The 57671-nt window shown below is 59.0% G+C and carries 52 protein-coding genes (1 of these 52 cut by a window edge); 15 read left to right on the top strand and 37 right to left on the bottom strand.

The window, feature by feature from the left end; all coding sequences use genetic code 11:
- The 11 genes from JUI81_RS24150 to sdhC all read right to left on the bottom strand — a co-directional run.
- Positions 1 to 41: the 5' portion of a DUF599 domain-containing protein gene (locus JUI81_RS24150; protein WP_019648154.1), read on the bottom strand. The gene continues 697 nt to the left of window position 1, outside the view; only the first 41 of its 738 coding nucleotides appear in the window; the start codon lies at positions 39 to 41; its stop codon lies beyond the left edge, outside the window.
- A gap of 166 nt (positions 42 to 207) precedes the next feature.
- The gene (gene brnQ / locus JUI81_RS24145) at positions 208 to 1521 is read right to left on the bottom strand and encodes a branched-chain amino acid transport system II carrier protein (RefSeq protein ID WP_028940019.1); all 1314 of its coding nucleotides are present in this window, start codon (positions 1519 to 1521) and stop codon (positions 208 to 210) included.
- A gap of 475 nt (positions 1522 to 1996) precedes the next feature.
- Positions 1997 to 2878 (bottom strand): succinate--CoA ligase subunit alpha, encoded by an 882-nt coding sequence (gene sucD / locus JUI81_RS24140; protein ID WP_007919877.1) that lies wholly within the window; start codon positions 2876 to 2878, stop codon positions 1997 to 1999.
- Entirely contained in the window at positions 2878 to 4044 is a 1167-nt protein-coding gene (gene sucC / locus JUI81_RS24135; protein WP_007919879.1) for an ADP-forming succinate--CoA ligase subunit beta, read from the bottom strand. The genes sucD and sucC overlap by 1 nt, the downstream gene beginning before the upstream one ends.
- Positions 4045 to 4243: 199 nt before the next feature.
- Positions 4244 to 5680, bottom strand: a complete 1437-nt coding sequence (lpdA, locus tag JUI81_RS24130; RefSeq protein ID WP_018925110.1) for a dihydrolipoyl dehydrogenase — start codon at positions 5678 to 5680, stop codon at positions 4244 to 4246.
- A 110-nt stretch (positions 5681 to 5790) separates the two neighbouring features.
- Positions 5791 to 7005 (bottom strand): 2-oxoglutarate dehydrogenase complex dihydrolipoyllysine-residue succinyltransferase, encoded by a 1215-nt coding sequence (gene odhB, locus JUI81_RS24125; RefSeq protein ID WP_018925109.1) that lies wholly within the window; start codon positions 7003 to 7005, stop codon positions 5791 to 5793.
- 42 nt (positions 7006 to 7047) lie between these two features.
- Entirely contained in the window at positions 7048 to 9879 is a 2832-nt protein-coding gene (locus JUI81_RS24120; protein ID WP_018925108.1) for a 2-oxoglutarate dehydrogenase E1 component, read from the bottom strand.
- A gap of 262 nt (positions 9880 to 10141) precedes the next feature.
- A complete protein-coding gene (locus JUI81_RS24115; protein ID WP_007936040.1) occupies positions 10142 to 10846 on the bottom strand; it encodes a succinate dehydrogenase iron-sulfur subunit in 705 nt (234 codons plus the stop codon).
- Between the two features lie 11 nt (positions 10847 to 10857).
- Entirely contained in the window at positions 10858 to 12630 is a 1773-nt protein-coding gene (gene sdhA, locus JUI81_RS24110; RefSeq protein WP_019579623.1) for a succinate dehydrogenase flavoprotein subunit, read from the bottom strand.
- Positions 12631 to 12633: 3 nt separating this feature from the next.
- Positions 12634 to 13002 carry a succinate dehydrogenase, hydrophobic membrane anchor protein gene (gene sdhD / locus JUI81_RS24105; RefSeq protein ID WP_003210573.1) on the bottom strand — a complete coding sequence of 123 codons (369 nt, stop codon included), beginning with the start codon at positions 13000 to 13002 and terminating at the stop codon, positions 12634 to 12636.
- The gene (gene sdhC / locus JUI81_RS24100; protein ID WP_015096190.1) at positions 12996 to 13370 is read right to left on the bottom strand and encodes a succinate dehydrogenase, cytochrome b556 subunit; all 375 of its coding nucleotides are present in this window, start codon (positions 13368 to 13370) and stop codon (positions 12996 to 12998) included. Before sdhC ends, sdhD begins: the two co-directional genes overlap by 7 nt.
- A gap of 363 nt (positions 13371 to 13733) precedes the next feature.
- Between sdhC and gltA the strand changes: the two genes are divergently transcribed.
- Positions 13734 to 15023 carry a citrate synthase gene (gltA, locus tag JUI81_RS24095; protein WP_018925105.1) on the top strand — a complete coding sequence of 430 codons (1290 nt, stop codon included), beginning with the start codon at positions 13734 to 13736 and terminating at the stop codon, positions 15021 to 15023.
- A 528-nt stretch (positions 15024 to 15551) separates the two neighbouring features.
- Here the strand turns inward: gltA and JUI81_RS24090 are convergent.
- The 3 genes from JUI81_RS24090 to JUI81_RS24080 form a co-directional block, all read right to left on the bottom strand.
- Positions 15552 to 17210 carry a cation acetate symporter gene (locus JUI81_RS24090; protein WP_018925104.1) on the bottom strand — a complete coding sequence of 553 codons (1659 nt, stop codon included), beginning with the start codon at positions 17208 to 17210 and terminating at the stop codon, positions 15552 to 15554.
- Positions 17207 to 17518: a DUF485 domain-containing protein gene (locus JUI81_RS24085; protein WP_007939152.1), complete on the bottom strand. Its 312-nt coding sequence runs from the start codon at positions 17516 to 17518 to the stop codon at positions 17207 to 17209. The genes JUI81_RS24090 and JUI81_RS24085 overlap by 4 nt, the downstream gene beginning before the upstream one ends.
- Positions 17519 to 17714: 196 nt before the next feature.
- Positions 17715 to 18566, bottom strand: a complete 852-nt coding sequence (locus tag JUI81_RS24080; protein ID WP_028940017.1) for a glycine betaine ABC transporter substrate-binding protein — start codon at positions 18564 to 18566, stop codon at positions 17715 to 17717.
- Positions 18567 to 18851: 285 nt separating this feature from the next.
- Here JUI81_RS24080 and JUI81_RS24075 point away from each other — a divergent pair, with 285 nt between their 5' ends.
- Positions 18852 to 20447 (top strand): beta (1-6) glucans synthase, encoded by a 1596-nt coding sequence (locus JUI81_RS24075; protein ID WP_204125196.1) that lies wholly within the window; start codon positions 18852 to 18854, stop codon positions 20445 to 20447.
- A gap of 94 nt (positions 20448 to 20541) precedes the next feature.
- Here JUI81_RS24075 and JUI81_RS24070 read toward each other — a convergent pair whose 3' ends face one another.
- Complete coding sequence (locus tag JUI81_RS24070; RefSeq protein ID WP_019579618.1) at positions 20542 to 20898, bottom strand: hypothetical protein; 357 nt, start codon at positions 20896 to 20898, stop codon at positions 20542 to 20544.
- 221 nt (positions 20899 to 21119) lie between these two features.
- Here JUI81_RS24070 and JUI81_RS24065 point away from each other — a divergent pair, with 221 nt between their 5' ends.
- Together JUI81_RS24065 and JUI81_RS24060 are read left to right on the top strand one after the other, a co-directional pair.
- On the top strand, positions 21120 to 22418 hold the full coding sequence (locus JUI81_RS24065) for a serine protein kinase PrkA (RefSeq protein WP_019579617.1): 1299 nt from the start codon (positions 21120 to 21122) through the stop codon (positions 22416 to 22418).
- Positions 22411 to 23199 (top strand): VacJ family lipoprotein, encoded by a 789-nt coding sequence (locus JUI81_RS24060; protein WP_018925098.1) that lies wholly within the window; start codon positions 22411 to 22413, stop codon positions 23197 to 23199. Before JUI81_RS24065 ends, JUI81_RS24060 begins: the two co-directional genes overlap by 8 nt.
- Before the next feature lie 85 nt (positions 23200 to 23284).
- Here JUI81_RS24060 and JUI81_RS24055 read toward each other — a convergent pair whose 3' ends face one another.
- Positions 23285 to 24199 carry a DUF808 domain-containing protein gene (locus JUI81_RS24055; RefSeq protein ID WP_019579616.1) on the bottom strand — a complete coding sequence of 305 codons (915 nt, stop codon included), beginning with the start codon at positions 24197 to 24199 and terminating at the stop codon, positions 23285 to 23287.
- A 134-nt stretch (positions 24200 to 24333) separates the two neighbouring features.
- Here JUI81_RS24055 and JUI81_RS24050 point away from each other — a divergent pair, with 134 nt between their 5' ends.
- Positions 24334 to 24939, top strand: a complete 606-nt coding sequence (locus tag JUI81_RS24050) for a TetR/AcrR family transcriptional regulator (RefSeq protein WP_007939160.1) — start codon at positions 24334 to 24336, stop codon at positions 24937 to 24939.
- Positions 24940 to 25010: 71 nt separating this feature from the next.
- On the opposite strand, the gene JUI81_RS24045 is transcribed toward JUI81_RS24050, so the two are convergent.
- From JUI81_RS24045 to kynU, 3 genes are all read right to left on the bottom strand, one after another.
- Complete coding sequence (locus tag JUI81_RS24045; RefSeq protein WP_019579615.1) at positions 25011 to 26420, bottom strand: amino acid permease; 1410 nt, start codon at positions 26418 to 26420, stop codon at positions 25011 to 25013.
- A gap of 74 nt (positions 26421 to 26494) precedes the next feature.
- Positions 26495 to 27808 (bottom strand): OprD family porin, encoded by a 1314-nt coding sequence (locus JUI81_RS24040; protein ID WP_204125195.1) that lies wholly within the window; start codon positions 27806 to 27808, stop codon positions 26495 to 26497.
- Between the two features lie 106 nt (positions 27809 to 27914).
- Positions 27915 to 29165, bottom strand: coding sequence for a kynureninase (kynU, locus tag JUI81_RS24035; protein ID WP_204125194.1), 1251 nt, complete (start codon positions 29163 to 29165; stop codon positions 27915 to 27917).
- 209 nt (positions 29166 to 29374) lie between these two features.
- Here kynU and JUI81_RS24030 point away from each other — a divergent pair, with 209 nt between their 5' ends.
- Positions 29375 to 29848, top strand: a complete 474-nt coding sequence (locus JUI81_RS24030) for an Lrp/AsnC family transcriptional regulator (RefSeq protein WP_018925093.1) — start codon at positions 29375 to 29377, stop codon at positions 29846 to 29848.
- A 228-nt stretch (positions 29849 to 30076) separates the two neighbouring features.
- On the opposite strand, the gene JUI81_RS24025 is transcribed toward JUI81_RS24030, so the two are convergent.
- The 5 genes from JUI81_RS24025 to JUI81_RS24005 all read right to left on the bottom strand — a co-directional run bounded on the left by JUI81_RS24025 (position 30077) and on the right by JUI81_RS24005 (position 34795).
- Positions 30077 to 31090 (bottom strand): AraC family transcriptional regulator, encoded by a 1014-nt coding sequence (locus JUI81_RS24025; protein ID WP_204125193.1) that lies wholly within the window; start codon positions 31088 to 31090, stop codon positions 30077 to 30079.
- Positions 31091 to 31112: 22 nt separating this feature from the next.
- Positions 31113 to 32516, bottom strand: a complete 1404-nt coding sequence (locus tag JUI81_RS24020) for an amino acid permease (protein ID WP_019579611.1) — start codon at positions 32514 to 32516, stop codon at positions 31113 to 31115.
- Between the two features lie 98 nt (positions 32517 to 32614).
- Complete coding sequence (gene kynA, locus JUI81_RS24015; RefSeq protein WP_204125192.1) at positions 32615 to 33469, bottom strand: tryptophan 2,3-dioxygenase; 855 nt, start codon at positions 33467 to 33469, stop codon at positions 32615 to 32617.
- Positions 33466 to 34131: an arylformamidase gene (gene kynB, locus JUI81_RS24010; RefSeq protein ID WP_026286331.1), complete on the bottom strand. Its 666-nt coding sequence runs from the start codon at positions 34129 to 34131 to the stop codon at positions 33466 to 33468. The genes kynA and kynB overlap by 4 nt, the downstream gene beginning before the upstream one ends.
- 223 nt (positions 34132 to 34354) lie before the next feature.
- A complete protein-coding gene (locus JUI81_RS24005; protein ID WP_204125191.1) occupies positions 34355 to 34795 on the bottom strand; it encodes a heme-binding protein in 441 nt (146 codons plus the stop codon).
- A gap of 266 nt (positions 34796 to 35061) precedes the next feature.
- Between JUI81_RS24005 and gcl the strand changes: the two genes are divergently transcribed.
- From gcl to JUI81_RS23975, 6 genes are all read left to right on the top strand, one after another.
- A complete protein-coding gene (gene gcl, locus JUI81_RS24000) occupies positions 35062 to 36837 on the top strand; it encodes a glyoxylate carboligase (RefSeq protein WP_018925088.1) in 1776 nt (591 codons plus the stop codon).
- A gap of 141 nt (positions 36838 to 36978) precedes the next feature.
- Entirely contained in the window at positions 36979 to 37761 is a 783-nt protein-coding gene (hyi, locus tag JUI81_RS23995; RefSeq protein WP_018925087.1) for a hydroxypyruvate isomerase, read from the top strand.
- A 187-nt stretch (positions 37762 to 37948) separates the two neighbouring features.
- On the top strand, positions 37949 to 38842 hold the full coding sequence (locus JUI81_RS23990) for a 2-hydroxy-3-oxopropionate reductase (RefSeq protein ID WP_018925086.1): 894 nt from the start codon (positions 37949 to 37951) through the stop codon (positions 38840 to 38842).
- Between the two features lie 208 nt (positions 38843 to 39050).
- Positions 39051 to 40331: a glycerate kinase gene (locus JUI81_RS23985; RefSeq protein WP_111454385.1), complete on the top strand. Its 1281-nt coding sequence runs from the start codon at positions 39051 to 39053 to the stop codon at positions 40329 to 40331.
- A complete protein-coding gene (pyk, locus tag JUI81_RS23980) occupies positions 40321 to 41736 on the top strand; it encodes a pyruvate kinase (protein ID WP_019648133.1) in 1416 nt (471 codons plus the stop codon). Before JUI81_RS23985 ends, pyk begins: the two co-directional genes overlap by 11 nt.
- A 202-nt stretch (positions 41737 to 41938) precedes the next feature.
- The gene (locus JUI81_RS23975) at positions 41939 to 42823 is read left to right on the top strand and encodes an urea transporter (RefSeq protein WP_204125190.1); all 885 of its coding nucleotides are present in this window, start codon (positions 41939 to 41941) and stop codon (positions 42821 to 42823) included.
- Positions 42824 to 42865: 42 nt separating this feature from the next.
- On the opposite strand, the gene JUI81_RS23970 is transcribed toward JUI81_RS23975, so the two are convergent.
- Both JUI81_RS23970 and JUI81_RS23965 read right to left on the bottom strand, forming a co-directional pair.
- Entirely contained in the window at positions 42866 to 43681 is an 816-nt protein-coding gene (locus tag JUI81_RS23970; protein WP_204125189.1) for an alpha/beta hydrolase, read from the bottom strand.
- Between the two features lie 61 nt (positions 43682 to 43742).
- Positions 43743 to 46316: an autotransporter outer membrane beta-barrel domain-containing protein gene (locus JUI81_RS23965; RefSeq protein ID WP_204125188.1), complete on the bottom strand. Its 2574-nt coding sequence runs from the start codon at positions 46314 to 46316 to the stop codon at positions 43743 to 43745.
- 217 nt (positions 46317 to 46533) lie between these two features.
- Here JUI81_RS23965 and JUI81_RS23960 point away from each other — a divergent pair, with 217 nt between their 5' ends.
- Both JUI81_RS23960 and JUI81_RS23955 read left to right on the top strand, forming a co-directional pair.
- Positions 46534 to 47358, top strand: a complete 825-nt coding sequence (locus tag JUI81_RS23960; protein WP_019579600.1) for an ion transporter — start codon at positions 46534 to 46536, stop codon at positions 47356 to 47358.
- Positions 47359 to 47464: 106 nt separating this feature from the next.
- Positions 47465 to 48463 carry a sulfate ABC transporter substrate-binding protein gene (locus JUI81_RS23955; RefSeq protein ID WP_019579599.1) on the top strand — a complete coding sequence of 333 codons (999 nt, stop codon included), beginning with the start codon at positions 47465 to 47467 and terminating at the stop codon, positions 48461 to 48463.
- A gap of 57 nt (positions 48464 to 48520) precedes the next feature.
- On the opposite strand, the gene JUI81_RS23950 is transcribed toward JUI81_RS23955, so the two are convergent.
- Positions 48521 to 49153, bottom strand: a complete 633-nt coding sequence (locus JUI81_RS23950; RefSeq protein WP_019579598.1) for a hypothetical protein — start codon at positions 49151 to 49153, stop codon at positions 48521 to 48523.
- Positions 49154 to 49388: 235 nt separating this feature from the next.
- Between JUI81_RS23950 and JUI81_RS23945 the strand changes: the two genes are divergently transcribed.
- Positions 49389 to 50594, top strand: a complete 1206-nt coding sequence (locus tag JUI81_RS23945; protein WP_028940005.1) for an MFS transporter — start codon at positions 49389 to 49391, stop codon at positions 50592 to 50594.
- A gap of 60 nt (positions 50595 to 50654) precedes the next feature.
- Here JUI81_RS23945 and JUI81_RS23940 read toward each other — a convergent pair whose 3' ends face one another.
- The 10 genes from JUI81_RS23940 to JUI81_RS23895 form a co-directional block, all read right to left on the bottom strand.
- The gene (locus tag JUI81_RS23940) at positions 50655 to 51059 is read right to left on the bottom strand and encodes a type II toxin-antitoxin system HicB family antitoxin (protein ID WP_008014960.1); all 405 of its coding nucleotides are present in this window, start codon (positions 51057 to 51059) and stop codon (positions 50655 to 50657) included.
- Complete coding sequence (locus JUI81_RS23935; RefSeq protein WP_019579596.1) at positions 51059 to 51271, bottom strand: type II toxin-antitoxin system HicA family toxin; 213 nt, start codon at positions 51269 to 51271, stop codon at positions 51059 to 51061. The genes JUI81_RS23940 and JUI81_RS23935 overlap by 1 nt, the downstream gene beginning before the upstream one ends.
- A gap of 354 nt (positions 51272 to 51625) precedes the next feature.
- Positions 51626 to 52024, bottom strand: coding sequence for a hypothetical protein (locus tag JUI81_RS23930; protein ID WP_019579595.1), 399 nt, complete (start codon positions 52022 to 52024; stop codon positions 51626 to 51628).
- 14 nt (positions 52025 to 52038) lie between these two features.
- Complete coding sequence (gene ccmI / locus JUI81_RS23925) at positions 52039 to 53247, bottom strand: c-type cytochrome biogenesis protein CcmI (protein ID WP_204125187.1); 1209 nt, start codon at positions 53245 to 53247, stop codon at positions 52039 to 52041.
- Positions 53240 to 53713, bottom strand: coding sequence for a cytochrome c-type biogenesis protein (locus JUI81_RS23920; protein WP_018925074.1), 474 nt, complete (start codon positions 53711 to 53713; stop codon positions 53240 to 53242). Before JUI81_RS23920 ends, ccmI begins: the two co-directional genes overlap by 8 nt.
- Positions 53710 to 54246 carry a DsbE family thiol:disulfide interchange protein gene (locus tag JUI81_RS23915; protein ID WP_018925073.1) on the bottom strand — a complete coding sequence of 179 codons (537 nt, stop codon included), beginning with the start codon at positions 54244 to 54246 and terminating at the stop codon, positions 53710 to 53712. Before JUI81_RS23915 ends, JUI81_RS23920 begins: the two co-directional genes overlap by 4 nt.
- Complete coding sequence (locus JUI81_RS23910; RefSeq protein WP_019579592.1) at positions 54243 to 56246, bottom strand: heme lyase CcmF/NrfE family subunit; 2004 nt, start codon at positions 56244 to 56246, stop codon at positions 54243 to 54245. The genes JUI81_RS23915 and JUI81_RS23910 overlap by 4 nt, the downstream gene beginning before the upstream one ends.
- Positions 56247 to 56249: 3 nt before the next feature.
- Entirely contained in the window at positions 56250 to 56705 is a 456-nt protein-coding gene (ccmE, locus tag JUI81_RS23905) for a cytochrome c maturation protein CcmE (RefSeq protein ID WP_007939191.1), read from the bottom strand.
- On the bottom strand, positions 56702 to 56878 hold the full coding sequence (gene ccmD, locus JUI81_RS23900; protein ID WP_007939192.1) for a heme exporter protein CcmD: 177 nt from the start codon (positions 56876 to 56878) through the stop codon (positions 56702 to 56704). The genes ccmE and ccmD overlap by 4 nt, the downstream gene beginning before the upstream one ends.
- Complete coding sequence (locus JUI81_RS23895; protein WP_028940003.1) at positions 56875 to 57630, bottom strand: heme ABC transporter permease; 756 nt, start codon at positions 57628 to 57630, stop codon at positions 56875 to 56877. Before JUI81_RS23895 ends, ccmD begins: the two co-directional genes overlap by 4 nt.
- Positions 57631 to 57671 lie beyond the last annotated feature (41 nt).

Raw genomic sequence — 57671 nt, 5'->3', positions numbered from 1 at the left:
GCGGCGAGGATGTGGATCAGATTGGCGTGGATGAACGACATGCAGTTCCTTGTGATGTGTAGACGATGATGAAACCTGCGGATAGTGCTTCGACGTTAACCCAAGGAAAAAGACACTGCATCACGCGCATAAAAATGCCCCGTATCGATTGATACGGGGCATTTCCATTTGTAGCTCAAGCCCGCTTGTGGCGGGCCATGAAGCGACTTAAGCCAGCGCTTCTTCGCGCTTGCCCAACAGACGGTCGCAAACCACGGCAACCGCCAGGGTCATGACCGACGGCACCAGCCAAGCCAGGCCCTGCTCGCTCAGCGGCAGGTGAGCCAGTTGAGTCGGCATCCAGTCGGCCAGACCGGCGCCCTTGAGCGCGTCGATCATGCCGAAAATGAACGACACCAGCATCACCGGACCGACGATGCGACCCTGCTCATGCCAGAAGTCCTTGCAGAAGCTCAGGGCCACCAGGGCGATGCACGGCGGGTAGATGGCGGTCAGTACCGGGATCGAGAACGCAATCAGCTTGGTGAGGCCCAGGTTGGACACCAGCAGGGAGAACGCGGCCAGGATAATCACCAGCGTCTTGTAGGACAGTGGCAGCACACGGCTGAAGTATTCGGCACAGGCGCAGGTCAGACCGACCGCAGTCACCAGGCAGGCCAGGGAGATCAGCACCGCGAGGAAACCGCTGCCGAGCGAACCGAAGGTGTGCTGCACGTAGGCGTGCAATACCGCCGCGCCGTTGGTGGCACCGGCGGCCACTTCATGGCTGCCCGAGCCGAGACGGAACAGGCTGACGTAAACCAGCGCCAGACCTACACCGGCAATCAGCCCGGCGATGATCGCGTAACGGGTGATCAACACCGGCGATTCCACGCCACGGGAGCGGATCGCATTGACGATGACAATGCCGAATACCAGCGCGCCCAGGGTATCCATGGTCAGGTAACCATTGATGAAGCCCTGGGAGAACGGTGCCGCCACATATTCAGGGGTAGCCACGCCAATGTTACCGGCCGGCAACGCGAACGCTGCGATGCCGAGAACGGCCAGGGCGATGATCTTCAGCGGTGCGAGGAACCGTCCTACGGTGTCCAGCAGACGGCCCGGATAGAGCGAGATGAAGAACACCAGCAAGAAGTACACCGAGCTATAGAGAAACAGCGCCAGCGGGCTCTCGCCGGTCAGCGGCGCCAGACCCACTTCGAACGACACGGTCGCGGTGCGTGGTGTCGCGAACAACGGGCCGACAGCGAGGTAGCACGCGGCTGCCAGCAGGCCACCGGCGATTTTACCGATCGGGCTGCTCAAGGCATCCATTGCACCACCGACCTTGGCCAGGGCGACCACGGTGATCACCGGCAGACCGACTGCGGTGATCAGAAAACCCAGCGCAGCCATCCAGACATTAGGCCCGGACTGCAAACCGACGATAGGCGGGAAGATGATGTTGCCAGCCCCGACGAACAGGGCAAATGTCATGAAGCCCAGTGCCAGGATGTCCTGGCCTTTCAACACTTTCATTAAGGAAATACCACACTACTGAATCGGAATTTAGAGAGGGATTTCCCTTATGGGTGAGGGAAATGCTGTCGATCCGTATAGGACTGACCCGTTTAGCGCGCCGCAGCCTTGTGGGCCGCAAACGCAAAAATGGCGGCTAGCCTACCGAATTTGCCCGCCAAACGCACTATTACAGGGCGAACTATCCGATACGCGACATTTCAGTGTCGTGTTTACATATCTAATTTTCACAACCGCCCTGTGGCGAGGGAGCTTGTCGGATCGCCGCACCGTCCCGCTCGGCTGCGCAGCAGACGCAAACAGACAAACACAAACTGCCTGATGTAACGCGAGTGCAGGTTTTGGGGCCGCTTCGCAACCCAGCGGAGCAAGCTCCCTCGCCACAAGAAGCGCTGCGAATATCTCAAACCCCGGAAATGACAAAGGCCACCCGAAGGTGGCCTTTGTTTGGTGGAGCGTCAGTTAAGCGCGAGGCTTACTTGACGGCCCAACCGGTCAGCTCGGCCAGGGCCTTGCCGATGTCTGCCAGCGAACGCACGGTTTTAACACCTGCGTCTTGCAGAGCAGCGAATTTCTCGTCTGCAGTGCCTTTGCCGCCAGAGATGATTGCGCCAGCATGGCCCATGCGCTTGCCCGGAGGAGCAGTCACACCAGCGATGTAGGAAACAACCGGCTTGGTCACGTGTGCCTTGATGTAGGCAGCCGCTTCTTCTTCAGCCGAACCGCCGATCTCGCCGATCATCACGATCGCTTCGGTCTTCGGGTCTTCCTGGAACAGCTTCAGGATGTCGATGAAGTTCGAACCCGGGATCGGGTCACCACCGATGCCGACGCAAGTCGACTGACCGAAACCGGCGTCAGTAGTCTGCTTCACAGCTTCGTAGGTCAGGGTGCCGGAACGGGAAACGATACCGACCTTGCCTGGCAAGTGAATGTGACCTGGCATGATGCCGATCTTGCATTCGCCTGGAGTGATCACGCCTGGGCAGTTAGGACCGATCAGGACTACGCCCAGCTCGTCGCACTTGACCTTGGCATCCAGCATGTCCAGGGTAGGAATGCCTTCAGTGATGCAAACGATCAGCTTGATGCCGCCGAAGGCTGCTTCCAGGATGGAGTCCTTGCAGAAAGGAGCTGGAACGTAGATCACGCTGGCGGTGGCGCCAGTGGCAGCTACAGCGTCTTTCACGGTGTTGAACACTGGCAGGCCCAGGTGCTCGGTGCCGCCTTTGCCTGGAGTTACGCCGCCAACCATCTTGGTGCCGTATTCGATGGCTTGCTGGGTGTGGAAACTACCTTGCGAACCGGTAATACCCTGGCAGATAACTTTGGTGTCTTTATTGATCAGGACGCTCATTATTTGCCCTCCGCAGCTTTGACAACTTGTTGAGCAGCGTCGGTCAGGCTGGTAGCAGCGATGATGTTCAAACCGCTTTCTGCCAGTACTTTAGCGCCCAGCTCAGCGTTGTTGCCTTCAAGGCGAACAACAACCGGGATTTTCACGCCGACTTCTTTCACAGCGCCGATGATGCCTTCGGCAATCATGTCGCAACGAACGATGCCGCCGAAGATGTTGACCAATACTGCAGCGACGTTAGTGTCGGACAGGATGATCTTGAACGCTTCGGTTACGCGCTCTTTGGTAGCACCGCCGCCAACGTCGAGGAAGTTGGCTGGTTTGCCGCCATGCAGGTTGACGATATCCATGGTACCCATGGCCAGGCCAGCACCGTTGACCATGCAACCGATGTTGCCTTCCAGTGCTACGTAGTTCAGTTCGAACTTGGCAGCGTGCGCTTCGCGCGGATCGTCTTGCGACGGATCGTGGAAAGTCTTCAGCTTAGGCTGACGGTACATGGCGTTGGCGTCGATGTTGATCTTGGCATCGAGGCAATGCAGATCGCCGTCAGCCTTGATCACCAGCGGGTTCACTTCCAGCAGAGCCAGGTCGTGATCCTTGAACAGCTTGGCCAGACCTACGAAGATCTTGGCGAACTGAGCAACTTGCTTGCCTTCCAGACCCAGCTGGAATGCCAGCTCGCGACCCTGGAATGGCTGAGCGCCAACCAGTGGATCGATAGTGGCTTTCAGAATTTTTTCTGGAGTGTCGTGAGCGATTTTCTCGATGTCCACGCCACCTTCGGTGGAAGCCATGAACACGATGCGACGGCTCGAACGGTCAACGACAGCGCCCAGGTACAGCTCTTTAGCGATATCAGTGCACGATTCAACCAGGATCTTGGTGACTGGCTGACCATTGGCGTCAGTCTGGTAAGTCACCAGACGCTTGCCCAGCCACTGCTGTGCGAATGCTTTAGCGTCTTCTTTGCTGCGAACCAGCTTTACGCCGCCCGCTTTACCGCGACCACCGGCGTGAACCTGGGCTTTGACAACCCATTCGCTGCCGCCGATTTTGTCGCAAGCTTCTGCTGCTGCTTCCGGGGTGTCTACCGCGTAACCGGTGGATACTGGCAGGCCGTACTCAGCGAACAGCTGCTTACCCTGATACTCGTGAAGATTCATGCTTATTACCGTCTTCGTTAGGTACTGCGCATTCGGTGCTGCACTCATTCAAGTGCCGCACCACCTGTGACTGCTGCTTGCGTAACCTTTCCGGGTACCCGGTGCAGCTACGCAAGACTGCGTCCAGCGGACATTCCGCGGTGAGTCTTGCTCGCAAGGCTCACGACGGGCCGTACCGCCGTGGTTTCTTATTATCCGCTTAGCGTTTCTTGCGGTTGGCGATGTGGATGGCGCCGCCATTCACTGCCAACGCTGCTTCGTGCAAGGCTTCAGACAGGGTCGGATGGGAGAAAACCATCATGCCCAGGTCTTCAGCGCTGGTGCCGAATTCCATGCCGATCGCGCCCTGCTGAACCAGTTCTGCGGCGCTCGGGCCAATCACGTGGACGCCCAATACGCGGTCAGTCTTGGCATCAGCGATGACCTTGACGAAACCACCGGTATCGTTGGCGGCCATGGCACGGCCAGAGGCTGCGAACGGGAAGGTGCCGACGTTAACTTCTACGCCTTCAGCTTTCAAGGCCTGCTCGGTTTTACCGACCCACGCGATTTCCGGGTGAGTATAAATAACCGAAGGGATCAGGTCATAGTTCATCTGGGCTTTGTGGCCCTTGATGCGCTCGACAACCATGATGCCCTCTTCCGAGGCTTTGTGAGCCAGCATCATGCCGCGAACCACGTCACCGATGGCGTAAACGCCCGGTACAGTGGTGGCGCAGTGATCGTCAACGTGCACGAAACCGCGCTCGTCGAGGGTCACGCCGCAATCAGCAGCCAGCAGATCAGTGGTCACCGGACGGCGACCAACGGCTACGATCAGCTTGTCGAAAGTGATGTTCTGTTCGCCGTTGGCATCGGTGTAGTTCACAACGACTTCGTCGCCGTTCACTTTGGAACCGGTCACGCGAGCGCCCAGCTTGATGTCCAGACCCTGTTTGGTCAGGGTTTTCAGCGCTTCCTTGGAAACAGCAGTGTCCGCTGCCATCAGGAAGGTATCCAGTGCTTCGAGAACGGTGACTTCAGCGCCCAGACGGGACCATACCGAACCCAGTTCCAGACCGATAACACCAGCGCCGATTACACCCAGGCGTTTTGGTACGGATTGGAATTCCAGAGCGCCAGTCGAATCGACGATCACATTCTGGTCGACCGGAGCCGGTGGAATGTCGATCGGACGCGAGCCCGGAGCCAGGATGACGTTTTCGGCTTCGATGACTTCAACCGAACCGTCAGGCTTGGTGACTTCGACTTTCTTGCCAGCCAGCAGTTTGCCGTGGCCCTGGATCGAAGTGACGCCGTTAGCCTTGAACAGCGTTGCAACGCCGGAGGTCAGGCCTTTGACGATGTTGGCTTTACGGCCGACCATTGCTGGCACGTCCATGGTCACGCCAGCGTGGTTGATACCGTGGATCGCGAAGCCGTCTTGCGCTTCGTGAAACTTCCAGGAGCTGTCCAGCAGCGCCTTGGATGGAATGCAGCCGACGTTCAGGCAAGTACCGCCGAGGGCCAGTTTGCCTTCCTTGTCGGTGTATTTCTCGATGCAGGCAGTGGTGAGGCCCAGTTGCGCTGCTTTAATGGCAGCCACGTAGCCGCCAGGGCCCGCACCAATCACTACCACGTCGAATTTCTGAGTCATGTGTCATTCCTTCTCGAATCAAACCGGACGGCCCCTTTTGAGGACCGTCGTGGGACGAAGCTGGTCATTACAGAAGGGCCGTCCATCATTGAACGGCCCGTGCAACGAAATCAGATATCCAGCAGCAAACGAGCCGGGTCTTCCAGCAGGTTCTTGATGGTCACCAGGAAGGTCACAGCTTCTTTGCCATCGATCAGACGGTGATCGTAGGACAGCGCCAGGTACATCATCGGACGGATAACTACCTGACCGTTGATCGCCATAGGGCGCTGGATGATGTTGTGCATACCCAGAATCGCAGCCTGCGGCGGGTTGACGATCGGAGTCGACATCATCGAACCGAAAGTACCGCCGTTGGTGATGGTGAACGTGCCGCCGGTCATTTCTTCCATCGACAGTTTGCCGTCACGGGCTTTCTTGCCGAAGGTAGCGATGCCGCCTTCGATTTCAGCCAGGCTCATCAGTTCGGCGTTACGCAGAACCGGTACAACCAGACCGCGGTCGCTGGAAACAGCCACACCAACGTCGGCGTAGCCGTGGTAAACGATGTCGGCACCGTCGATCGACGCGTTGACAGCCGGGAAGCGTTTCAGCGCTTCGGTAGCCGCTTTCACGAAGAACGACATGAAGCCCAGGCGTACGCCGTTGTGGGACTTCTCGAACAGGTCCTTGTACTTCGAACGCAGGGCCATGACTTCGGTCATGTCGACTTCGTTGAAAGTGGTCAGCATGGCCATGTTCGATTGAGCTTCAACCAGACGCTCGGCAACCTTGGCACGCAGACGGGTCATCGGAACGCGTTTTTCTACGCGGTCGCCAGCAGCGAATACCGGAGCCGAAGCAGCCGGTGCGGCAGCCTTGGCAGGTGCAGCAGCCGGAGCGGCTTTCTTGGCGGCAACAGCTGCTACCACGTCTTCCTTGGTCACACGACCGCCTTTGCCAGTACCGGCAACGGAAGCGATGTTGATGCCGTTTTCTTCAGCCAGCTTGCGAGCAGCCGGTGCAGCAACAGGATCGTCTTCGCCCGCTTCGGCAGGAGCAGCGGCAGCAGCGGCAGGTGCAGCAGCGGCTGGAGCGGCAGCAGCACCGCCCTCACCGATGGAGCCCAGAACTTCGTCGGACAGAACGGTGTCGCCTTCGTTCTTGACGATCGCGCCCAGCACGCCATCAGCGGTGGCCAGAACTTCCAGTACGACTTTGTCGGTTTCGATGTCGACGATCAGTTCGTCACGCTTGACGGCGTCGCCCGGTTTTTTGTGCCAGGTGGCAACGGTGCCATCGGCAACCGATTCCGGGAAAGTGGGGGCTTTGATTTCGATAGCCATTATCTGTGGGTCCTTAAATTCGGTTTCAGGTGCGCGAAGGCGTTAAACAGTGAAAGCATCTTGCAGCAGTTGTTCCTGCTGCTCGGCGTGCATCGAAGCGTAACCGCAAGCAGGTGCGGCAGACGCCTCACGACCAGCGTATTCCAGGACCAGGCCTTGTTTATGGTTGGTCAGGCTGCGACGCATGTGATGCTGGCTGCTGTACCAGGCGCCCTGGTTCATCGGCTCTTCCTGGCACCAAACCACGTTTTCGAGGTTGGTGTAAGGGGCGAGCGCCTCCATCAGGTCGTCCTCAGGGAACGGATACAGCTGCTCGATACGCACGATGGCGATGTCTTCACGACCTTCGGCACGGCGTTTTTCCAGCAGGTCATAGTAGACCTTGCCGCTGCACAGGATCATGCGAGTGACCTTTTTCGGATCAAGCGCATCGATTTCCGGGATCACGGTCTGGAACGAACCTTCGGCCAGATCTTCCAGAGTCGAGATGGCCAGCTTGTGACGCAGCAACGACTTCGGAGTCAGGACTACCAATGGTTTGCGCAGCGGGCGAATCACCTGACGACGCAGCAAGTGGTAGATCTGGGCCGGCGTAGTCGGCACGGCTACCTGAATGTTGTGCTCGGCGCACAGCTGCAGGTAACGCTCCAGACGAGCCGAGGAGTGCTCAGGACCCTGACCTTCATAACCGTGCGGCAACAGCATGGTCAGACCGCAGAGACGGCCCCACTTGTGCTCGCCACTGGTGATGAACTGGTCGATAACCACTTGGGCACCGTTGGCGAAGTCGCCGAACTGGGCTTCCCAGATAACCAGAGCGTTTGGCTCGGTGGTCGAATAACCGTATTCGAACGCCAGAACCGCTTCTTCGGACAGGAACGAATCGTACAGGTCGAAACGTGGCTGACCCTTGTACAGGTTTTGCAGCGGGATATAGGTACCCGCGTCTTTCTGGTTGTGCAAGACAGCGTGACGGTGCGAGAACGTACCGCGACCGATGTCCTGACCCGTCATGCGAATCGGGTGACCTTCGAACGCCAGGGTCGCGTACGCCATGGTTTCGGCGTAACCCCAGTTGATCGGCAGGCCGCCGGCTTGCATCTTCTGACGGTCTTCGTAGATTTTCGAGACCTGGCGCTGAACCACGAAGCCTTCCGGAATTTCCAGCAGCTTGGCGGACAGTTCCTGCAAGGTTTTCAGATCGAAGCGAGTGTCGTGACGCGCGGTCCAGGCGTGGCCCAGATACGGACGCCAGTCCACGAACAACTCTTTGTTCGGCTCTTTGACCAGGCTTTTTACTACGTGCAGACCGTTGTCCAGCGCGTTGCGGTATTCGTCGACTTTCGCCTGAACACGCTCAGCGTCCAGCACCCCACTCTGGGTCAGACGATCGGCATACAGCTCACGGGTGGTGCGCTGCTTGGTGATCTGCTGATACATCAGAGGCTGGGTACCGCTTGGCTCGTCAGCCTCGTTGTGGCCGCGACGACGGTAGCAGACCAGATCGATCACCACGTCACGCTTGAACTGCATGCGGTAGTCGATGGCCAACTGGGTCACGAACAACACGGCTTCCGGATCATCACCATTCACATGGAGGATCGGCGCCTGGATCATCTTCGCAACGTCGGTCGCGTACTCGGTGGAGCGCGAGTCCAGCGGGTTGCTGATGGTGAAGCCGACCTGGTTGTTGATCACGATGTGCACGGTGCCGCCGGTCTTGAAACCGCGGGTCTGCGACATCTGGAAGGTTTCCATGACCACACCCTGACCGGCGAATGCCGCGTCACCGTGGATGGAGATCGGCAGAACCTTTTCACCGGTAGGATCGTTACGACGATCCTGACGGGCACGGACCGAACCCTCGACCACTGGAGAAACGATTTCCAGGTGAGACGGGTTGAAAGCCATGGCCAGGTGAACTTCACCGCCGGTGGTCATGACGTTGGACGAGAAGCCCTGGTGATATTTAACGTCACCGGAACCCAGCTCGACCTTCTTCTTGCCTTCGAACTCGTCGAACAACTCGCGCGGGTTCTTGCCAAAGGTGTTCACCAGCACGTTCAGACGACCACGGTGGGCCATGCCAATGACGATTTCCTTGGTGCCGTAGGAGCCGGAACGCTGGATCAGTTCATCGAGCATCGGAATCAGGCTCTCGCCGCCTTCCAGGCCGAAACGCTTGGTACCCGGGTACTTGGTGCCAAGGTATTTTTCAAGACCCTCGCCGGCAGTGACGCGCTCGAGCAGGTGACTCTTGATGTCGGCGGAGTACGTCGGACGGCCGCGCACGCTTTCCAGACGCTGCTGGAACCACTGGCGCTGCTCGGAATCGGTGATGTGCGTAAATTCAGCGCCGATGGTGCGGCAATATGTCTGCTGCAACGCTTCGTGAATTTCGCGTAGGCTCGCCTCCTCTTTGCCGATGAACAGGTCGCCGGCACGGAAGGTCGTATCAAGATCGGCATTGGTCAAGCCGTAATGATTGATTGACAGGTCTGCAGGTGCAGGACGCTGCCACAGCCCCAGCGGGTCAAGCTGGGCTGCCTGGTGGCCACGCATACGGTAGGCCTGGATCAATCGCAGCACTTCAACTTGCTTCTTCTCGTGCTCACTGCTCACGCTGCCGGCGGAAACCGGTTGGGCGCGGCGCTGGTTCTTTGCCAGCAAGACGAAATGATCGCGAATTGTGGAGTGCGAAACATCGGTGGCAGTGTTGCCATCAGCAGGCAACTTCTGGAAGTAGGTGCGCCACTCTTCTGGCACAGCGTTAGGGTCGTGCAGGTAGAGCTCGTAGAGCTCTTCCACATAGGCAGCGTTACTACCGGAAAGGTAGGCGCTGTTCCACATGCGCTGCATCACGCTTTCTTGCATGCTTGGTCACCCTCGGTTAGGGGAACACCACCGGCGTCGACACCGAGCAAACTTGCAGAAGTCCGAATGCAGCGACTAAAACAAGCCACTTAGGATCACGCTGATAGTCCGGGTACCAGCCCGGATGCCCCTGCTTGTCTCATTTCTTCAAAATAAGAGCCGCAGCCTTATGGGCTGCTGCTCAGGTTAAAACTACGGCGCCGGTTGAAGCCTGCGCCGTAGCATCTACGGGTACAGCGGTTCTACGGGTACAGCAGCTGAATCACACGCCGCTTTGCAGCAGCATGTTACGGATGTGACCGATGGCCTTAGTCGGGTTCAGGCCTTTCGGACAAACGTTGACGCAGTTCATGATGCCCCGGCAGCGGAATACGCTGAACGGGTCATCCAGCGAAGCCAGACGCTCGGACGTCTTGGTGTCGCGGCTGTCTGCCAGGAAGCGGTACGCTTGCAGCAGGGCAGCCGGGCCCAGGAACTTGTCCGGGTTCCACCAGAAGGACGGGCACGAAGTCGAGCAGCAAGCGCACAGGATGCACTCGTACAGACCGTCGAGCTTTTCACGCTCTTCCGGGGACTGCAGACGCTCGATGGCCGGAGCCGGCGTGTCGTTCTGCAGGTATGGCTTAACCTTTTCGTATTGCTTGTAGAAGATGCTCATATCGACGACCAGGTCACGGATAACCGGCAAACCTGGCAGAGGACGAACGATCAGCTTGTTACCTTTTACGACGGCAGACAGCGGCGTGATGCACGCCAGACCGTTTTTGCCGTTGATGTTCATGCCGTCGGAACCGCAAACACCTTCACGGCAAGAGCGACGATAGGAGAAACCTTCGTCCTGCTCTTTGATCAGGGCCAGCACGTCCAGCACCATCAGGTCTTTACCACCGGTATCAACCTGGAATTCCTGCATGAACGGCGCAGCGTCCTGATCAGGGTTGTAACGATAAACACTGACTTTCAACATGGCGGCCACCCTTAATAAGTCCGAATCTTAGGTTCAAAAGTCGGAACAGTCTTCGGCGAGAAGTTCACTGCACGCTTGGCAACGCGCTTCTCACCCGGAAAGTACAGGGTGTGGCACAGCCAGTTTTCGTCGTCACGGTCTTCAAAGTCTTCACGGGCGTGAGCACCGCGGGACTCTTTACGTACTTCTGCAGCGATGGCGGTAGCTTCGGCCACTTCCAGCAGGTTCTGCAGCTCCAGCGCTTCGATACGCGCGGTGTTGAACGCCTGGCTCTTGTCGTTGATCTTGACGTTGGCGATACGGCCACGCAGATCAGCCAGTTGAGCAATACCCTTCTGCATGTATTCGCCGGTACGGAATACACCGAAGTAGTTCTGCATGCAGTTTTGCAGCTCGCGACGCAGGGTTGCCACGTCTTCACCATCGGTACGCTCGTTCAGAGCGGACAGACGCGACAGGGCCGCATTGATGTCGGCGTCGGTGGCGTCGTCGTATTCGATACCGTCGGTCAGCGCTTTTTCCAGGTGCAGACCGGCCGCACGACCGAAGACCACCAGGTCGAGCAACGAGTTGCCGCCCAGACGGTTGGCACCGTGAACCGATACGCAAGCCACTTCACCAACCGCGAACAGGCCCGGAATGATGGTGTCTTTGCCTTCGGCGTCCTGAGTGATCGCCTGGCCATGAATGTTGGTGGCAACGCCGCCCATCATATAGTGGCAAGTCGGAACAACCGGAACCGGAGCGACGACCGGGTCAACGTGCGCGAAAGTCTTGGACAGTTCGCAGATGCCTGGCAGACGGCTGTGCAGCACTTCCTCGCCCAGGTGGTCGAGCTTGAGCATTACGTGGTCGCCATTCGGACCGCAACCGTTGCCGGCGATGATTTCCTTAACCATCGAACGGGCAACCACGTCACGACCGGCAAGGTCTTTGGCGTTCGGAGCATAACGCTCCATGAAACGCTCGCCGTGCTTGTTGATCAGGTAACCACCTTCACCACGGCAACCTTCGGTTACCAGTACACCGGCGCCGGCGATGCCGGTCGGGTGGAACTGCCACATTTCGATGTCTTGTACCGGTACGCCGGCACGCAGCGCCATGCCAACGCCGTCACCGGTGTTGATCAGGGCGTTGGTGGTCGAAGCGTAGATACGACCTGCACCGCCGGTGGCCAGTACGGTGGCCTTGGCACGGATGTAGGTGGTTTCACCGGTTTCGATGCAGATCGCAATCACACCGACGAACTCGCCTTGACCGTTCTTTACCAGATCGACAGCGTAGTACTCGTTCAGGAACACGGTACCGGCTTTCAGGTTGCCCTGATAAAGGGTGTGCAACAGCGCGTGACCGGTGCGGTCGGAAGCGGCGCAAGTACGGGCAGCCTGCCCGCCTTTACCGTAATCCTTCGACTGACCGCCGAACGGACGCTGGTAGATACGACCTTGCTCGGTACGCGAGAACGGCATACCCATGTGGTCCAGCTCGTAAACGGCAGCCGGGCCTTCCTGACACATGTATTCGATAGCGTCCTGGTCACCGATGTAGTCGGAACCCTTGACGGTATCGTACATGTGCCAGCGCCAGTCATCGTTCGGATCCGCAGACGCAATGGCGCAAGTGATGCCGCCCTGGGCCGATACGGTGTGCGAACGAGTCGGGAAAACCTTGGTGATCACGGCAGTCTTGTGACCGCCTTGTGCCAGTTGCAGCGCAGCGCGCATGCCAGCACCGCCGCCACCAATAATGATGGCGTCGAAAGAAATCGTTGGAATGTTAGCCATGGATCAGATACCCCAGAGAATCTGCACACCCCAGACGAAGTAAGCGAACATCGCAACGCCGCATACTGCCTGGAAAAGGAAACGTACTGCAGTCGCGGACTTGCCCAGCGCCATCGGCGTCAGGTAGTCGGTCGCGATGGTCCACATGCCGACCCAGGCGTGAGCGCCCAGGGCCACAAGGGCCAGCAGACTGAAGATACGCATCCCGTTGTGGGCGAACAGGCCATGCCATTGGGCGTAGCCAATGCCAGGATTCGCAGCGAGGTATCCGATCAGGAAAATGAAATAAGCCGCGAGAACAACCGCAGACACACGTTGCGCCATCCAGTCATAGAGGCCCGAACGCGAAAGGTTCGTAACGCTGGTTACCATATCCAAACTCCTGCCAGAACGATCAACACCACGGAAACGGCGATGATAATTTTCGAGCCCAGGCGGCCGCCTTCCAGCGTCTCACCGATGCCCATGTCCATGATCAAGTGGCGCACACCGGCTACCAGGTGATACAGAAGAGCGGACAGGAGGCCCCATGCTACGAACTTGGCCAGCGGGCTGGTCAAGCATGCCTTCACCTCGGCAAAACCTTCCTCGGAACCCAGAGACTTGCCCAATGCATAAAGCATGAAGCCAAGGCCCAGGAAGAGGATGATGCCGGAAACACGGTGAAGAAACGACGTAACGCCGGTGATGGGGAGTTTGATGGTCCTTAGGTCTAGGTTTACAGGTCGTTGGCTTTTCACGGCTTTTTTTTCACACTGAAGAGCCCCTAACAATCAGGGCAAAGTTGTTGGGGAGTGCACTGGTCAGGTAACCACCACCCAGGGATGCGACCCCCAATAAAGCAGGCCCAAAAGCCCCTGGCGGTCGGTGGCCGAGTATAGACAGTTAGGCTACTAATGACAACGCGTTCACCTTCCCCTAATAGCGGATTGCACAAGTGACATAAAAGGCGTAAACGGCAGGCAATTTCGAGAAAAAAGTGCGGTTAAAGCCTTCTGGAGCAAGACTTTAGGCAAATTGACATTCGAATTTATCTCACTATAGTGGTGCGGGCCCTGCGTGGGGGGTCTGTCTGATGATTTCAAGCATAAATAGGAGGCCACATGGCTGACAAAAAAGCGCAGTTGATCATCGAGGGCGCAGCCCCCGTCGAGCTGCCCATTTTAACCGGCACCGTTGGTCCCGATGTTATCGACGTTCGGGGCCTGACGGCCACGGGCCGTTTCACCTTTGACCCTGGTTTCATGTCGACCGCCTCCTGCGAGTCGAAGATCACCTACATCGACGGCGACAACGGTATTCTGCTGCACCGCGGCTACCCGATCGAACAGCTGGCTGAAAAGTCGGACTACCTGGAAACCTGCTACCTGCTGCTCAACGGCGAGCTGCCGACCGCAGAACAGAAAGCCCAGTTCGTCGGCACCGTGAAGAACCACACCATGGTCCACGAGCAGTTGAAGACCTTCTTCAACGGCTTCCGTCGCGACGCCCACCCAATGGCCGTCATGTGCGGTGTAGTTGGCGCCCTCTCGGCGTTCTACCACGACTCCCTCGACATCAATAACCCGCAGCATCGCGAAATCTCCGCGATCCGCCTGGTTGCCAAGATGCCGACCCTGGCTGCAATGGTTTACAAGTACTCCATGGGCCAACCCATGATGTACCCGCGCAACGACCTGTCGTACGCGGAAAACTTCCTGCACATGATGTTCAACACCCCGTGCGAGATCAAACCGATCAGCCCGGTACTCGCCAAGGCCATGGACCGGATCTTCATCCTCCATGCCGACCACGAGCAGAACGCATCGACCTCCACCGTACGTCTGGCAGGTTCCTCGGGCGCCAACCCGTTCGCCTGTATCGCCGCCGGTATCGCTGCACTGTGGGGCCCTGCCCACGGCGGTGCGAACGAAGCCGTGTTGACCATGCTCGATGAAATTGGCGATGTCTCGAACATCGACAAGTACATCGCCAAGGCCAAAGACAAGAACGATCCATTCAAACTGATGGGCTTCGGTCACCGGGTTTACAAAAACCGCGACCCACGCGCTACCGTCATGAAGCAGACCTGCGACGAAGTATTGAAGGAACTGGGCATCACCAACGATCCGCAACTCGAACTGGCCATGCGCCTGGAAGAGATCGCCCTGACCGACCCGTACTTCATCGAACGCTCGCTGTACCCGAACGTCGACTTCTACTCGGGGATCATCCTCAAGGCGATCGGCATTCCAACCAGTATGTTCACCGTGATCTTCGCCCTGGCGCGGACCGTCGGCTGGATCTCCCACTGGAAAGAAATGCTCTCCAGCCCGTACAAGATCGGCCGTCCGCGCCAGCTGTACACCGGCTACGAGTCGCGTGACATCACCCCGCTTGAAGACCGCAAATAAGACCTGTCTTGCGATAACGTCTTAAGTTGCACCGAGAACGGCCTCTATGTAGATAGAGGCCGTTTTTGTTTGTGCTCTTTGGTTGTGTGTATATCCGTTTCTTCGGTAACGGCGGCTTATGGTTTCGCTCTTACAGCGAGTCACTTTCGAAAAGCGCGAAAGTAACCAAAGCGCTCTTGCCCCTTTCGTTCGGTGCCTCGCCTTGGCTCGGCATGCCCTCGCTCCGGTCCTCTCGAGGGGGCGTGCACCTCAAAAGCAAAGCGAGGCGGCCTACCGGCCGACCTAGCTTCAAATGAACGCGTTCCCCCGTAGGAGTTGCCGAAGGCTGCGATCTTTTGATCTTGATCTGGCTTTTGATCTCACTCTGCCCGCCCCTTTTTCAAAGTGACTCGCTGTAAGAGCGAAACCGCCAGCCGGCGTTACCGCAGAAACGGATATGTACACACAAAGGGCGATAACCGCCCAATAAAAATGCCCCGATCTCTCGACCGGGGCATTCGTGTCAGCGCAGCTTATATATAAGAAGCCTTAGTGCGAAACCGCCCCACTCGCCCCCAACCCCGTCTGCGAACGGACAAACTGCGGGAAGAACAGCGCCCGCTCATTGTCAGCCGCAGCAGATTTGTCAGTGATCGAGAAGAACCAGATCCCGATAAAGGCAATGATCATCGAGAACAGCGCCGGGTATTCATACGGGAAGATCGCCTTCTCGTGACCCATGATCTGCACCCAGATGGTTGGCCCCAGCACCATCAAGCCAACAGCACTGACCAGCCCCAACCAACCGCCGATCATCGCACCGCGAGTCGTCAGTTTCTTCCAGTACATGGAAAGCAGCAGCACCGGGAAGTTACAGCTCGCCGCGATGGAGAACGCCAGGCCCACCATGAACGCGATGTTCTGCTTCTCGAACAGAATGCCCAGGCCGATCGCCAGCACCGCCAGGGCGATGGTGGTGATTTTCGAGACGCGGATTTCGTCCTTCTCGTTGGCCTTGCCCTTCTTGATCACGCTGGCATACAGGTCATGGGACACTGCCGAGGCACCGGCCAGGGTCAGGCCGGCCACCACCGCCAGAATGGTCGCGAACGCCACCGCCGAGATGAAGCCCAGGAACACACTGCCACCCACCGCGTTGGCCAAATGCACCGCCGCCATGTTGTTGCCGCCCAATAGCGCACCTGCCGCATCTTTAAAGGCCGGGTTGGTGCTGACCAGCAGGATCGCGCCGAAGCCGATGATGAAGGTCAGGATGTAGAAGTAGCCAATGAAGCCGGTTGCATACAGCACACTTTTACGTGCTTCTTTCGCGTCGCTCACGGTGAAGAAGCGCATCAGAATGTGCGGCAGGCCAGCGGTACCGAACATCAGTGCCAGGCCGAGGGAGAACGCCGAGATCGGGTCTTTCACCAGGCCGCCCGGGCTCATGATTGCTTCACCTTTGGCGTGAACCTTGATCGCCTCGGAGAACAGCGTGTTGAAGTCGAAGTTGACGTGCTTCATCACCATCAGCGCCATGAACGAGGCACCGGACAACAACAGCACCGCCTTGATGATCTGCACCCAAGTGGTCGCCAGCATGCCGCCGAACAGCACGTACAGGCACATCAGGATACCGACCAGGATCACCGCAACGTGGTAGTCCAGGCCGAACAGCAGCTGAATCAGCTTGCCGGCACCGACCATTTGCGCGATCAGGTAGAACGCCACCACCACCAGCGAACCGCACGCCGACAGCGAGCGGATCTGGGTTTGCCCCAAGCGATAGGACGCCACGTCGGCAAAGGTGTACTTGCCCAGGTTACGCAGGCGTTCGGCGATCAGGAACAGAATGATCGGCCAACCCACCAGGAAGCCGATCGAATAGATCAGGCCGTCGTAGCCGGAGGTGAACACCAGGGCGGAAATACCCAGGAAGGATGCCGCGGACATGTAGTCACCGGCAATTGCCAGACCGTTCTGGAAACCGGTGATCTTGCCACCCGCCGCATAGTAGTCGGCGGCCGATTTGTTGCGCTTGGACGCCCAATAGGTGATGCACAAGGTTGCCCCGACGAACACCACGAACATCATGATCGCGGATACGTTGAGCGGTTGTTTCTGCACTGCACCTGTCAGGGCCTCAGCCGCCCAGGCGCCCGGTGCAAAGGCTGCGATGCTCAAGAGAGCGATTAGACGCCGGATCATTGCTGAGCCTCCTTGAGAATCGCATTGTTCAAGTCGTCGAATTCGCCGTTGGCGCGTCGTACGTAGATGCCAGTCAGGACAAAGGCCGAGACAATCAGCCCGACACCGATCGGAATGCCCCAGGTAATCGAAGACTCGGGGCTGATTTTTGCGCCCAGAATATGCGGCCCGTAAGCGATCAAAAGGATGAATCCGGAGTACAGCCCAAGCATGATCGCTGAAAGAATCCAGGCGAATCGTTCCCTCTTGCTAACCAGCTCCTTGAAGCGCGGGCTGTTTTGAATCGAGAGGTAAATGCTGTCGTTCATTGTTTTTATCCTCGCAGCACAGATTTTAGTTGGAACGCTATCCACTCTATGCGGCTGCCGGAGAGGTTCCAGACGACCTTAGTATTAGAACGACATGACGGCTTCTCCCCCGCCGAATTCCCACAGAAAGCAAAAGGCCCCTTGGCATTTAAGCCAAGGGGCCTTGAGAGGTGCTGACCAGACGCTTCAGCTCAAATCATTTGGTCCATTCGGCAACGCGATCCGGGTGTTTAGCAACCCAGTCTTTCGCTGCGGCTTCAGGCTTGGCACCGTCCTGAATCGCCAACATGACCTGGCCGATTTCGTCTTTCGACGCCCACTGGAAGTTCTTCAGGAACTTCGCGACTTCAGGCGCTTTGGTTGCCAGTTCTTTACTGCCGATGCTGTTCACGGTTTCAGCTGCGCCGTAAACGCCTTTCGGGTCTTCCAGGAAGCGCAGTTTCCACTTGGCGAACATCCAGTGCGGCACCCAACCGGTGACGGCAATGGATTCGTTTTTCTTCTCGGCACGGGTCAGCTCGGCAATCATGCCGGCGCCGGAACTGGCCTTGAGGGTGTAATTGTCCAGACCGTAATCCTTGATGGCCTGATCGGTCTTGAGCATCACGCCTGAACCGGCGTCGATGCCGACGATACGACCCTTGAAGCTCTCGTCGGTTTTCAGATCCGCAATCGACTGGGCCTTGACGTACTCCGGCACGATCAGACCGATTTTCGCATCCTTGAAGTTCGGGCCGTAGTCGACGACCTGATCCTTGTTCTTCGCCCAGTATTCGCCGTGAGTCACAGGCAGCCACGCCGACAGCATGGCGTCGAGTTTGCCGGTGGCCACACCTTGCCACATGATCCCGGTGGCAACCGCTTGCAGTTTCACGTCATAACCGAGTTTCTGTTTGATCACTTCAGCAGCCACGTTGGTCGTGGCGACGCTGTCCGACCAGCCGTCGACATAACCGATCGTTACTGCCTTGCCTTCAGCGCTGGCTACGGTAGAACTGATTGCCAGCACCAAAGCGGCACCTGCGCCCAAGAGTCGTCGCATCTTCATCGTTACTTCCCCGAAAGTGCTGCACTCGACGGATGCCGAGTCGCTCAACGTATTTTTATGGTGCACAGCGCCCCCATCACGCCGACCGCAAACTCGCTCGATTATCAGTGGAGTACTGACGTGTCGATCATCAACCTGACGCCAACAGTGACCTGCTCTGCCAGCGACCTCAAGACATCGAGAAACGACATCAGAAGGCCATTAATCGCGACAACTAAAAATGCATAGGCCATCCCGCCTGAACTTTGCATGTCAAAACCAAGCAGCCCACCAAGCGTAGGCAAAATGCAGGTAACATGCCCGGCTTTGCTCCCAGACGGCCTGAACATGCCCGCGACATCACGCTTTCCTTTTTTGGCTTATCTTTTCGCTTGCCTGCTGGGGCTGTTTGCCCTCGGCGGCTTCTGGTACGGCCTCGGCAAACCGGTGATCCTGCCGGACGTGGCCAGCGCAACGCACAAGCTGCAATGCGCCTCCTACACCCCGTTCGACAAGGACCAATCGCCATTCGACGTGCCGTTCAAACTGCGCCCCGAGCGCATGGACGCCGACCTCGCGCTGCTGGCGACCCGTTTCGAATGCATCCGCACCTATTCCATGACCGGCCTCCAGGATCTGCCCGACCTGGCGCGCAAGCACGGCCTGAAGCTGATGATCGGCGCCTGGGTCAACAGCAACCCGGTGGACACCGCCAAGGAAGTCGACCTGCTGATCGCCTCGGCTAATGCCAACCCGGATGTGGTGACCTCGGTCATCGTCGGCAACGAAGCCCTGCTGCGCAAGGAAGTCACCGGCGCGCAACTGGCAACGCTGATCAATAAAGTCAAAAGCCGGATCAAGCAACCAGTGACCTACGCCGACGTCTGGGAGTTCTGGCTCAAACACCCGGAAGTCGCCCCGGCAGTGGATTTCCTGACCATCCATTTATTGCCGTACTGGGAAGACGATCCGTCGAACATCGACGCCGCGCTGCAACATGTGGCTGAAGTGCGCCAGGTGTTCGGCAACAAGTTCGCGCCCAAGGACGTGATGATTGGCGAAACCGGTTGGCCGAGCGAAGGTCGTCAGCGCGAAACGGCGCTGCCGAGCCGGGTCAATGAAGCCAAGTTCATCCGCAGCTTTGTGATCATGGCCGAGCAGCAAGGCTGGCATTACAACCTGATCGAGGCATTCGACCAGCCCTGGAAACGCGCCAGCGAAGGGGCGGTGGGCGGTTATTGGGGACTGTTCGATGCCGATCGCCAGGACAAGGGCGTGCTCGCCGGGCCGGTCTCGAACGTGCCGTACTGGTCGCAATGGCTGGCGGTGGGTGGCTTGATCTTCATCGGCACGCTGATCCTCGGCGGTCGGGTTCGCAGCACCCGCGCAGCGTTGGTACTGCCACTGCTCGGTGCCCTGGCGGCCTGCTCGATTGGCGCCTGGGGCGACCTTGCCCGCGTCACCACCCGGTTTGCCAGTGAATGGTTGTGGGTAGCGTTGCTGACGGGGTTGAACCTGTTGGTGCTGGCCCATGCCGCGCTGACCTTGAGCGCCCGCACCGGTTGGCGTGGGCGCGCCTTCAATGCACTCGAACGTCGAGCCGGCTGGTGGCTGGCAGCGACAGGTTTTGCCGCGGCGGTGATGATGCTGGAACTGGTGTTCGACCCGCGTTATCGCAGCTTCCCGAGTGTCGCCTTCATCCTGCCGGCACTGGTGTACCTGTGCCGGCCGGTGAGCGTGCCTCGTCGGGAAATCGCCGTGCTGACCTTCATCATCGGCGCCGGCATTGCGCCGCAGCTGTTTCGTGAAGGTCTGCAGAATCAGCAGGCTTGGGGCTGGGCGCTGGTGAGTGTGTTGATGGTCGCGGCGTTGTGGCGCAGCTTGCGGGTTCGCAAAGGGTAATCAACACAGCAAGATCAAAAGATCGCAGCCTGCGGCGGCTCCCACAGGGAAACGTATATCCCCGTGTAGGAGCCGCCGCAGGCTGCGATCTTTTTTATGCCCGAACCAGACGCAAAGCAGCAATCACCACCGCAAACACCGCCAACGTGGTGGTGTACAACGCCAGCGCCGGAAACCCGAGCACCAGCGCCAATACCGCCAACCACCACCCTGCCCGCCCTGGCAGCACAAAACCGGTCACGGCTGCCGCCACTGCCGCCCAGCCCAACACCTTGAAATGAATCATCAAACCCAGGTTCGAACGCACCTGGCATTCCCAGCGACTGGCCTCGTCAACGCAGATGCCGACCCATTGAGCATCCTCCATGAAGCCATAACGCGCGCCATAACTGGCGGCCAGCCACAATGGCAGAAGAACGAGCAGCAGAATCACAGGCAGACGGCGGGACATGAAGCACTCCAATAAACGAAATCGGCCGCCAGCTTAATCCCCCGCCCGTGGTAAGCAAATAACATCAATTAACTGTTCATGAAATAACTGCAAAGTGTATCGTCCCGCTACCGTTGCTCCGAAATCAGGCCTGTTTGCGGCCGATGCATGGCACTTTGGCCCAAATCCGATGGTCATAGCCTGCGAACTTCATCTGGCACCTTCCTCTAAGGGATCTAGTCATGCTCCGTTCCTTGCGCTTCGCCGCCCTGTTTGGCGGCTTGCTTTTAAGTGCGTCCGTACTGGCGGCCGATATTGACGCCGCCAGTTATGGCTACCCCCTGACCAACCCGTTCGAGGCGACCATCGCCACGACACCGCCCGACTTGCGCCCGGAATTGCCGCTGGATGAAGACATCAATCAGTCGGACCGCAGTGTCACGATGCGCCCGGAGCGTGAGTTCAATCTGCCGGACAACTTCTGGCCGGTGAAAAAACTCACCTATCGCATCGCCACGCAGGATCATGCCGCACCGTTGATCTTCCTGATCTCCGGCACCGGTGCACGCTATGACAGCACCCTCAACGAATACCTGAAAAAGCTCTATTACAAGGCCGGCTATCACGTGGTGCAGCTGTCGTCGCCCACCAGCTTCGACTTCATGAGCGCCGCCTCGCGCTTCGCCACCCCGGGCGTAACCAAGGAAGATGCCGAAGACATGTACCGGGTGATGCAGGCCGTGCGGGCGCAAAACCCGAAGCTGCCGGTCACCGATTATTTCCTGACCGGTTATAGCCTCGGCGCCCTGGATGCGGCTTTTGTTGCACACCTGGACGAGACCCGTCGCAGCTTCAACTTCAAGAAAGTCTTGCTGCTCAACCCGCCGGTCAACCTTTACACCTCGGTCACCAACCTGGACAAGCTGGTACAGACCGAGGTCAAGGGCATCAACAACACCACCACTTTCTATGAGCTGGTGCTGGGGAAACTGACCCGCTACTTCCAGCAAAAGGGCTACATCGACCTCAACGACGCCCTGCTCTACGACTTCCAGCAGTCCAAGCAACACCTGAGCAACGAGCAGATGGCAATGCTGATCGGCACTTCGTTCCGTTTCTCGGCGGCAGACATCGCCTTTACCTCGGACCTGATCAACCGTCGCGGCCTGATCACACCACCGAAATTCCCGATCACCGAAGGCACAACCCTCACGCCGTTCCTTAAACGCGCGCTGCAGTGCGACTTCGACTGCTACATCACCGAGCAGGTTATCCCGATGTGGCGCGCCCGCACCGACGGTGGCAGCCTGCTGCAACTGATCGATCAGGTCAGCCTGTATGCACTGAAGGACTACCTGCACGACAGCCCGAAAATCGCCGTCATGCACAACGCCGACGACGTGATCCTCGGCCCTGGCGACCTGGGCTTTCTGCGCCGCACCTTTGGCGACCGCTTGACTGTTTATCCATTGGGCGGCCATTGCGGCAACCTCAACTATCGCGTCAACAGCGACGCCATGCTGGAGTTTTTCCGTGGCTAAATACCTCCTGCTGATCGCAGCGTTACTCTGTGCAGGCGTCGCCAATGCCGACAACAGCAAAGCCAACGCCCCAGTGGTTATCGATAAAGACGGCTTCAAGGAACCGCTGAGCAAACTCAAATTCAACCCGGGGCTGGACCAGCGAGAGTTCGAACGCTCATCGCTCAACGCACTGAACGTCTATGACCCGCTGGAAGAGTGGAACCGCCGCGTCTACCACTTCAACTACCGGTTCGACGAATGGGTGTTCCTGCCCGTGGTCAACGGCTATCGCTACGTCACCCCAAGTTTCCTGCGCACCGGCGTCAGCAACTTCTTCAACAACCTCGGTGATGTGCCGAACCTGGTGAACAGCCTGCTGCAATTCAAGGGGCAGCGCTCGCTGGACACCACCGCTCGCCTGCTGCTCAACACCACCATCGGTGTCGCCGGCCTGTGGGATCCGGCCACCGCCATGGGCCTGCCGCGCCGCAATGAAGACTTCGGCCAGACCCTGGGCTTCTACGGCGTACCGGGCGGCGCCTACCTGGTGCTACCGATCCTCGGCCCGTCGAACCTGCGTGACACCGCAGGCCTGGCGGTCGACTACACCGGCGAATCGGCGATCAATTTCCTGAACGTGTCCGAAGTCAGTTCCAACCACCCGGAAATCTGGGTACTGCGCGGCATCGACAAGCGCTATCAGAACGGCTTCCGCTACGGGCAGATGAACACACCGTTCGAGTATGAAAAAGTGCGTTACGTGTATACCGAGGCGCGCAAGCTGCAGATCGCCGAGTAACTTCGTCGGCAACAAAAAAGGCCATTCGATTTGCGTCGAATGGCCTTTTTCATGCGCGGCGTATCAAACACCAGCTCCCAGAGTTTCAGGCTTTCACCATTTTCCAGAGCTTGCCTACCGCCATCACCCCCGCCAACACCGCCGCGCCCGCGACAATCCCGGCCACCGCATTGAGCAACGTCGGCACGATAAACCCGGCCCCACCAGACGCTGCGGTGACACTCTCGATCCAGTGATGAACCACCGGCACGCCATGGGTCAGAATCCCGCCGCCAACCAAAAACATCGCCGCGGTGCCGATCACCGACAGGCTTTTCATCATGTACGGCGCTGCACGCAGAATCCCGCCGCCGATGCTTTTGGCCATTTGCCCAGGCTTCTGGGTCAGCCATAGACCGAGGTCATCGAGTTTGACAATGCCGGCCACCAGGCCATAGACGCCGATAGTCATGACGATGGCGATGCCCGAGAGCACGATCACTTGCTGGGTCAGCGAAGCGTCAGCCACAGTGCCCAAGGTGATGGCGATGATTTCCGCCGACAAAATGAAGTCGGTACGAATCGCCCCTTTGATCTTGTCCTTCTCGAACGCCACCAGATCGACTGCCGGATTGGCCACGGCCTCGACCAACTCTGCGTGTTCAGCCTGATCTTCGGCTTTGCTGTGCAGGAATTTGTGGGCGAGTTTTTCGAAGCCTTCGAAGCACAAGTAAGCGCCACCGACCATCAGCAACGGTGTGACCAGCCACGGAATGAACGCACTGATGGCCAATGCCGACGGCACCAGGATCAGCTTGTTGAGAAACGAGCCCTTGGCGACTGCCCATACCACCGGGATTTCCCGTTCGGCACGCACGCCGGAAACCTGCTGGGCGTTGAGCGCCAGATCGTCGCCCAGTACACCGGCGGTCTTCTTCGCGGCCATTTTGGTCATCAACGCTACATCGTCCAGTACGGTGGCGATGTCGTCGATCAGCACCAGCAAACTGCTTCCTGCCATGAATCGGGTTTCCTTCTTGAATGAATGGTGCGCAGCATAACGCGACCCGAGGCCACACGGGGCATTCTTGAGCGTCGCGCGAGGCCGGTGCTACCATGCGCAACCGCCAGAACAGGCAAGGAACCCCTTGGTTTATGAGCACTATCCGCGAGCGCAACAAAGAACTGATCCTGCGTGCCGCCAGTGAAGAATTTGCCGACAAGGGCTTCGCTGCGACCAAAACCAGTGACATCGCGGCCAAGGCCGGGCTGCCCAAGCCTAACGTCTATTACTACTTCAAATCCAAGGAAAACCTCTACCGCGAGGTCCTGGAAAGCATCATCGAGCCCATCCTGCAAGCCTCGACGCCGTTCAACGCCGACGGCGTGCCCAGCGAGGTGCTCAGTGGCTACATCCGCTCGAAAATCCGCATCTCCCGCGACCTGCCCTTCGCCTCCAAGGTGTTCGCCAGCGAAATCATGCACGGCGCCCCGCATTTGAGCCCCGACCTGGTCGAGCAGCTCAACGGCCAGGCCAGGCACAACATCGACTGCATCCAGACCTGGATCGACCGCGGCCAGATCGCCCCGATCGACCCCAACCACCTGATGTTCAGCATTTGGGCCGCGACCCAGACCTACGCCGATTTCGACTGGCAGATTTCTGCAGTGACCGGCAAGGCCAAGCTGGATGAGGCTGATTATGAGGCGGCGGCACAGACGATTATCCGGTTGGTGCTCAAGGGGTGTGAGCCGGACTGATAGCGGCCCAGGATCAATGCCGACTCGGCAGTCCATGAAAACTGCCGGTCGGGATTGCATGTTTGCGCCCTCTAAACCTTCGGCAGCGGATTCAACGCCACGGCTGCCCTGGGTTTTCTGAAGAAGATCCAGTAGACAATCGTGAGGATCAGCAGGAAAGGCACACCGAATACCAAGGTCATTTTGAAGGCATCGGTGAAGTAGGTGGTGATCATCACCGCGCCCATCAGCAGCAGCCCCAACAGCGTGGTGTACGGGAACAGGCGCATGCGGAAGGACAGTTTCCGTTCACCGTTGCGCTCGTGGTAGCGACGGAAACAGTAGTGGGTCAGGAAGATCATGAACCAGGTGAAGATCGCGCCGAACATCGAGATCGCCATCATCAAGGTGAAGGAGCTTTCCGGGTACAGCACATTGAGCAACGTTGCCAGGGCAATGCCGGAGCTCGACAGCAACAAGGCATTCAGCGGGATTCCGGTCTTGCTCAACACCCCCATGGACTTGGGTGCATAACCGCCGCGGGACAGGCTGAACATCATGCGGGTGGTGATGTAGAGCTGACTGTTCATCGCCGACAACGCCGCAATCAGGATCACGAAGTTCATCACGCCGGTTGCGCCGGGAATGCCGATGGTCTGCATGACGGTGACGAATGGGCTCTGCGCTTGACCGGCCTGGACCCACGGCACAATCGCCAGCATCAGGGCCAGGGTCAGCAGGTAGAACACCACCAGCCGCACGATGGTCGCACGAAAAGCCTTCTTCACCGCCCGCTCCGGGTCCTGCGCCTCGCCGGCGGCCACTGCGATCATTTCCACGCTCAGATAGCTGAAGATCGAGACGATCACCGCAATCCACATGCCTTGCAGACCATTGGGAAAGAAGCCGCCGTGGGCGGTGTAATTGTGCACGCCGTAATCCGCGTTGCCGGAACCGAACACCACATACACCGCGAGGATGATGAAGCCGACAATCGCACCGATCTTGATGGTCGAGAACCAGTACTCGAAGGTGCCGAAGGTTTTCACGCTGATGGCGTTGAGCACGATCAGCATGCTCGAGAACGAAACAATCCAGATCCATTCCGGTACGTTGGCGAACCAATACTTCATGTACATCGCCACCGCCGTCACTTCCGTGCCCACTGCCAGCACAATCGCCGCCCAATAGGCATAGCGCACCAGGAACCCGGCCAATGGGCTGACATAGAATTCGGCATAGGCGCCGAACGAGCCGGACGTCGAATGGGCCACCGTCATTTCCGCCAGACAGCCCATCAACAACAGCGTGATGATCGCGCCAATCGCATAGCTGAGCAGCACGCTCGGCCCGGCATAACCAATGGCGTAGGCACTGCCCATGAACAGCCCGGTGCCAATCGCACCGCCAATGGCGATCATGCTCATCTGACCCGAGGTGAGCTGGCGCCTGAGGCCCTGCTCACGCTTGGAGATGTTTTCAAAACCGGCGTTATCGGTCATTTTTCTTTCCTCTGAATATTGTCTTTCTTGAAGAGAGCAAATCGTTTGGGTTGCCGGTGGAGATCAGCCACGGATCAGAAAATATTCAGCGGATACTCGATGATCACCCGGACTTCGTTGTTGTCGGTGGTGTCCGCCCGGGCCACCTGGGCGGTGGAACGCATACTGGCCTGGCGCACACGTATCGACAGGTCCTTGGCCTTGCCCTCCTGCACCACGTAGCGCGCTTCAATGTCACGCTCCCAGCGCTTGCCGTCACTGCCGTAACGTCCATAGGCACCATTGGGGCCGCCGTCGTAGTGGCTGTCGTCGATATGGTCACCGCTCACATAGCGCGACATGAAGCTCAGGCCCGGCACGCCGAAAGGCGCCATGTCCAGGTCATAACGCAGCTGCCAGGAACGCTCATTGGGCGCGTTGAAGTCGAGGATCTGTACCGAGTTGGCAAGGAATACCGAGGTGCCCGGCTGCTGATCGAAGCCGAGATAATCGAACGGTTCATCGCCATCGACCCGTTGGTAGGCCAGGGTCAAGCGGTGCGCGCCAACCTTGTACGCGGCGGCCAGCGACCAGGTAGTGTTGTCGATCTTGCCGGCCAGGCGTTGGCCATAGTCGTCGGTGCGATAGAGGTTGAAATCCAGGTTCAGCGACTGGTTTTCGCTCAGGGCATAGCTGTAGTTGGCGTTGGCGTAGTACTGCCGCCAGATATCAGCGAACTGCGAACCGTACAGGCTGACGCTCAATTGATCGCTCAGGGCATAACTGCCGCCCAGATAATCGACGCTGCGGGTTTCCACCCCGGCATACAGTGCCTTGAGGGCGCCATCGTCGTTGGTCGACGCACTGTCATTGCCCGAGGTGAAGTGCCCGGCATCGAGTTTCAGTCCTTTCAACTCGTTGCTGGTCAGCTGGAAACCATTGGCGTAGGTGGTGAACAGGCGCGCCGAGCCGGTGCCGAACACCGGGTTGAGCGGTGTCAGATTGCCGTATTTGAGTTCGGTCTTCGAGATCCGCACCTTGAGCGCGCCACCCGCTTCGGAATACTCATCCTCGGCGCGTCCATCGGAACCGACCGGCAACAAACCGGTGCCGGTACGCCCCCTGCCGCTGTCGAGCTTGAGACCCAACTGCGCGTAGGCGTCGACTCCGAAACCCACTGTGCCCTGGGTATAGCCGGAACGATAATCAAGCATAAGTCCGTGGGCCCACTCCTCCCGATAGTTCTGGCCGCCCGGGTTGTTGAGGTTGTTGCGGTAGAAATAGAAATTGCGATGGGTCAGGGTCAGGCTGCTGTCTTCAACGAATCCATTGTCGGGTGCGGCATGGGCCACTTGGCCGAGACAGCTGGTAATGGCGAGCGGCAAGGCGGGCCAAAGGGACAGTTTCATTCTGCGTGTTCCTTATTATTGTGTTTTCACAGAAGTGCTTATCGGAGGCGACCGAAGCCCTGCTGCCGGGAAATTCGCGGCAGCAAGACAAAGGCGTCGGGGGGTATCAGGTGACGCTGTGGCGGATCTGGAATTGCTCTTGCGACCAGGTTTTCTGATCAAGTATTTCGCCGAGGATCTGCACCGCATCCCAGACCTCGGTGAAGCTGGTGTACAGCGGGGTGAAGCCGAACCGCATGATCCGCGGCTCGCGGTAATCGCCGATCACGCCACGGGCGATCAAGGCCTGGATCACCGCATAACCCTGGGGATGTTCGAAGCTGACATGGCTGCCACGTTTGGCGTGTTCGCGTGGAGTGACCAGGGTCAGCTCGTGAGCGGCGCAGCGCTGCTCGACCAACTGGATGAACAGGTCCGTCAGCGCCAGGGACTTGCTGCGCAGGCTGGCCATGTCGGTCTGGGCGAAGACATCCAGACCACACTCGATCATCGCCAATGAAGTGATGGGCTGGGTGCCGCACAAATAGCGGGCGATTCCGCTGCTCGGCTGGTAATGCGACTCCATGGCGAACTGCCGCGAATGACCGAACCAGCCGGACAGCGGTTGCGCCACCAGATCGCACAACTCAGGGGAAACCCAGACGAAAGCTTGCGAGCCCGGACCGCCATTGAGGTACTTGTAGGTGCAACCGATGGCGTAGTCGGCGCGCGCCTGATGCAGGTCGACCGGCACCGCCCCGGCGGAATGCGCCAGGTCCCAGATGGCCAGCGCGCCGCATTCATGGGTCAGCGCGGTCAGGGCCTGCATGTCGTGCATGTAGCCGGTCTTGTAGTTGACGTGGGTGAGCATGACCACCGCGGTGTCCTGGTCAATCGCTTGCGCCAGCTCTTGCGGGCTGTCGACCAGACGCAGGCTGTAGCCCTGCTGCAGCATGTCCGCCAGACCTTCGGCGATATACAGGTCAGTCGGAAAGTTGCTGGTCTCGCTGACGATCACCCGCCGCGTCGGCGCTCGCATGGCCTGCACGCGCAGGGCGGCGCTGAGCACCTTGAACAGGTTGATCGAGGTGGTGTCGGTCACCACCACTTCGCCGTCACCGGCGCCAATCAGCCCCGCCAGTCGATTGCCCAGACGTTCAGGTAAATCGCGCCAGCCAGCGCTGTTCCAACTGCGGATCAGGCCATTGCCCCATTCATCGGCGATCACTGCCTGAGCACGCGCCAGCGCTGCGACCGGGCGCGCGCCGAGGGAGTTGCCGTCGAGATAGATCACCCCTTCGGGGAGCGCAAACTGCTGACGCAGAGGGGCCAGAGCGTCCTGCGCATCAAGCGTCAGACAATCGTTTCTTGTAGTCATTGGGTGTCCTGCTTTTTGAAAGAAGTGCCGTCCGGGCAGATCGCAATAGTCGGGTGTGAGTGTCGTGTTTCAGGCGTTATTTGCGCCTTCACGACGAGGAAATAATGAACGAAGCTTTAGAGAATTTTCGTGCAAAGTAAGCGGCCATCTAGTATTTATCTCGTAGAAAATTCGAATCCAACGCCAAATATCGAGGATTTATTCTATCCATGACTCTCGACCCCACAGACCTGCGAATCCTGCATCTCTTGCAACGTGACGGCCGTATCAGCAACCACGAAATGGCAGAGAAAGTCGCACTGTCTCCATCGGCCTGCTTGCGCCGTTTACGCTTGCTGGAAAGTGAAGGAATCATCACTGGCTATCGCGCGATGCTGAACGCAGAGAAGCTGGGAGTCGAACTGGAAGCCATCGTCCATGTGTCATTGCGACAGGACGTCGAGGACTGGCACGAGACCTTCATCAAGAAGGTCCAGTTGTGGCCGGAAGTGGTCACCGCCTACGTGATTACCGGGGCGAGCAACTATGTACTGCGGGTCCAGGCGCGTAACGTCAAGCACTTCTCCGACTTCATCGTCAACCACCTGAACCGCACGGCGGGGGTGACTGATATCCGCTCGGAAATCGTGTTGCAGAAAATCAAGGAGCGGGAGACGTTGCTTGATTTGGTGGTGCGTAAGTGAGCGCCAGTTAATGGATATCGATGATCAGGTGATCAATTGTGGCGAGGGAGCTTGCTCCCGCTGGAGCGCGAAGCGGTCCTGAAATTCGCAACCGAGGTTTGTCAGAGATCCCCCATCCGCAGGCTTTAGGGCTGCTTCGCAGCCCAGCGGGAGCAAGCTCCCTCGCCACAAATAGAGCTTCATCAGGCTGCTGTCGCAGATCTGATTCAATTCTGGACACCGGGATATTCAGACCCCGCGTATGCGCCGGGCTTCGTTACGCTGCAAGGTCGTGCTGGGGGACTCGTCGAACAACTTGCGGTATTCGGCGGAAAAACGTCCCAGATGCGTAAAGCCCCAGCCCATGGCGATCGCGGAAATATTGCGCGCCGAGCCGTGTTCGAGGATTTCCTGGCGCACAGCGTTCAACCGGTATTTTTTCAGGTAGACCATCGGCGACAGGGCGAAGTACTTCTTGAACGCCTCGCACAGCTTGAAACGCGAGACCCCGGCCGCGACCTCGATATCCTCCAGGTGCAAGGCTTCGCGAGCATTGTCGTGAATGTATCGCTTGGCCCTGATCAGGTAGTGCGGCAGTTTCACGCCGAGCACGTTGCGCAATTCTTCGGAGTAGTTGTTCGGCTGGGCGAGGATCAAGCCTTTGATCAATGAGCTTTCGATGTCCCGAGTGAAGACCACCTGTTCGTACAGTTCATTGCTGCGTTCCAGCTCCGCGATGAAATAACGCGCCATGCGCCACCACGAGGCCGACGCGCCGTCCACCGCATCCATCACCGGCTCGAAACGCAGCGGCGTATCCAACGGTCGCTGCAGCATGCCCTCCAGCGACTCGCTCATGGCGACGCGGGTGATCACCACCTGAACTTTGCGGCAGTCGCCGGAGATCGCCAGCATCTGGTTCTCGTTCGGGGAAATGATCACCCCTTGATCGCGGTTGGATTTCGACACGCTGCCATTCTTGCTCAGCTCCTGCTCGCCCACCAAAGGCAAACTCAGGCTGTAACTGCTGAAGTGCTCGGCGTCTTCGATATCGATGGTGACATCGGTGCCGTACGAGAGCGTGCCCAGGGTCGTGGCCATCGACTTGAACACATTGGCGCTGTGATGAAAGCGGATCCGCTCGGGCGTCGAAGTCTGGAGGCGGTGCGGCCCGCAGATACCAGACATCCAGCTCCTTGCACCCTCGAGGTCATAGTGATCGATACGAATGTCGCGAAACTGCGGATCAGCGTTGCTACTCATCACGGCGCACTCACGGCAAAGGCTATTGAACTATCGGCAAGGCCCGATCCTTGGCCATACGCATCCGGTAAAAACCGAAGATGATCAACACCCACACCGGTATGGCGAAGACTGAAGCGCGTATCCCTGGAATCATCAGCATGACGCAGACAATCATGGCCATGAAGGCCAGGCACAAGTAATTGCTGTAAGGGAACCAGAACGCCTTGAAGCCCGGTACGATACCTCGCTGGCCCATGATTTTGCGAAATTTCAGGTGCGTCAGGCTGATCATCGCCCAGTTGATCATCAGCGATGCGACCACCAGTGCAAAGAGCAACTCAAGCGCTTCATGCGGGGCGAGGTAGTTAACCAGCACGGACAGCATGGTGATCAACGCAGATACGCCCAGCGCCAGTAGAGGCACGCCCTGCTTGTTCAGTTTCATCAGCGCCTTGGGTGCGTCGCCCTGTTCGGCCAGGCCATAGAGCATGCGGCTGTTGCAGTAGACGCCACTGTTATAGACAGAGAGTGCTGCGGTGAGCACCACGAAATTGAGGATGTGCGCTGCGGTGTCGCTGCCGATCAAGGAGAAGATCTGCACGAACGGGCTGCCGCTATAGGCATCGCCCGAAGCGCCCAGTGTCTGTAGCAGTTGATCCCACGGATACAGCGACAACAACACCGTGAGTGCGCCGACGTAGAAGATCAGCACGCGATAAACCACCTGGTTGATCGCCTTGGGAATCACCTTACCCGGCTCGCTGGCTTCAGCGGCGGTGATACCGACCAGTTCCAGGCCGCCGAAGGAGAACATGATGAACGCCATGGACATCAGCAACCCAGTGGTGCCGTTGGGAAAGAAGCCGCCGTGACTCCACAGATTGCTGACCGAGGCCTGCGGGCCGCCCGTTCCGCTGAACAACATGTAGCAGCCCAGGACGATCATTCCAATGATCGCGACGACCTTAATGATTGCGAACCAGAACTCCATCTCGCCGAAGACTTTGACGTTCATCATATTGATCAAATTGACCAGGACGAAGAACACCGCCGCGCTGACCCAGGAGGGGACTTCCGGCCACCAGAACTGCACGTACTTGCCGACAGCCGTCAACTCGGCCATGCCCACCAGCACATACAGCACCCAGTAGTTCCAGCCGGACAGAAAGCCGGCATAGCCGCCCCAGTACTTGTGGGCAAAATGACTGAAGGAGCCGGCCACCGGTTCCTCGACAATCATCTCGCCCAGCTGGCGCATGATCAGAAAGGCGATGAAGCCGGCAATCGCATAGCCGAGGATCATCGACGGCCCGGCCGATTTGAGTACTCCGGCAGAGCCGAGAAACAACCCGGTCCCTATCGCTCCGCCCAATGCGATCAGCTGAATATGACGATTTTTCAGCCCTCGCTTGAGCTCGCCTTGCCTCAAGATTTCATCCGCCATCTGGTTACCTTTTAATTGTTATGGTCAGGCATGGTTTGAATGCGTCAATTTACTCAATTGCCGCTCGGTTTAAGCGTTCAAACATCATTCTCGGTAAATTAAAGAGTTGAGCGCACTCGCCACAACTCCGGGAACAACACGGTATCGAGCATCTTGCGCAGATAACCGACACCTTCTGTGCCACCGGTCCCTGGTTGAAAGCCGATGATCCGCTCGACCGTGGTCACATGCCGGAAGCGCCATTGACGGAACGAGTCCTCAAGGTCGATGAGTTTCTCCGCCAGCTGATAGAGATCCCAATAACGCGAAGGGTCAGTGTAGACCTCGCGCCAGGCGGCTTCGACCGACGCGTCATGCGCCGTCGGAGTGCTCGGATCGCGCTCGAAACGCTGTGGGTCGATGGTCAAGCCTGCGCTGGCCATCAAGCGAATCGCCTCGTCATACAGCGACGGTGTGGCGATCGCCTTTTCAAGCGCCTGCAACAGTTCCGGCCGATGCGCATGGGGGCGCAACAGGGTCGCGCTTTTGTTGCCCAGAATGAATTCGATCTCGCGGTACTGGAACGACTGAAAGCCCGATGACTGCCCCAGAAACGGCCGTATCGCGTGGTACTCGGTGGGTGTCATGGTGGCCAGCACCGTCCAGGCATGCACCAGTTGATCAAAAATCCGCGAGACCCGCGCCAGCATCTTGAACGCGGGCGGCAACTCTCCCTGTCGAATGTGTTCACGAGCGGCTTTGAGCTCGTGCAGCATCAGCTTCATCCACAGCTCTGACGTCTGATGCTGGATGATGAACAGCATCTCGTTATGGTCCGGAGATAACGGGTGCTGTGCGCTGAGAATGCGCCCCAGATCCAGGTAGTCGCCGTAGCTCATGGAGTCGGAAAAATTCAGCTCGGCGTTATGCCATTCTTCCGTCTGGTTTGCAGTTGAATAGGGGCATTGGCTCATTGAGTCGGCTCCTCAAGTTGCGGTTTATTCAGTGGACGCAAAATTGCCCTGACCGGACTGGCGTCCAGATGGGCAAAACGCAGCGGCAGCGCGATCAATTCATAGTCCCCTTCCGGGACGTCATCGAGCACGATGCCCTCGAGGATGGCCATGCCATGTCGGGCTACGGCATTGTGCGAATCCATGGTTTTGGATTGCTGAGGGTCCAGCGATGGCGTATCGATACCGATCAAGCGCACACCGAGGTTCGCCAGCAGGTCGACGGTTTCTTTGGCGACGGCGGTGAAATCCGGATCCCAGGCGCTCAATGGCGCTTGTTGCCAGGTGCGCAGCAGCACCCGTTCAGGCAGGTCTTGCAAGCGACCTTCAAGCTGCTCGGGGTGTACCAGCCGGCCGCTATTCAGGCAATGCAGCACACGGCAAGGCCCCATATAGACATCGAGCGACACATCGCCAATGGCCACTCCATCAGCGCTGTAATGCAGCGGCGCGTCGACATGGGCCCCCGTGTGAGGCGACAGGGTGATACGCCCGACATTCACCGGACACTCGGGTCCGAACGTCCAAACGCGCTCTTCCTGGAAAGGTGTGTCACCCGGCCAGGTAGGTGTAGCGGTGCTCAGAGGCGGGCTGATATCCCACCACGACAGTGTTGTTTTCATTGTAAAGCTCTCGGCCTGTTCCGAGAGAATGATACGAGTGATACCTATGAATTTTCTTGCGAAAATATTCGGCAACAGCCAAATGTTTCGCACAAAATTCTAAAAATCCGGAATTTACCGGATGGAAATTTCAACGGAGAAAGCAGGCAGCTAAAAAGCTGTTTTCGTCCGCAAGGCACTTTCGCGAGCAAGCTCGCGAAAGCGGTAAATCAGGCGCCGAAGATCAACCAGCCACCCCCGCATCCGCCTTCAACCCCTGCCCCTCGATCGCGCGGATCGCACATTGCTCATCGACATCTGACAGATCACCGCTGATGCCCACCGCTCCCAACACAGTCCCGTCCTGATCCCGAACCAACACGCCGCCGGGTACCGGGACGACGCTGCCCTGCCCCAGACTATTCAGCGCGGCGAAGAAGGCCGGGCGTTGTTGGGCGTCCTGTGCCAGCAGGCGTGAGCCCTTGCCCAGGGCAATCGCGCCCCAGGCCTTGCCGATGGCGATCTGCGGACGCAGCAGGCTGGCGCCGTCTTCACGTTGCAGCGTTATCAGGTGCCCGCCGGCATCCAGTACTGCAACGGTCAATGGCGCGGCAGAGATCGCCCGCCCCGCGGTGATGGCCTGACCGGCCAGGTTGACTGCGACTTTCAAGGTTAAAGCGCTCATGGTGCCGTCCTCATTTTGTTATAGGGAAAGCCGTTGGATTGCTTTGTGTTGCGCAATCCGATGCAACAAATAGAACACAATGAATTATTTTTTTGTATACAATTATTTTCGAAAAGCGCGACATGCGACGAAAAACCACAGTTATTTGGGCTTCCGACGAATGAAACAGCCGCTTGAGAAAATGGATTGACCTGCGCCGTCCGCCGTGAATACACTCTGCGCAAAGCCACTTGTATACAATTACAAAACGTAAGAGGCACAAAACAATGAGCAAAATGAGAGCAATCGAAGCCGCCGTTCTGGTGATGCGCCGCGAAGGGGTCGATACCGCTTTTGGCATCCCGGGCGCCGCGATCAACCCGCTGTACTCCGCCTTGCAGAAGGTCGGTGGCATCGATCACGTCCTCGCTCGCCACGTTGAAGGCGCCTCGCACATGGCCGAGGGTTACACCCGCACCAAGGCCGGCAACATCGGCGTGTGCATCGGCACATCGGGACCTGCCGGTACTGACATGGTCACCGGGCTCTACAGCGCTTCGGCCGACTCGATCCCGATCCTGTGCATCACCGGGCAAGCACCGCGGGCCCGTATGCACAAGGAAGACTTCCAGGCCGTCGACATCACCAGCATAGTCAAGCCGGTCACCAAGTGGGCGACCACTGTTCTGGAGCCGGGCCAGGTGCCTTACGCCTTCCAGAAAGCCTTCTATGAGATGCGCTCCGGTCGCCCCGGCCCGGTGCTGATCGACCTGCCGTTCGACGTGCAGATGGCCGAAATCGAATTCGACATCGACGCCTACCAGCCGCTGCCATTGGCCAAGCCGAGCGCGACCCGCGTGCAGGTGGAAAAAGCCCTGGCCATGCTCGACCAGGCTGAACGCCCATTGCTGGTGGCCGGTGGCGGCATCATCAATGCCGACGCCAGCGAGTTGCTGGTGGAGTTCGCCGAGCTGACCGGTATTCCGGTCATCCCGACCCTGATGGGCTGGGGCACCATCCCGGACGATCACCCGCTGATGGTCGGCATGGTCGGCCTGCAAACCTCGCACCGTTATGGCAACGCCACGATGCTGAAGTCCGATGTGGTACTGGGCGTCGGTAACCGCTGGGCCAACCGTCACACCGGCTCGGTCGACGTTTACACCGAAGGCCGCAAATTCATCCACGTCGACATCGAACCGACCCAGATCGGCCGCGTGTTCACCCCGGACCTGGGCATCGTGTCCGACGCCGCTGCCGCGTTGACCGTGTTCATCGAAGTCGCTCGCGAGTGGCAAGCCGCTGGCAAGCTGAAAAACCGCAGCGCCTGGCTGCAAGACTGTCAGCAGCGCAAAGCCAGCCTGCAGCGCAAGACTCACTTCGACAACGTGCCGGTCAAGCCGCAGCGCGTTTACGAAGAGATGAACCAGGTGTTCGGCAAGGACACCTGCTACGTCAGCACCATCGGTCTGTCGCAGATTGCCGGCGCGCAGTTCCTGCACGTCTACAAACCGCGTCACTGGATCAACTGCGGCCAGGCCGGCCCGTTGGGCTGGACCATTCCGGCCGCGCTCGGCGTGGTCAAGGCCGATCCGACCCGCAAGGTGGTGGCGCTCTCGGGCGACTACGACTTCCAGTTCATGATCGAAGAACTAGCGGTGGGCGCGCAGTTCAAGCTGCCGTACATCCACGTCGTGGTGAACAACTCGTACCTGGGGCTGATCCGTCAGGCGCAGCGTGGTTTCGACATGGACTACTGCGTGCAGCTGTCCTTCGACAACCTCAACGCTCCAGAGCTCAACGGCTACGGTGTCGACCATGTCGCGGTCGCCGAAGGCCTGGGTTGCAAGGCCCTGCGGGTATTCGAACCCGGCCAGATCCAGCCTGCCCTGCGCAAGGCTCAGGAGATGATCGAAGAGTTCAAGGTGCCGGTAATCGTCGAGATCATTCTGGAGCGCGTGACCAACATTTCCATGGGCACCGAGATCAACGCCGTCAACGAATTCGAAGACCTGGCGCTGGTCGGCAACGATGCGCCAACGGCGATTTCGTTGCTCGATTAACCGCTGATCGTTCCCCTGTAGGAGCCGGCTTGCTGGCGATGGCGATGGCGATGTGTCAATCACATCAATGTCGATTGATACACCGCCATCGCCAGCAAGCCGGCTCCTACAGGAGGCCTCACACATATACAGGAGATCACCATGCCGCGTTTCGCAGCCAACCTGTCCATGCTGTTCACCGAGCAGGATTTTCTTGCCCGTTTCGACGCTGCCGCCAAGGCCGGCTTCAGTGGTGTCGAATACCTGTTCCCCTATGACTTCAGCTCTGCCGAAATCAAGGCCAGGCTCGATGCCAACGGTCTGACCCAGGTGCTGTTCAACCTTCCGGCCGGTGACTGGGCCAAGGGCGAACGCGGTATCGCGTGCCTGCCGGATCGGGTCGAAGAGTTCCGCGCCGGTGTCGATCTGGCCATTGCCTACGCCCAAGTGCTCGGCAACACTCAGGTCAACTGCCTGGCCGGTATTCGTCCACAAGGCGTCGACGAGGCCACCGTGGAAAAAACCTTCGTCGCCAACCTCAAGTACGCGGCCGACAAGCTGCAAGCGGCAGGCATCAAGCTGGTGATGGAAGCGATCAACACCCGCGACATTCCGGGCTTCTACCTGAACAACACGGCGCAAGCCCTGTCGATTCGCGAACAGGTCGGCAGCGCCAACCTGTTCCTGCAATACGACATCTATCACATGCAAATCATGGAAGGCGACCTGGCCCGCACCATGGCCGCGCACCTGGACGAGATCAACCACGTGCAATTGGCAGACAACCCAGGGCGCAACGAACCGGGCACCGGTGAAATCAACTACCGCTTCCTGTTCGAACACCTGGACCGCATCGGTTACCAGGGTTGGGTCGGCTGTGAATACAAGCCGCTGACCACGACTGAAGCGGGTCTGGGCTGGTTGAAAACCCATAACGCAATCTGACGTGTGGCGAGGGGACTTGCCCCGTTCGGCTGCGAAGCAGTCGTAAAACCTGCACACGCGCTCTACCTGATTCACTGCGCAAACAGTTTTGGGGCCGCTTCGCGACCCAACGGGGGCAAGCCCCCTCGCCACAAAGAGCTCATCGGTCCAGAGCCGGGAGCCACACAAAAAACAAGAGGATTTTCTCATGGCTAAAATCGGATTTATCGGCACCGGCATCATGGGCCACCCAATGGCGTTGAACCTGCAGAAAGCCGGTCACAGCCTGTTCCTGTCGGCGCACCACGACGCCGCCCCTGCCGATCTGCTGGCTGCTGGCGCCGTTGCGCTGGCCAACCCGAAAGAAGTCGCCCAGGAAGCCGAATTCATCATCGTCATGGTGCCGGATACCCCGCAGGTCGATGACGTGCTGTTCCGCGCCGACGGTGTTGCGGCGGGTGTCAGCAAGGGCAAAGTCGTGATCGACATGAGCTCGATCTCGCCGACCGCCACCAAAACCTTCGCCGCCAAAATCAACGAGAAAGGCGCGCAATACCTCGACGCACCAGTTTCCGGCGGTGAAGTCGGCGCCAAGGCTGCGACCCTGAGCATCATGGTCGGTGGTGAAGCCGATGCCTTCGAACGCGCCCTGCCGCTGTTCCAGGCCATGGGCAAGAACATTACCCTGGTCGGTGGCAACGGCGATGGGCAAACCGCGAAAGTGGCGAACCAGATCATCGTCGCGCTGAACATCCAGGCCGTGGCCGAAGCGCTGCTGTTCGCCTCGAAAAACGGTGCCGACCCAGCGAAAGTGCGTGAAGCGCTGATGGGTGGTTTCGCCTCGTCGAAGATCCTGGAAGTTCACGGCGAGCGCATGATCAAGGGCACCTTCGACCCGGGCTTCCGCATCAGCCTGCACCAGAAGGACCTGAACCTGGCCCTGGCCGGTGCGCGCGAGCTGAACATCAACCTGCCGAACACCGCCAATACCCAACAGGTGTTCAGCACCTGCGCGGCCATCGGTGGCAGCAACTGGGATCACTCGGCGCTGATCAAGGGCCTGGAACACATGGCGAATTTCTCGATTCGCGACAAGAAGTAAGCCCTGCCCCAAACCGCATCAAACCTGCAGGAGCGAGCCTGTGGCGAGGGGGCTTGCCCCCGTTTGAGTGCGTAGCACTCACAAGATCTTCAGTGCATCACAGATTTTGGGGCTGCTTCGCAACCCAACGGGGGCAAGCCCCCTCGCCACAGAGTCGCTCCCACAGGGTCCGCGACAAACCCAATAACAAGAATTCCGGGAGCCCGCCATGTCGGTCAATCCGCAACAATTGCTGCGCGAGCTGTTTGCCACAGCCATCGACGCGGCCCATCCGCAGCATGTCCTTGAAGCCCATTTGCCAACCGACCGCAGCGGTCGGGTGATCGTCATCGGCGCCGGTAAAGCCGCCGCAGCCATGGCCCAGGTGGTCGAACGCTGCTGGCAGGGTGAAGTGTCTGGCCTGGTGGTGACCCGCTACGGCCACGGCGCCCCGTGCGAAAAAATCGAAGTGGTCGAAGCCGCGCACCCGGTGCCGGACGCTGCCGGTCTGGCCGTCGCGAAACGGGTTCTGGAACTGGTCAGCAACCTGAGCGAAGACGACCGCGTGATCTTCCTGCTCTCGGGCGGTGGCTCTGCCCTGCTCGCCTTGCCCGCCGCCGGCATCACCCTCGCCGACAAGCAATCGATCAACAAAGCGCTGCTCAAATCCGGCGCGACCATCGGCGAGATGAACTGCGTGCGCAAGCACCTCTCGGCGATCAAGGGTGGGCGTCTGGGCAAAGCCTGCTGGCCCGCCACGGTTTACACCTATGCGATTTCCGATGTGCCGGGCGACCTCGCCACGGTCATCGCCTCCGGCCCCACCGTGGCCGACCCGAGCACCTCGGCTGAAGCGTTGGCGATCCTCAAGCGCTATGCCATCGAAGTCCCGGCCTCGGTGCGCACCTGGCTGCAAAGTCCCGAGTCGGAGACGGTCAAACCCGGCGATCCGAGCCTGGCCCGCAGTCATTTCCAATTGATCGCCCGCCCACAGCAGTCACTGGAAGCGGCGGCGGTGAAAGCCCGTCAGGCGGGTTTCAGCCCGTTGATTCTCGGCGACCTGGAAGGTGAATCCCGGGAAGTGGCGAAGGTCCACGCCGGCATTGCGCGGCAGATCGTCCAGCACGGCCAGCCGCTGGCGGCGCCGTGCGTGATTCTGTCCGGCGGCGAAACCACCGTCACCGTGCGCGGCAATGGCCGTGGCGGGCGCAACGCCGAATTCCTGTTGAGCCTGACCGACAGCCTCAAAGGCCTGCCCGGCGTCTACGCCCTGGCCGGTGACACCGACGGCATCGACGGCTCCGAAGACAACGCCGGCGCCATCATGACTCCGGACAGCTATGCCCGTGCCGCCGCCCTCGGCCTCACTGCCTGCGATGAGCTGGACAATAACAATGGCTATGGCTACTTCGCGGCGCTCGATGCACTGATCGTCACCGAGCCGACCCGTACCAACGTCAACGACTTCCGCGCCATTCTGATTCTCGAGAGCCCTAATCATGACGCCTGACAAGAAGGTCAAAATCCTCGCCACCCTCGGCCCGGCCACCGACGGGATCGACGATATCCGTGAACTGGTGCGCGCCGGGGTCAATATCTTTCGCCTGAACTTCAGCCACGGCGATCACGCCGACCACGCGCAGCGCTATCAGTGGATTCGTGAAGTCGAGCGCCAGCTGAATTATCCGCTGGGGATTCTGATGGACCTGCAAGGCCCGAAACTGCGGGTCGGCAAATTCGCCCAGGGCAAAGTGCAGCTATATCGCGGCCAGGCGCTGCGCCTGGATCTGGATGCGACGCCGGGGGACGAGCGCCGGGTCAACCTGCCCCACCCGGAAATCATCGCCGCGCTGGAGCCCGGCATGGACTTGCTGCTGGATGACGGCAAGCTGCGCCTGCGGGTGGTGACCAAGTACGCCGACGCCATCGACACCACGGTGCTCAACGGCGGCGAACTGTCGGACCGCAAAGGCGTCAACGTGCCGCAAGCGGTGCTCGACCTGAGCCCGCTGACCGCCAAGGACCGCCGTGATTTGAGCTTCGGTCTGGAGCTGGGGGTGGACTGGGTCGCGCTGTCGTTCGTGCAACGCCCGGAAGACATCCGCGAAGCCCGCGCGCTGATCGGCGACAAAGCGTTCTTGATGGCCAAGATCGAGAAGCCATCGGCCGTGACTCAGCTGCGGGAAATCGCTGAATTGAGCGATGCGATCATGGTCGCTCGCGGTGATCTGGGCGTGGAAGTGCCGGCCGAAAGCGTGCCGCAGATTCAGAAAAACATCATCGGCACCTGCCGCCAACTCGGCAAACCGGTGGTGGTGGCGACGCAGATGCTGGAGTCGATGCGCTTCTCCCCGGCCCCGACCCGCGCCGAAGTCACCGACGTCGCCAACGCGGTGGCCGAAGGCGCGGATGCGGTGATGCTGTCGGCGGAAACCGCGTCTGGCGAGTACCCGCTGGAAGCCGTGCAGATGATGAGCAAGATCATCCGCCAGGTGGAAAACGGCCCGGATTATCAGACCCAACTGGACGTGAGCCGGCCAAAAGCCGAGGCCACGGTGTCGGACGCCATCAGTTGCGCGATCCGCCGCATCAGCAACGTGCTGCCGGTGGCGGTGCTGGTGAACTACAGCGAGTCCGGCACCTCGAGCCTGCGGGCCGCACGGGAGCGGCCGACGGTGCCGATCCTCAACCTGACGCCAAACCTGCAAACCGCCCGGCGATTGACGGTGGCGTGGGGCGTGCACTCGGTGGTCAACGATCGGCTGCGACAGGTGGATGAAGTGTGCTCGACGGCGCTGGAAATCGCTCAGGCACAGGGGATGGCTCAGCGCGGGGATACGTTGCTGATTACCGCGGGCGTGCCCTTTGGGCAGCCGGGGTCAACCAATTCGTTGCGCATCGAGACATTGCTCTAAAGAACTCCCCCTGTAAGAGCTACCCCTGTGGCGAGGGAGCTCGCTCCCGCTCGGCTGCGAAGCAGTCGTCGCTTTGGCATGACGGTTTCAACAGAAAGACCGCATTGCTGATTTCAGGGCTGCTCCGCAGCCCAGCGGGAGCAAGCTCCCTCGCCACAGGTTTGTGCAAGACCCTGGATTTTCCTCTGCCCTAGACCCCACCATGCCTGCCAACCACTTCAACACCCACTGCCCCGACTGGGCGACCGCCCTGCTTAACGGCTTCAGCCAGATCTTTCTCCAGCGCCATCCGCTGAGCGGGCTGTTGTGTCTGTTAGCGATTCTTTTCACCGCGCCCGCTCTGCTCGGCGGTGCGCTGCTGGGCGGTGTCGCCGGGTTGCTTACCGCGCAACGTCGCGGGTATGCCAAGGCGGATCGTCAGGCCGGGCTGTTCAGTTACAACGGTATTTTGCTCGGCCTGCTGCTGAGCCTGTATTTCCCATGGTCAGCACTGTTGCCACCGCTGATCATCGCCTGCGGTGGCCTGAGTGCGATGCTCACTCAGCAATGGCTCAAAGGTGCTCGCGATCATCAATGTCTACCGGCGTACACCGCACCCTTCGTTGGGTTGAGCTGGTTATTGCTCGGCTTTGCCGCACCACAGCAACCCGTTCCGCTGATCGAACTGAACACCCTCAACCTGCTCGCCGCCGAATTGAAAGGCCTGGGGCAAGTCACGTTTCTCGGCCATCCCCTGGCCGGCGCGCTGATTGCCGCCGGATTACTGATCGCCGATCGCCGCGCCTTTGTGTGGGCGCTGCTAGGCTCCGCTACCGGCCTCGGATTTGCCCTTCTGCATGGCGAGACTTCAAGTGCCTTGCAGGGTTTGAGCGGTTACAACGCGGTGCTCGCCGCCCTCGCCTTCAGCCCGCAACGCCGCCAACCCTGGCTGCCGCTGCTCGGCATTCTGCTCGCGGTATTGCTCACGCCGGGGTTCGCCGCACTGGGCCTGGCAACGCTGACCGCGCCGTTCATTCTTGCCTGCTGGCTGATTCGCGCAGGCATTCGGGTGTTGCGTCAGGCCGCTGTCGACGCCTTGCGCTATTGATCGCTGAATCAATGGGGGCGCCTGAAAGGGCTGAAATTACATTCAGCGCAATGGGTCAGTCTCACAAGCCAATGGCCGATCCGACCGCGAGCCCCAACTTTCATCGTATCCCTGATCGTGGGTGGCGAGGGTTTCGACGACTTCCAGGCATTTGCCCTGAAGCTGCGTGGTGTAGACCTGGAGCATTTGAGGTGGCACGACCTTGTCATTCAAACCAACGAAATGACGTTGCGGGAGCGCACGCAACTTGTCGCGAAACTGCAGAGGTGTCACCGGCTTCGAGAATGGCGCGAGCTGCATCAGCTCTGCCCACTTTACCGGGTCGAGATTCCCGGCAATTGTTTGCACTTGAGTGACGTCGTTACGAGTCCCCGCAAGGACCAAGGCAATCGCGGCGCCGCCCGAATATCCGACCAATTCGAACTGCTCCACTGCAAAGCGGCTTTTCAGAACATCGAGCGCCGCATTCATCGTGGTTATGACGGATGAACTGAAACGACCGGAAGTCCATAAATCAGTGTTGCAACCCGGTGATGTCACGAACTGACAAGGGCGCGCCAGATAGGCGCTGGGCCCCCGATCTCCAACGGCCAATCTCGCCATCAAGGACACGCGAGGGGTCGGGTCGATACTCGGTTGAGACCGTGTCGCCCATGCCCGACCATCGCCTTCAATGTAAACACGCAGATGCTTGTAGCCCCCTGGTGCCGGTAGTAAGGCCATGAGTGTGTAAGGTGCACTATCGAGCGTGCCAGGAGTAAGCGAAGAGCCTTGGCTTACCGCCTGCAAGTCGACTTTACCCGCGCACCCGCCGAGCCCGAGGACCGCGAAGCCGATGGCGGCCAGAACTTTAAACATGGATTGAACCTGTTGATCAGACGCAACGATCCGCCAGCGCGAACCGTTGCGATCCAGTCGATCAAAAAGCGTAGCGCGCTTCAACGGTAAAGGTATCGGCGTTAAAACCGGTCTTCGCTTGATAGCTATAGTTGGTCCCCAGGGTTAGAGCATCAACTTGATACTTCACCCCTATGCGCCCTTCATAACTATCACGCACCGGACTGGCTCCCGCGACAATGAAAGGCGAGCCACCCAAGGTGAAACTGGTGGTCTGATTGATCTGGTCACCGATGAAGTCATGGTAAGCCATCACGCTCGCTTCAGGTGTAAGGGTGCCATTGAGCAATGGCACGTCAGCGGCCATTCGCAACCCGGCGCCCAACTCGCCAATTTCGAAGCGCTGGGCATTAGAGTGCAAGGCGGCCGATGAGCCATGCTCATTGAAGCTGTCCAGCTGAATATTGGTGTAGCGTGCGGCAACACGCGGTTCGACAATCAGTTGGTCAGTGAGTTTGAAGGTATAACCGCTCAAGGCACTCAGTGCCCATGCGTCACTGTTGTAGCTGGCTTTGGCCGCGCTGTCGGCAATGTAACGTTTGCTGTCGTTGTCATTGCGCCCATAACTGAGACTGCCATCGACAAACCAGTTGCGCAGATCCCAGCTACCGTACAGTGTCAATGCCTGGCCCTGTACATCGGTTTTATTGCCAATATCGGAGGTGACGTTGGTGTTCAGATACGAATAGGCCAGACCCACGGTGGAGTTGGCATTCAGCTTGCCATCCGCCCCGACAGCAATACCGCTGCTGTTGGCCGAATAACCGGCGACTGCATCACGGCTGTCCTGATCCTGATTGCTGCTCAATCCCTGAACCCACACGCCGGTATCTGCCAGTGAATCCCCTGATGAGAGCCCCGAGCGCAGACCGGACACGCGGTTGCTGATCGCTCCATTCATCATCGCCTGACCCGATACTGCCGCATTGACCGCGCCGCCGCTGACTTCCGGTGCCAGTTGCTCACCAAGCTTTGCCAGCTCCTCTTGGGAAGAGGCGTTGGCAAAGGCTTTGAAGACCGCATCATTACTGTTCAATTGTCCCAGCGGGCCATTCTTGAAGCGGTTGAGGATCTGGCGGGTACTGCGGGAAGTACCGATGTTCCCCTGCTCTTCATCCACCTGACTGTCACTTTTCAGTGTGACCAGCGCGTTGACGGTCTGGGCATCGGTTGTATAGCTGGCGACATTCAACAACGAGGACGAACTGGTAACGCTCAACCCGTTATTCTGCAGGCTGCTCGCCTTGACCAGCGTGTATTGAGTACCGGCAGCGGTCGGCGTGAAATCACCTGGTTTGGCATTCAACGTCACTTTGGAGGACTGGGCGAAGGTAGCCTTGCCGTCCACCGTCAAATAAGGCGTACCGGGCGTGACGCGATCCGAAAGCAACATATCGATACCACTGTTGGCTCCGACGTTCAGGTCACCGGTAATCACGACCCCCTGATTTTGCAAATTCAGAGAGCCTGACGTCACAGAAACCGTACTGCCAATTTTACTACCGGTGTAATTGGCTTGACCTGCAACATTCACCCCATTGAGATTGAGCAGATCGCCCTTGATCGCACCGCCGGTCCAGTTCAGTTGCGCCAACCCTGCGCCATCGATGGCCGCCGCATGATTGCTGCGAATTTCGCCACCTTGCTGGTTGATCTCAAACGCTGATACCTGGTCCGCATCGACCCGGATCGCAACACCGTCCGCAGTGATATTGCCGGAGTTGACAATGCCCCGAGCGCCAGACACAGCATTCTGCGTGAAAGTGGCACCGCCGAGCTTGATGCCAACGGCGTCTTCACCCGATGCCTCAATAGTCCCGGTGTTGAGCAAATAATCGACTGAACCATCCAAAAAACCGATAGCCTCGGCGTTCTTGCCGACGCTCATGATCGAGCCGCTGTTCTCGATCCTCAACGCGCTGGTTTGGGTCTCGACATGAAAAGCGGAGGCGTTCTGACCCGTGGCACGAATCGTTCCTGAGTTGAGAAGCTTGCCGGCGATGCTCACGGGTTGCCCGGAATGGGAATCCAGAATCAGCCCCACGGCATAGTTGCCCTGCACGTCGACAACACCGCTGTTGATCAGATCGCCGCCAATAGTGGTCCCATGGAGATAGATACCCTCAGGCGAACCATAGATATTGGCTCCCGATGACTGGGTGATGGAGACAGTCCCGGCGTTGATGACATTGCCGGTGATAGTGGTATTAGCGATCTCGATTCCCTCAGCGCTATTCACGTTGGAAAGAGAAAGCTTGCCGGCATTGATGAAGTCACCCTGAATGTTGCTGCCGCTGGTGTTGAGGAAACTGACATCCAGTCCGATCCCGGTCACCGTCGCGCCTTGAGCGTCGAAAGTGAAGTCGCCCCGGTTAATGAGTGAGCCCGCGACAGTGTTCTGGAAGAACGTGACACCTTTGTTGTCCGTATTGCTCTGGCGGGTCCGTTGCCCGGTGAGAGTCAGCGTTTCATTAAGGGTTTGCCCCGTCCAGTCCTTGAAACCCTGGCTCAGATCGTACTCGCTGGCAAACGCCTGAACGGTCGAAGCGCTGACAACCATTGCCAACACGCTTTTCTTGAAATATTTGCTATCCATATCGCTTCCGTGAGGTTCTGAGACCAATCGCCTGAATCCGGGCCGCACATCAAGACAAAGGTTCTTGTTCTGTGGGAAGTCGATATATCGACGAGATAGTCAATTTCTTAAGCCATGAACGAGCAAAACCGGCTGAACATGGCGTACCCAGCGTCCAGCTTGCGCAATCCTCGCCAATCACCCAGGCTTCTCTCATTTTCGGCTTGGGCACGACCTTATGGAAAACAACAACGACTGGCGCCATCGCCTCTACGTCATGATTTTCCAGAGCGACACAGTGGCCGGACGGCGCTTCGACAGCACGCTGTTGCTGATCATCCTCGCCAGCCTGGTGATCGTGGTTCTGGACAGTATCGACAGCGTTCACCAGAACTACGCCGACGTGCTGGCGTACATCGAGTGGGGCTTCACCGTCATTTTCATCATCGAATACGGCCTGCGCCTGTATTGCTCACCCAAGCCGCTGCGCTACGCGTTCAGCTTCTATGGGTTGGTGGATTTGCTGGCGATCGTGCCGGGTATTCTCGCGCTGTATTACAGCGATGCGCAGTACCTGCTGATCATCCGGATCATACGAATGCTGCGGATTTTCCGCGTGCTCAAGCTCAGCCCGTATCTGAAACAAGCCAACTATTTGATGTCGGCGTTGCGCGGCAGCAAGCAGAAGATCGTGGTGTTTCTGCTCAGCGTCAGCACACTGGTGACGGTATTCGGCACCTTGATGTACGTGATCGAAGGCCCGGAGCACGGCTTCACCAGCATTCCCAAAGGGATCTATTGGGCTATCGTGACGCTGACCACCGTGGGTTTTGGCGACATCGTGCCCAAGACGCCGCTGGGCCAGGTGATTTCATCCCTGGTTATGATCACCGGTTATTCGATCATCGCCGTGCCGACGGGGATCTTCACCGCGGAACTGGCCAACGCCATGCGTGGTGAACAACTGCAACACGATTGCCCGATCTGCAAGAAAAACAGCCACGAGCACAGCGCGGCGTTCTGCTCTCGTTGTGGCAATGCGTTGTTCAAGAAAATGGAATAAGCAAAGTGTTTTTTAATCTTTAAGCGACTATGCGAGTCCGGCTATAGTCGCTGGCAAATTGCCAATAATCTCCATCGAACACGTTTGATAAAACAAGGAATGCGCAGTGAAAAAACTCTTTGGCGCCTCACTTCTGGCCGCTGGCCTGGCCTTGAGCAGCATGGCTCAGGCCGCACCGACCCTGCTTAACGTTTCCTACGACGTGATGCGAGATTTCTACAAGGACTACAACGCTGCCTTCCAGAAACACTGGCAAGCCGAGCACAACGAAAACATCACGCTGCAGATGTCCTTCGGCGGCTCCAGCAAACAGGCGCGCTCGGTGATCGATGGCCTGCCGGCTGACGTCATCACCATGAACATGGCCACCGACATCAACGCCCTGGCGGACAACGGCAAACTGGTCCCGGACAACTGGGTCACGCGCCTGCCGAACAACAGCGCGCCATTCACCTCGGCCACCGTGTTCATCGTGCGCAAAGGCAACCCGAAAGCCCTGAAAGACTGGCCGGACCTGCTCAAGGACGGTGTGCAGGTAATCGTCCCCAACCCGAAAACCTCGGGCAACGGCCGCTACACCTACCTCTCGGCCTGGGGCTATGTGCTGAAAAACGGCGGTGACGAAAACAAGGCAAAAGCCTTCGTCGGCAAACTGTTCAAACAAGCGCCGGTGCTGGATACCGGTGGCCGCGCCGCCACGACTACTTTCATGACCAACCAGATCGGCGACGTGCTGGTGACCTTCGAAAACGAAGCGGAAATGATTGCTCGCGAGTTTGGTCGTGATCAGTTCGAAGTGATTTACCCAAGTGTTTCCGCCGAAGCCGAGCCGCCGGTGTCGGTGGTCGACAAAACCGTCGACAAGAAAGGCACTCGCGCGGTTGCCGAGGAGTATCTGAAATACCTGTGGTCGCCGGAAGGTCAGGAAATTGCGGCTGCCAACTACCTGCGTCCGCGTGACCCGGCGGTGTTGGCGAAATACACCGATCGCTTCCCGAAAGTGGATTTCCTGTCGGTGGAGAAGACCTTTGGTGACTGGCGCACCGTGCAGAAGACTCACTTCAATGATGGTGGGGTTTTCGACCAGATTTACAACGGTCAGTAATCACTGAGTTCAATGAAAGAGGCGACCTGTGAAGGTCGCCTTTTTTGTGGGATACCGTTACATCGGCGGTGTCACACCGTCCTTGCCGGCCGAAATGGATTGAGCGGTCAGTGTCCCGTCGGCACTCTGGGTCACAAACGTCACGATCTTCACGCCCACCTTCAGCAAGCGGCGATCCCCCGGCACCAGATTGACGATTGGCACATCCTCCGGCACCAGAATCGTCTGTTGGCCGCCCTTGTAATTGACTGTCAAAACCCGGCCGTTGCTGACCACCAGATCGCCTACGCTGCCATTGGTCATGCTGCTGCCCTTGACCAGATCAAAAGGCCGATGACCGTCGCCGCTGCCGGCCAGTTCCGGCGGGAAGACGTGGACTTCCAGCGCCTTGAGCGTGCCATCCTCCTGCGGCACGGCAGCCGAGCCGATGTAGCTGCCGGGCTTGATGTCTTCGATATTGGCCAGGGTGACGGCGCGGATTTTGGTGTCCTTGGTCAGGTTGATCAGCACGTTTTCGCCGCTGTTGGCATGGACCTTCATGACGTCGGCGCTGATGCCGGTGATCTCGCCGCGCACGCCAATGCGCATTCCCGGCGGCACATCGGCAGCCTGAGCGAAACCTGCCGTGAACAAGCTGATCAAGGTAACAACGCAAGCGCCGCGAATCAGGTGACGGAACATCGCATTCATATCGAAGTACCTTCCGGTTTATGGAGCGCAGGAGAACATAAGCACGCTATCGAAGAGGATGTAAGTGAATGTATCATCGGATCCCACTATTCGGATGCATGGTTCATCGGCAGACAGCGCATACCGGCGTCACTCATTCCGCAAAGGAATGATTACTATCAATCCAAACCCTCTTCCGCCGCTCTAGCCAGCCGATTAGCCTCCGCGCATTCTTTCTTGTTCAGCGAGCCACGTTATGAATCCAGCGACTCAGGCGCCCCACGGTGCCGCGACAATGACCCGGGGCATGGTGCTGCTTTTCGCCTTCTGCTGCGGCGCGATCGTTGCCAACATCTACTACGCCCAGCCGATCATCGGCCTGATCGCGCCGGACATCGGCCTGACCGACACCATGGCCAGCCTGATCGTTTCGCTGACGCAGATTGGTTACGCGCTGGGTCTGTTCTTCCTGGTACCGCTGGGTGATCTGCTGGAGAACCGTCGCTTGATGATCATCACCACCGTGGTGGCGATTGCCAGTTTGCTGGGCGCGGCGTTCACCGATCAACCGAACGTTTTCCTGTTGATTTCGTTGCTGGTGGGTTTCAGCTCGGTGTCGGTACAGATCCTGATTCCGCTGGCCGCCCACCTGACGCCGGAAGCGTCGCGCGGCCGCGTGGTTGGCGGGATCATGGGCGGTCTGCTGTTGGGGATTCTGCTGGCCCGGCCAGTGTCCAGCGTAGTGGCCGACCACTTCGGATGGCGTGCGATGTTCGTCATCGCTGCGGTGTTGATGGCAGCGATCAGCATCGTCCTGGCCCTGACGGTGCCCAAGCGTCAGCCTGATCACAGTGCCTCTTATGGCCAGTTACTGGGCTCGCTCTGGACGCTGCTGCGCCAGCAACCGGTGTTGCGTCAACGGGCCTTTTACCAAGCCTGCATGTTCGCCACGTTCAGCCTGTTCTGGACTGCCGTGCCGCTGGAACTGACGCGCAATCATGGCTTGTCGCAAACCCAGATCGCGATCTTCGCCCTGGTCGGAGCCATCGGCGCGATTGCCGCGCCCATCGCCGGTCGACTGGCCGATGCCGGCCACACCCGCCTCGCCTCGCTGCTGGCGATGCTGTTCGCCAGCCTGAGCTTCCTGCCGGCCTTCATCCATCCGGCCTACAGCGTCATCGGCCTGGCCGTGACCGGCGTAGTGCTGGATTTCTGTGTGCAGATGAACATGGTCCTGGGCCAGCGCGCGGTCTACACCCTCGACGCCAAGAGCCGCGGCCGTCTGAATGCGCTGTACATGACCAGCATCTTCATCGGCGGCGCGTTCGGCTCATCGGTGGCCAGTGCGGTGTACGAACACGGTGGCTGGTTGTGGATCGTGATTGTCGGCAGCGTGTTTCCGTTGCTGGCGTTGTTGCGTTTTTTGAGTGCTTCAGAGAAGCCGGCACTGGTAGCGGCTTAAAAACCTAAAAGCTTCGCGGGCGATCCGACTTGCCCGCGAAGGTGATGTAACTGCCCCCCCTCAATGCCGAACCAGCTTCTCCATCGCCGCATCCGCAAGAAAGGAGGAGCGACTTTTGACGTTGTGCTCTCGCACATAACGATCAATGCGCTGAATCACGTAGCCAGGCAGCGTTACGTTGACCTTCTCGGTCTTGCCCAGATACGGCGAGATGTCCAGCTCCAGCATCCCCCAACCCATGTCGGCAAATTCCGGATTCTCGCGATGCGCGGCCGCAGAGGTCGGCATCGGAATTGACTCCCCGTCCGCCATGATCTCCTGCAGCATGATGTGGGCAATCTCGACTGCCGCGTTGTAAGCATCTTCAAACGTATCCCCGGCCGTTACGGCACCAGGAATATCGGGGATCTGAATACCGATGGCGGTGTTCTCGTCGCCCCACTCGATACAGATTGGGTATTGCATTATGGATCTCCTGCCAAACTGGCTCCCGGGCAATAAAGCCCGGCTCGCCTCCTGATGCTTTTGACCGTCCCGATCGGTAAATCCTTCTTCGGATGAGGGACGGGTATCGTGTAAGGGTTGTAACGGTGAGTGAAGATGTGATGACTGCCGGTGACCCGGTCCAGTGTCCAGCCCGCCTCCATCAGTTCCTTGATCAATAACCTGCTCTGCACCACCAGCCTCCTTGCGCCGGCCCAACAAAAATAACCCTAGGGTTATTTTTACTCAAGCACAAAAATCCGAATCACGACGCTCGGTTGTTTTACAGGGTGTTGATTTGATCGGGTTGTACCCCCACTCCCTTGAGAGATTTTCTGATGTGGCTCGCTCTCAGAACACTTTCAAGTTCCTGACACTGCAGTTGAATCGCTCAACCAGAATCGAAAGATCGCAGGCTTCGCCAGCTCCAACATTAACCGCGTACACGCGCGATCATCGTCGTACGCGATTCTGTAGGAGCTGGCGAAGCCTGCGATCTTTTCAAATGCCAAAAAGCAAAACGGCGATCCTCAGATCGCCGTTTCCATTCACTGCCCGAATTGTCTGCCCAGCCCACCCGGTACACCGTGGATATCCGTCTCTTCCCACGGCCCGTTAGGGCTGATCGAGCGGCTCCAGCCGTTGTCCCAGCGATAGTAGGTGCGCTGGCGGTAGAAGGTGTTGGTCTGGTTGTCGAGGACGTAAACGCCGAGTTTCGCATCCCAATGGCTATTACCCCCCGGTGGCGGGGCGAAGCTGGCGGAGGTGCGTTGCACCGGCTTCGATGGTTTGCTCGGCGTGACCGGTTTGCTCGGCGTGGTCGGTTTGGTGCTCGGCTGCGAGGGCGGGATTGGCGGCAGCCGTTCGGGTTCGTACTCCTGGACCGCACACGCGCTTAGCCCCAAAACCATCATGCTGAGGAGAGTGATACGAGCGAAGGCGGTCATGGCGGCGTTTCCTGTTATTTATCCGGGCTGTCGATGGTCAGTTTTTGTGGCGCGGTGGTGCTGGTGGCCAAAGGTTGGCTACGACCGATCCATTCGCCGGCAGTCGGTTGGCCGGCGCGGGAGATGCGCGCAACCAGTTGGACTTCGGGGAAGTTCGACAGTTTCAACTGGGGCATCATTGCATCGGCATCGCCCAGCTCAACGGTCGCTGGCAGGTCGGCAACGGTCAGACGCTTGGCCGCCAATGGTGCGGGCGGGCCTGCGGTGGCGCGGGCGAAGATGAACACGCTGTCGCCGGGCTGGACCTTGGCTTTCAATTCCGGTGCAAGATCGACACGCACCTTGAGCAGTGCTGCAACCTTCACTGCCGGAGCCTGAACCTGAGCCACCTTACCGCCGCTGGCTTCAAGCTTCTCGGCGGCCTTGGCGATGCCGCCTTGCAGCGCGACACGGGACTGGTCATCCGGCGGCAGTTGCACCAACAGGCGATTCCAGTAGTCGATGGCTTCCTGGTAACGCTCGCCTTCGAAGGCCGCGATGCCCAGCAGACCGAGGCTGGTGACCTCCTTCGGATCGGCTTTCAGTGCTTCGTCAGTCAGGGCCTGGACCTTGTCCGACCACTTCTTGCCATCGGCGAAGTATTGGGCCTGAGCCCACTGCCCGAGCAGTTCCGGCTGGCGACCGGCCAGGTTCACGGTGCGCTCGAAGATCTTCGCTGCATCGCCAGGGCGGTCCTGAGCCATGTAAGTGCGGCCGAGGAAGTACAGGCCTTCGGCCGAATCCGGTTGCGCCGCTACGGCACGCTCCAGGCGACGGGTCATGTCTTCCATCGACTGCGGTGCCTGGGCGAACTCGCGGGTCAGCTCGACTTTGTCGCTGGCACCGAAATGCAGGTACAGCCCAAGGCCCAGCACGGGCACCAGAATTGCCGCCAGCAATGGCAATGGCTTGCCCAGGCGCGACACTCGCGGTGCCTCGACGCCTTCAGTGTCGGCAAGCAGTTCACGGGCGGCTTCGGCGCGGCCGGCATTCATTTGTTCGGCGTTGAGTACGCCTTCTTCTTGCTGAGTCTGCAACTCAGCCACGCGCTCCTGATACAGCGCGACGTTCAGCGCCGTACGATCCTCTTCAAGCTGGGCGCGACGACCGCGCAGAACGGGGATCAGCAAAAAACTCAGGGCTACCAGAAGCAGCAGGCCTGCAGCGAGCCAGAAATCAATCATGCTTGGTTTTATCCAACAGGTGGTCGAGGCGCTCGCGCTCATCAAAAGAAAGCGTGTCCGGGCTGTCAGCGCGTTGCACGCGACGACGGCGGACGATCACGGCGATGATCACAAAACCGCCCAGCAGCAGGCCAGCCGGGCCGAACCAGAGCAATGCGGTCTTGGCATTCAGAGCAGGTTTATAGCGGACGAAATCACCGTAGCGGTCGACCATGAAGTCGATGATCTGCTGATTGTCCTTGCCCTCGCCGAGCATGCGGAAAATCTCTTTACGCAGGTCGGCGGCGATCGGTGCGTTGGAATCGGCAATGTCCTGATTCTGGCACTTGGGGCAACGCAGCTCTTTGGTCAGCTCGCGAAAACGCTCGCGATCGCCCTCTTTGGCGAACTCATAGGTATCGATGGCGGCGTGGGCCACGCCAGCCATGCTCAACCCCAGAACGGCGGCGGCAATCCAGCGCTTCATGGCTTGGCCTCGTCGACCAGCGCCTGATACTTGGCCGCCAGTTTTTCGCGCCAGACCTGCTCGTCGATCACCCCGACGAACTTGTCGCGGATGATGCCCTTGGCGTCGATGAAGAAGGTTTCCGGCGCGCCATACACGCCGAGGTTCAGGCCCAGGGTGCCTTCATCGTCACGGACGTCCAGTTGATACGGGTTGTGGAACTCGGCCAGCCACTTCAAGGCGTCTGCATTGGTGTCCTTGTAGTTGATGCCGTAGATCACCACGCCCTTCTCGGCCAGTTTGTTCAACACCGGGTGCTCGACCCGGCAGGAAATGCACCAGGTGCCCCAGACGTTGACCAGCGCCGGTTTACCCAGAATGTCCGCTTTGGTCAGGGTTTTGTCGCCCTGCACCGAGAGCAGGGAAAACTCCGGGAACGGCTTGCCGATCATCGCCGAGGGCAACTCGGCCGGGTTCAGGTACAGCCCCCGATACAGAAAAACAGCAACCACCAGAAAAATCGCCAGCGGCAACAGCATCAACCAACGTCTCATGCGGTGGCTCCCGTCATGCCGAGCGCTTCACGCACGCGGCTTTTTACCTTGACTCGATAACGGCGATCCAGCGCCGCCAACAACCCGCCCAAACCGGTGAGAAGCCCACCGAACCAGATCCAGCGCACGAACGGTTTGACGTGCACGCGAACCGCCCAGGCGCCCTCGCCCAACGGCTCGCCCAGTGCGACGTACAGGTCACGGGTGAAACCGGCGTCGATCCCGGCCTCGGTCATCATCGAGTTCTGCACCGTGTACAGGCGTTTTTCCGGGTGCAGTACGCTGACTTCCTTACCGTCGCGGATCACCCGTACGGTGCCCTTGTCGGAGGTGAAATTCGGGCCTTCGAAGTGCTTGGCGCCTTCGAACACAAACTGGTAACCGGCCAGGCTCATGGACTCACCCGGTGCCAGGCGCAGATCACGCTCGGCGCTGTTCTGGCTCGACAACACGACACCCAGCGCGCACACGGCAATGCCCAAATGCGCGAGTTGCATGCCCCAATAACTGCGGGTCAGGGTCGGCAGTCCTTTGATCAGGCCTTTGTGGCGAGTCTTGTCGAAAATGTCCCGCACCCCGGCCAGCAACACCCAGGCAGCCAACATGAAAGTTGCCAGCACCGCCCAGTTGAAATCGCCGTAAGCAACGCCCGCCACGACGGCCAGCGCGGTGCTGCCGAGTAATACCGGGGTCAGCATGCTCACCAGCCATTTGACCGGGGTGTCTTTCCAGCGCACCACCACGCCGACCGCCATCACTATCATCAGGATCGCCATCAACGGAATGAACAGCGCGTTGAAGTACGGCGGGCCGACCGACAGCTTGGCACCGGTCATCGCGTCAAGGATCAGCGGATACAGGGTGCCCAGCAGAATCATCGAAGCAGCCACCACCAGCACCAGGTTGTTGCCCAGCAGCAGGGTTTCCCGGGACCAGAGGTTGAAGCCGACATGGCTCTTGACCACCGGCGCGCGCAGGGCGAACAGCGTCAATGAACCACCGACCACAAACAGCAGGAAGACCAGAATGAACACACCACGCTCAGGGTCGGAGGCAAAGGCGTGAACCGAGGTCAGTACGCCGGAACGCACCAGGAAGGTCCCGAGCAGGCTCAACGAGAATGCGGCGATGGCCAACAGCACGGTCCAGCTCTTGAACACGCCACGTTTTTCCGTGACCGCCAACGAGTGAATCAGCGCCGTGCCCACCAGCCAAGGCATGAAGGACGCGTTTTCCACCGGGTCCCAGAACCACCAGCCGCCCCAGCCGAGTTCGTAGTAGGCCCACCAGGAACCCAACGTGATACCGATGCCAAGGAAGGCCCAGGCAACGATGGTCCACGGACGGGACCAGCGCGCCCACGCCGCATCGAGACGACCGCCCAATAGCGCGGCGATGGCGAAGGCGAAGGCCACGGAGAAACCGACATACCCCATGTACAGCATCGGCGGATGAACAATCAGGCCGATGTCTTGCAGCAGAGGATTAAGATCGCGCCCGTCCGCCGGCATCTGCGGCAAGATCCGGGCGAAAGGGTTAGACGTCAGGATCAGGAACAGCAGGAAACCCGTGCTGATCATGCCCATCACCGCCAGCACCCGGGCCAGCATCACTTGCGGCAACTGTCGGGAGAACACCGACACCGCGAAGGTCCAGCCGCCGAGAATCAACGCCCACAGCAGCAACGAACCTTCGTGAGCGCCCCACACGGCGCTGAACTTGTAGTACCACGGCAGCGCGCTGTTGGAGTTGCTGGCCACGTAGGCGACGGAGAAGTCGTCCGCCATGAACGCATAGGTCAGGCAACCGAAGGCGAACAGCAAAAACGCGAACTGCCCCCACGCGGCCGGCTGGGCCAGGCTCATCCACAAACGGTCGCCGCGCCAGGCACCGAGCAACGGCACCACGGCCTGCACCAACGCAAAACACAACGCCAGAATCATGGCCAGATGGCCGAGCTCTGGGATGAACAGCCCTGAACTGTAAAGTGCGGAAGTCATCCGTTAGCCCTCCTTGGCTGGCGTAGGTGCCGACTGACCACTGTCTTTCAACGCCTTGGTCACTTCCGGTGGCATGTACTTCTCGTCGTGCTTGGCCAGCACTTCGTCGGCCACCACCACGCCATCAGCGTTGAGCTTGCCGAGGGCAACGATGCCCTGCCCTTCGCGGAACAGGTCCGGGAGGATGCCGCGATAGCTGATGGTCACGGATTTGTTGAAGTCGGTGACGATGAATTTCACGTCCAGGGAATCGCCGGAACGTTGCAGCGAGCCTTTTTCGACCATGCCGCCCGCACGGATGCGCGTGTCTTGCGGCGCTTCGCCATTGGCGATCTGGGTCGGGGTGTAAAACAGATTGATGTTCTGCTGCAGGGCGCTCAGGGCCAGGCCGACGGCAGCGCCGACACCGACCAGGATCGCGAGAATGATGACAAGACGCTTTTTACGCAGCGGATTCACTGGCCGTTCTCCCGGCGCAAACGACGCGCCTCTTGTTGCAGATACCGCTTGCGGGCCAGGATCGGCGCCGCCACGTTGAGGGCCAGCACCGCCAGGCAAATGCCATAGGCTGACCAGACATACAAGCCGTGATGGCCCATGGCGAGAAAGTCGCCGAATGAAGCGAAACTCATCGAGCGGCCTCCAGACTGTTCTGCACTTCGGATTTCACCCAGCTCGCCCGGGCTTCGCGCTTGAGCACTTCAAGGCGCATGCGCAGCAACAGCACCGCGCCGAAGAAACAGTAGAAACCCAACACCGTCAGCAGCAGTGGCAGCCACATCTCGGCGGGCATCGCCGGTTTTTCGGTGAGGGTGAACGTCGCGCCCTGGTGCAGGGTGTTCCACCACTCCACCGAGTATTTGATGATCGGGATGTTGATCACACCGACAATCGCCAGCACCGCGCAGGCCTTGGCCGCGCTGTCACGATTGCTGATGGCGTTGCCCAGCGCAATAAGACCGAAGTACAGAAACAGCAGAATCAACATGGACGTAAGTCGCGCATCCCAGACCCACCACGAACCCCAGGTCGGTTTGCCCCAGATCGCCCCGGTGACCAGCGCTACGGCGGTCATCCAGGCACCGATCGGGGCGGCGCATTGCAGGGCGACGTCGGCCAGTTTCATTTTCCACACCAGCCCGACAACGCCGCACACGGCCAGCATCACATAGATCGACTGCGCCAGCATGGCGGCAGGAACGTGGATATAGATGATTCGAAAGCTATTGCCTTGCTGGTAGTCCGGTGGCGCGAAGGCCAGGCCCCAGACCACGCCGACGCTAATCAGCAGCAACGCCGCGACGCTCAGCCAGGGCAGCATTTTGCCGCTGATGCCGTAAAACCATTTGGGCGAGCCGAGCTTATGAAACCAGGTCCAGTTCATTGCTGTTTCCATCACGGTTGCTGTTCGTTATCACGAAACAG

It is taken from the genome of Pseudomonas sp. 008 (genome assembly GCF_016861935.1).
In the GTDB taxonomy this organism is placed as follows: Bacteria; Pseudomonadota; Gammaproteobacteria; order Pseudomonadales; family Pseudomonadaceae; genus Aquipseudomonas.
This window is presented reverse-complemented; position numbering and strand designations above follow the sequence as displayed.

Coding starts and splice junctions, on each gene's coding strand:
- sucD (WP_007919877.1), bottom strand. CDS start 2,878: ATGAGCGTCCTGATCAATAAAGACACCAAAGTTATCTGCCAGGGTATT.
- kynA (WP_204125192.1), bottom strand. CDS start 33,469: ATGAGCCAATGCCCCTATTCAACTGCAAACCAGACGGAAGAATGGCAT.
- gltA (WP_018925105.1), top strand. CDS start 13,734: ATGGCTGACAAAAAAGCGCAGTTGATCATCGAGGGCGCAGCCCCCGTC.
- JUI81_RS24085 (WP_007939152.1), bottom strand. CDS start 17,518: ATGAACGACAGCATTTACCTCTCGATTCAAAACAGCCCGCGCTTCAAG.
- sdhD (WP_003210573.1), bottom strand. CDS start 13,002: ATGGTAACCAGCGTTACGAACCTTTCGCGTTCGGGCCTCTATGACTGG.
- ccmI (WP_204125187.1), bottom strand. CDS start 53,247: ATGATTGATTTCTGGCTCGCTGCAGGCCTGCTGCTTCTGGTAGCCCTG.
- JUI81_RS23960 (WP_019579600.1), top strand. CDS start 46,534: ATGGAAAACAACAACGACTGGCGCCATCGCCTCTACGTCATGATTTTC.
- JUI81_RS23920 (WP_018925074.1), bottom strand. CDS start 53,713: ATGAAGCGCTGGATTGCCGCCGCCGTTCTGGGGTTGAGCATGGCTGGC.
- kynU (WP_204125194.1), bottom strand. CDS start 29,165: ATGACTACAAGAAACGATTGTCTGACGCTTGATGCGCAGGACGCTCTG.
- JUI81_RS24045 (WP_019579615.1), bottom strand. CDS start 26,420: ATGACCGATAACGCCGGTTTTGAAAACATCTCCAAGCGTGAGCAGGGC.
- gcl (WP_018925088.1), top strand. CDS start 35,062: ATGAGCAAAATGAGAGCAATCGAAGCCGCCGTTCTGGTGATGCGCCGC.
- JUI81_RS24065 (WP_019579617.1), top strand. CDS start 21,120: ATGCTCCGTTCCTTGCGCTTCGCCGCCCTGTTTGGCGGCTTGCTTTTA.
- JUI81_RS24030 (WP_018925093.1), top strand. CDS start 29,375: ATGACTCTCGACCCCACAGACCTGCGAATCCTGCATCTCTTGCAACGT.
- JUI81_RS23945 (WP_028940005.1), top strand. CDS start 49,389: ATGAATCCAGCGACTCAGGCGCCCCACGGTGCCGCGACAATGACCCGG.
- JUI81_RS23895 (WP_028940003.1), bottom strand. CDS start 57,630: ATGAACTGGACCTGGTTTCATAAGCTCGGCTCGCCCAAATGGTTTTAC.
- JUI81_RS24025 (WP_204125193.1), bottom strand. CDS start 31,090: ATGAGTAGCAACGCTGATCCGCAGTTTCGCGACATTCGTATCGATCAC.
- JUI81_RS23915 (WP_018925073.1), bottom strand. CDS start 54,246: ATGAGACGTTGGTTGATGCTGTTGCCGCTGGCGATTTTTCTGGTGGTT.
- JUI81_RS23950 (WP_019579598.1), bottom strand. CDS start 49,153: ATGAATGCGATGTTCCGTCACCTGATTCGCGGCGCTTGCGTTGTTACC.
- JUI81_RS23965 (WP_204125188.1), bottom strand. CDS start 46,316: ATGGATAGCAAATATTTCAAGAAAAGCGTGTTGGCAATGGTTGTCAGC.
- JUI81_RS24005 (WP_204125191.1), bottom strand. CDS start 34,795: ATGAGCGCTTTAACCTTGAAAGTCGCAGTCAACCTGGCCGGTCAGGCC.
- JUI81_RS23990 (WP_018925086.1), top strand. CDS start 37,949: ATGGCTAAAATCGGATTTATCGGCACCGGCATCATGGGCCACCCAATG.
- JUI81_RS23910 (WP_019579592.1), bottom strand. CDS start 56,246: ATGACTTCCGCACTTTACAGTTCAGGGCTGTTCATCCCAGAGCTCGGC.
- JUI81_RS24075 (WP_204125196.1), top strand. CDS start 18,852: ATGCAGGTAACATGCCCGGCTTTGCTCCCAGACGGCCTGAACATGCCC.
- ccmD (WP_007939192.1), bottom strand. CDS start 56,878: ATGAGTTTCGCTTCATTCGGCGACTTTCTCGCCATGGGCCATCACGGC.
- lpdA (WP_018925110.1), bottom strand. CDS start 5,680: ATGACTCAGAAATTCGACGTGGTAGTGATTGGTGCGGGCCCTGGCGGC.
- JUI81_RS24070 (WP_019579618.1), bottom strand. CDS start 20,898: ATGTCCCGCCGTCTGCCTGTGATTCTGCTGCTCGTTCTTCTGCCATTG.
- JUI81_RS23930 (WP_019579595.1), bottom strand. CDS start 52,024: ATGACCGCCTTCGCTCGTATCACTCTCCTCAGCATGATGGTTTTGGGG.
- JUI81_RS23940 (WP_008014960.1), bottom strand. CDS start 51,059: ATGCAATACCCAATCTGTATCGAGTGGGGCGACGAGAACACCGCCATC.
- JUI81_RS24115 (WP_007936040.1), bottom strand. CDS start 10,846: ATGTTGAAAGTCAGTGTTTATCGTTACAACCCTGATCAGGACGCTGCG.
- JUI81_RS23970 (WP_204125189.1), bottom strand. CDS start 43,681: ATGTTTAAAGTTCTGGCCGCCATCGGCTTCGCGGTCCTCGGGCTCGGC.
- pyk (WP_019648133.1), top strand. CDS start 40,321: ATGACGCCTGACAAGAAGGTCAAAATCCTCGCCACCCTCGGCCCGGCC.
- kynB (WP_026286331.1), bottom strand. CDS start 34,131: ATGAAAACAACACTGTCGTGGTGGGATATCAGCCCGCCTCTGAGCACC.
- JUI81_RS24120 (WP_018925108.1), bottom strand. CDS start 9,879: ATGCAAGAAAGCGTGATGCAGCGCATGTGGAACAGCGCCTACCTTTCC.
- hyi (WP_018925087.1), top strand. CDS start 36,979: ATGCCGCGTTTCGCAGCCAACCTGTCCATGCTGTTCACCGAGCAGGAT.
- JUI81_RS23985 (WP_111454385.1), top strand. CDS start 39,051: ATGTCGGTCAATCCGCAACAATTGCTGCGCGAGCTGTTTGCCACAGCC.
- sucC (WP_007919879.1), bottom strand. CDS start 4,044: ATGAATCTTCACGAGTATCAGGGTAAGCAGCTGTTCGCTGAGTACGGC.
- JUI81_RS24090 (WP_018925104.1), bottom strand. CDS start 17,210: ATGATCCGGCGTCTAATCGCTCTCTTGAGCATCGCAGCCTTTGCACCG.
- brnQ (WP_028940019.1), bottom strand. CDS start 1,521: ATGAAAGTGTTGAAAGGCCAGGACATCCTGGCACTGGGCTTCATGACA.
- JUI81_RS24020 (WP_019579611.1), bottom strand. CDS start 32,516: ATGGCGGATGAAATCTTGAGGCAAGGCGAGCTCAAGCGAGGGCTGAAA.
- JUI81_RS24050 (WP_007939160.1), top strand. CDS start 24,334: ATGAGCACTATCCGCGAGCGCAACAAAGAACTGATCCTGCGTGCCGCC.
- JUI81_RS24055 (WP_019579616.1), bottom strand. CDS start 24,199: ATGGCAGGAAGCAGTTTGCTGGTGCTGATCGACGACATCGCCACCGTA.
- JUI81_RS24040 (WP_204125195.1), bottom strand. CDS start 27,808: ATGAAACTGTCCCTTTGGCCCGCCTTGCCGCTCGCCATTACCAGCTGT.
- JUI81_RS23975 (WP_204125190.1), top strand. CDS start 41,939: ATGCCTGCCAACCACTTCAACACCCACTGCCCCGACTGGGCGACCGCC.
- sdhA (WP_019579623.1), bottom strand. CDS start 12,630: ATGGCTAACATTCCAACGATTTCTTTCGACGCCATCATTATTGGTGGC.
- JUI81_RS24080 (WP_028940017.1), bottom strand. CDS start 18,566: ATGAAGATGCGACGACTCTTGGGCGCAGGTGCCGCTTTGGTGCTGGCA.
- odhB (WP_018925109.1), bottom strand. CDS start 7,005: ATGGCTATCGAAATCAAAGCCCCCACTTTCCCGGAATCGGTTGCCGAT.